54 protein-coding genes, 2 tRNA genes and 1 other RNA gene (1 of these 57 running past the window's edge) are annotated in these 56807 nt (G+C 64.2%); 32 read left to right on the plus strand and 25 right to left on the minus strand.

The genetic code is table 11. From position 1 onward, the window contains the following. On the minus strand, positions 1-145 hold a 145-nt coding region (locus HOP51_RS19500), incomplete at its 3' end, for a pyruvate kinase (RefSeq protein WP_234275593.1). 362 nt (positions 146-507) lie between these two features. On the opposite strand from HOP51_RS19500, the gene gap reads away from it, so the two are divergent. Together gap and HOP51_RS19510 are read left to right on the plus strand one after the other, a co-directional pair. Then, positions 508-1530, plus strand: a complete 1023-nt coding sequence (gene gap, locus HOP51_RS19505; RefSeq protein ID WP_234275546.1) for a type I glyceraldehyde-3-phosphate dehydrogenase — start codon at positions 508-510, stop codon at positions 1528-1530. A gap of 159 nt (positions 1531-1689) precedes the next feature. Next, entirely contained in the window at positions 1690-1941 is a 252-nt protein-coding gene (locus tag HOP51_RS19510; RefSeq protein ID WP_234275547.1) for a hypothetical protein, read from the plus strand. 65 nt (positions 1942-2006) lie between these two features. Here the strand turns inward: HOP51_RS19510 and HOP51_RS19515 are convergent, their stop codons facing one another. From HOP51_RS19515 to HOP51_RS19525, 3 genes are all read right to left on the minus strand, one after another. Continuing rightward, complete coding sequence (locus HOP51_RS19515; protein ID WP_234275548.1) at positions 2007-3311, minus strand: aspartate kinase; 1305 nt, start codon at positions 3309-3311, stop codon at positions 2007-2009. Positions 3312-3456: 145 nt separating this feature from the next. After that, positions 3457-4629, minus strand: a complete 1173-nt coding sequence (gene nspC / locus HOP51_RS19520) for a carboxynorspermidine decarboxylase (RefSeq protein WP_234275549.1) — start codon at positions 4627-4629, stop codon at positions 3457-3459. 6 nt (positions 4630-4635) lie between these two features. After that, on the minus strand, positions 4636-5835 hold the full coding sequence (locus tag HOP51_RS19525) for a saccharopine dehydrogenase family protein (RefSeq protein WP_234275550.1): 1200 nt from the start codon (positions 5833-5835) through the stop codon (positions 4636-4638). A gap of 356 nt (positions 5836-6191) precedes the next feature. Here HOP51_RS19525 and HOP51_RS19530 point away from each other — a divergent pair, with 356 nt between their 5' ends. Beyond that, entirely contained in the window at positions 6192-6935 is a 744-nt protein-coding gene (locus HOP51_RS19530; RefSeq protein WP_234275551.1) for a Crp/Fnr family transcriptional regulator, read from the plus strand. Positions 6936-7021: 86 nt separating this feature from the next. On the opposite strand, the gene ssrA is transcribed toward HOP51_RS19530, so the two are convergent. Together ssrA and smpB are read right to left on the minus strand one after the other, a co-directional pair. Continuing rightward, positions 7022-7400, minus strand: a transfer-messenger RNA (tmRNA) gene (gene ssrA / locus HOP51_RS19535). A 123-nt stretch (positions 7401-7523) separates the two neighbouring features. Next, positions 7524-8015: an SsrA-binding protein SmpB gene (gene smpB, locus HOP51_RS19540; protein ID WP_234275552.1), complete on the minus strand. Its 492-nt coding sequence runs from the start codon at positions 8013-8015 to the stop codon at positions 7524-7526. Between the two features lie 129 nt (positions 8016-8144). Between smpB and HOP51_RS19545 the strand changes: the two genes are divergently transcribed. After that, positions 8145-8579, plus strand: coding sequence for a type II toxin-antitoxin system RatA family toxin (locus HOP51_RS19545; RefSeq protein ID WP_159555295.1), 435 nt, complete (start codon positions 8145-8147; stop codon positions 8577-8579). Next, positions 8569-8877 carry an RnfH family protein gene (locus tag HOP51_RS19550; protein ID WP_234275594.1) on the plus strand — a complete coding sequence of 103 codons (309 nt, stop codon included), beginning with the start codon at positions 8569-8571 and terminating at the stop codon, positions 8875-8877. The genes HOP51_RS19545 and HOP51_RS19550 overlap by 11 nt, the downstream gene beginning before the upstream one ends. A 13-nt stretch (positions 8878-8890) precedes the next feature. Here the strand turns inward: HOP51_RS19550 and HOP51_RS19555 are convergent, their stop codons facing one another. Then, entirely contained in the window at positions 8891-9376 is a 486-nt protein-coding gene (locus HOP51_RS19555) for an outer membrane protein assembly factor BamE (protein WP_234275553.1), read from the minus strand. Positions 9377-9448: 72 nt separating this feature from the next. On the opposite strand from HOP51_RS19555, the gene fur reads away from it, so the two are divergent. Further along, positions 9449-9895 (plus strand): ferric iron uptake transcriptional regulator, encoded by a 447-nt coding sequence (fur, locus tag HOP51_RS19560; protein ID WP_234275554.1) that lies wholly within the window; start codon positions 9449-9451, stop codon positions 9893-9895. Between the two features lie 75 nt (positions 9896-9970). Here fur and recN read toward each other — a convergent pair whose 3' ends face one another. Next, positions 9971-11647: a DNA repair protein RecN gene (recN, locus tag HOP51_RS19565; RefSeq protein WP_234275555.1), complete on the minus strand. Its 1677-nt coding sequence runs from the start codon at positions 11645-11647 to the stop codon at positions 9971-9973. 213 nt (positions 11648-11860) lie between these two features. On the opposite strand from recN, the gene grpE reads away from it, so the two are divergent. The 9 genes from grpE to greA all read left to right on the plus strand — a co-directional run bounded on the left by grpE (position 11861) and on the right by greA (position 23240). Next, on the plus strand, positions 11861-12490 hold the full coding sequence (grpE, locus tag HOP51_RS19570; RefSeq protein ID WP_234275556.1) for a nucleotide exchange factor GrpE: 630 nt from the start codon (positions 11861-11863) through the stop codon (positions 12488-12490). Positions 12491-12611: 121 nt separating this feature from the next. After that, positions 12612-14543, plus strand: a complete 1932-nt coding sequence (dnaK, locus tag HOP51_RS19575) for a molecular chaperone DnaK (RefSeq protein ID WP_234275557.1) — start codon at positions 12612-12614, stop codon at positions 14541-14543. Positions 14544-14648: 105 nt separating this feature from the next. Then, positions 14649-15785, plus strand: a complete 1137-nt coding sequence (dnaJ, locus tag HOP51_RS19580; RefSeq protein WP_234275558.1) for a molecular chaperone DnaJ — start codon at positions 14649-14651, stop codon at positions 15783-15785. A gap of 181 nt (positions 15786-15966) precedes the next feature. Further along, complete coding sequence (locus HOP51_RS19585; RefSeq protein ID WP_234275559.1) at positions 15967-16248, plus strand: DUF2218 domain-containing protein; 282 nt, start codon at positions 15967-15969, stop codon at positions 16246-16248. Between the two features lie 35 nt (positions 16249-16283). After that, positions 16284-17159, plus strand: a complete 876-nt coding sequence (locus HOP51_RS19590; RefSeq protein ID WP_234275560.1) for a DMT family transporter — start codon at positions 16284-16286, stop codon at positions 17157-17159. Between the two features lie 110 nt (positions 17160-17269). Further along, the gene (dapB, locus tag HOP51_RS19595; RefSeq protein WP_234275561.1) at positions 17270-18073 is read left to right on the plus strand and encodes a 4-hydroxy-tetrahydrodipicolinate reductase; all 804 of its coding nucleotides are present in this window, start codon (positions 17270-17272) and stop codon (positions 18071-18073) included. Between the two features lie 260 nt (positions 18074-18333). Further along, on the plus strand, positions 18334-19479 hold the full coding sequence (carA, locus tag HOP51_RS19600; protein WP_234275595.1) for a glutamine-hydrolyzing carbamoyl-phosphate synthase small subunit: 1146 nt from the start codon (positions 18334-18336) through the stop codon (positions 19477-19479). A 57-nt stretch (positions 19480-19536) separates the two neighbouring features. Next, positions 19537-22767: a carbamoyl-phosphate synthase large subunit gene (carB, locus tag HOP51_RS19605; RefSeq protein WP_234275562.1), complete on the plus strand. Its 3231-nt coding sequence runs from the start codon at positions 19537-19539 to the stop codon at positions 22765-22767. Next, the gene (greA, locus tag HOP51_RS19610) at positions 22764-23240 is read left to right on the plus strand and encodes a transcription elongation factor GreA (protein ID WP_234275563.1); all 477 of its coding nucleotides are present in this window, start codon (positions 22764-22766) and stop codon (positions 23238-23240) included. Before carB ends, greA begins: the two co-directional genes overlap by 4 nt. A gap of 96 nt (positions 23241-23336) precedes the next feature. On the opposite strand, the gene yhbY is transcribed toward greA, so the two are convergent. Further along, positions 23337-23663 (minus strand): ribosome assembly RNA-binding protein YhbY, encoded by a 327-nt coding sequence (gene yhbY / locus HOP51_RS19615; protein WP_234275564.1) that lies wholly within the window; start codon positions 23661-23663, stop codon positions 23337-23339. 165 nt (positions 23664-23828) lie between these two features. On the opposite strand from yhbY, the gene rlmE reads away from it, so the two are divergent. The 15 genes from rlmE (at position 23829) to pnp (ending at position 39348) form a co-directional block, all read left to right on the plus strand. After that, positions 23829-24518, plus strand: a complete 690-nt coding sequence (gene rlmE, locus HOP51_RS19620) for a 23S rRNA (uridine(2552)-2'-O)-methyltransferase RlmE (protein ID WP_234275565.1) — start codon at positions 23829-23831, stop codon at positions 24516-24518. Positions 24519-24745: 227 nt separating this feature from the next. Next, positions 24746-26758, plus strand: a complete 2013-nt coding sequence (ftsH, locus tag HOP51_RS19625) for an ATP-dependent zinc metalloprotease FtsH (RefSeq protein WP_234275566.1) — start codon at positions 24746-24748, stop codon at positions 26756-26758. An 87-nt stretch (positions 26759-26845) separates the two neighbouring features. Beyond that, positions 26846-27712, plus strand: coding sequence for a dihydropteroate synthase (folP, locus tag HOP51_RS19630; RefSeq protein ID WP_455423589.1), 867 nt, complete (start codon positions 26846-26848; stop codon positions 27710-27712). Beyond that, positions 27705-29054, plus strand: a complete 1350-nt coding sequence (gene glmM / locus HOP51_RS19635; protein WP_234275567.1) for a phosphoglucosamine mutase — start codon at positions 27705-27707, stop codon at positions 29052-29054. Before folP ends, glmM begins: the two co-directional genes overlap by 8 nt. 72 nt (positions 29055-29126) lie before the next feature. Beyond that, positions 29127-29876 carry a triose-phosphate isomerase gene (gene tpiA, locus HOP51_RS19640; RefSeq protein ID WP_234275568.1) on the plus strand — a complete coding sequence of 250 codons (750 nt, stop codon included), beginning with the start codon at positions 29127-29129 and terminating at the stop codon, positions 29874-29876. Between the two features lie 4 nt (positions 29877-29880). After that, positions 29881-30240 (plus strand): preprotein translocase subunit SecG, encoded by a 360-nt coding sequence (gene secG, locus HOP51_RS19645; protein WP_234275569.1) that lies wholly within the window; start codon positions 29881-29883, stop codon positions 30238-30240. Between the two features lie 24 nt (positions 30241-30264). Next, positions 30265-30351: transfer RNA gene (locus HOP51_RS19650), tRNA-Leu, on the plus strand. Positions 30352-30487: 136 nt separating this feature from the next. Then, positions 30488-30564, plus strand: a tRNA-Met gene (locus HOP51_RS19655). A 212-nt stretch (positions 30565-30776) separates the two neighbouring features. Further along, positions 30777-31238: a ribosome maturation factor RimP gene (gene rimP / locus HOP51_RS19660; RefSeq protein ID WP_234275570.1), complete on the plus strand. Its 462-nt coding sequence runs from the start codon at positions 30777-30779 to the stop codon at positions 31236-31238. Between the two features lie 53 nt (positions 31239-31291). Beyond that, positions 31292-32785, plus strand: coding sequence for a transcription termination factor NusA (gene nusA, locus HOP51_RS19665; protein ID WP_234275571.1), 1494 nt, complete (start codon positions 31292-31294; stop codon positions 32783-32785). A gap of 27 nt (positions 32786-32812) precedes the next feature. Beyond that, a complete protein-coding gene (gene infB / locus HOP51_RS19670; protein WP_234275572.1) occupies positions 32813-35332 on the plus strand; it encodes a translation initiation factor IF-2 in 2520 nt (839 codons plus the stop codon). 18 nt (positions 35333-35350) lie between these two features. Then, positions 35351-35761, plus strand: a complete 411-nt coding sequence (gene rbfA / locus HOP51_RS19675; protein WP_234275573.1) for a 30S ribosome-binding factor RbfA — start codon at positions 35351-35353, stop codon at positions 35759-35761. Then, positions 35761-36678, plus strand: coding sequence for a tRNA pseudouridine(55) synthase TruB (truB, locus tag HOP51_RS19680; protein WP_234275574.1), 918 nt, complete (start codon positions 35761-35763; stop codon positions 36676-36678). The genes rbfA and truB overlap by 1 nt, the downstream gene beginning before the upstream one ends. Positions 36679-36780: 102 nt before the next feature. Further along, positions 36781-37050, plus strand: coding sequence for a 30S ribosomal protein S15 (rpsO, locus tag HOP51_RS19685; RefSeq protein ID WP_234275575.1), 270 nt, complete (start codon positions 36781-36783; stop codon positions 37048-37050). A gap of 165 nt (positions 37051-37215) precedes the next feature. Then, positions 37216-39348 carry a polyribonucleotide nucleotidyltransferase gene (gene pnp / locus HOP51_RS19690; RefSeq protein ID WP_159555244.1) on the plus strand — a complete coding sequence of 711 codons (2133 nt, stop codon included), beginning with the start codon at positions 37216-37218 and terminating at the stop codon, positions 39346-39348. Between the two features lie 193 nt (positions 39349-39541). Here pnp and HOP51_RS19695 read toward each other — a convergent pair whose 3' ends face one another. From HOP51_RS19695 to dksA, 11 genes are all read right to left on the minus strand, one after another. Further along, positions 39542-40717 (minus strand): acetyl-CoA C-acetyltransferase, encoded by a 1176-nt coding sequence (locus HOP51_RS19695; protein ID WP_234275576.1) that lies wholly within the window; start codon positions 40715-40717, stop codon positions 39542-39544. A gap of 116 nt (positions 40718-40833) precedes the next feature. Continuing rightward, positions 40834-41214: an aspartate 1-decarboxylase gene (panD, locus tag HOP51_RS19700; protein ID WP_159555240.1), complete on the minus strand. Its 381-nt coding sequence runs from the start codon at positions 41212-41214 to the stop codon at positions 40834-40836. Between the two features lie 32 nt (positions 41215-41246). Then, positions 41247-42095, minus strand: coding sequence for a pantoate--beta-alanine ligase (gene panC, locus HOP51_RS19705; RefSeq protein WP_234275577.1), 849 nt, complete (start codon positions 42093-42095; stop codon positions 41247-41249). Between the two features lie 31 nt (positions 42096-42126). Next, complete coding sequence (gene panB / locus HOP51_RS19710; protein ID WP_234275578.1) at positions 42127-42918, minus strand: 3-methyl-2-oxobutanoate hydroxymethyltransferase; 792 nt, start codon at positions 42916-42918, stop codon at positions 42127-42129. Between the two features lie 110 nt (positions 42919-43028). Then, positions 43029-43532, minus strand: a complete 504-nt coding sequence (gene folK / locus HOP51_RS19715) for a 2-amino-4-hydroxy-6-hydroxymethyldihydropteridine diphosphokinase (protein ID WP_234275579.1) — start codon at positions 43530-43532, stop codon at positions 43029-43031. Beyond that, complete coding sequence (gene pcnB / locus HOP51_RS19720) at positions 43529-44926, minus strand: polynucleotide adenylyltransferase PcnB (RefSeq protein ID WP_234275580.1); 1398 nt, start codon at positions 44924-44926, stop codon at positions 43529-43531. The genes folK and pcnB overlap by 4 nt, the downstream gene beginning before the upstream one ends. Before the next feature lie 876 nt (positions 44927-45802). Next, positions 45803-47197, minus strand: a complete 1395-nt coding sequence (locus tag HOP51_RS19725; protein ID WP_234275581.1) for a sigma-54-dependent transcriptional regulator — start codon at positions 47195-47197, stop codon at positions 45803-45805. Further along, positions 47175-50132, minus strand: coding sequence for an ATP-binding protein (locus HOP51_RS19730; RefSeq protein WP_234275582.1), 2958 nt, complete (start codon positions 50130-50132; stop codon positions 47175-47177). The genes HOP51_RS19725 and HOP51_RS19730 overlap by 23 nt, the downstream gene beginning before the upstream one ends. Then, on the minus strand, positions 50122-50298 hold the full coding sequence (locus HOP51_RS19735; protein WP_197448823.1) for a hypothetical protein: 177 nt from the start codon (positions 50296-50298) through the stop codon (positions 50122-50124). The genes HOP51_RS19730 and HOP51_RS19735 overlap by 11 nt, the downstream gene beginning before the upstream one ends. A 9-nt stretch (positions 50299-50307) precedes the next feature. Further along, positions 50308-51186, minus strand: a complete 879-nt coding sequence (gluQRS, locus tag HOP51_RS19740) for a tRNA glutamyl-Q(34) synthetase GluQRS (RefSeq protein WP_234275583.1) — start codon at positions 51184-51186, stop codon at positions 50308-50310. An 87-nt stretch (positions 51187-51273) separates the two neighbouring features. Then, complete coding sequence (gene dksA, locus HOP51_RS19745) at positions 51274-51711, minus strand: RNA polymerase-binding protein DksA (RefSeq protein WP_111415238.1); 438 nt, start codon at positions 51709-51711, stop codon at positions 51274-51276. A 227-nt stretch (positions 51712-51938) separates the two neighbouring features. Here dksA and HOP51_RS19750 point away from each other — a divergent pair, with 227 nt between their 5' ends. Beyond that, positions 51939-53099, plus strand: a complete 1161-nt coding sequence (locus tag HOP51_RS19750; protein WP_234275584.1) for a pyridoxal phosphate-dependent aminotransferase — start codon at positions 51939-51941, stop codon at positions 53097-53099. Positions 53100-53107: 8 nt separating this feature from the next. Next, positions 53108-53866 (plus strand): DNA/RNA nuclease SfsA, encoded by a 759-nt coding sequence (sfsA, locus tag HOP51_RS19755; protein WP_234275585.1) that lies wholly within the window; start codon positions 53108-53110, stop codon positions 53864-53866. Here sfsA and HOP51_RS19760 read toward each other — a convergent pair. The 5 genes in view from HOP51_RS19760 to HOP51_RS19780 are tightly spaced (at most 49 nt apart) and all read right to left on the minus strand, a layout consistent with a single transcriptional unit that may run on beyond the window. Next, the gene (locus HOP51_RS19760) at positions 53825-54154 is read right to left on the minus strand and encodes a Rieske (2Fe-2S) protein (RefSeq protein WP_234275586.1); all 330 of its coding nucleotides are present in this window, start codon (positions 54152-54154) and stop codon (positions 53825-53827) included. The genes sfsA and HOP51_RS19760 overlap by 42 nt on opposite strands. Before the next feature lie 2 nt (positions 54155-54156). Further along, positions 54157-54615 carry a DUF4426 domain-containing protein gene (locus tag HOP51_RS19765; RefSeq protein ID WP_234275587.1) on the minus strand — a complete coding sequence of 153 codons (459 nt, stop codon included), beginning with the start codon at positions 54613-54615 and terminating at the stop codon, positions 54157-54159. Between the two features lie 40 nt (positions 54616-54655). Next, positions 54656-55258: a methionine biosynthesis protein MetW gene (metW, locus tag HOP51_RS19770; RefSeq protein WP_234275597.1), complete on the minus strand. Its 603-nt coding sequence runs from the start codon at positions 55256-55258 to the stop codon at positions 54656-54658. Next, a complete protein-coding gene (gene metX, locus HOP51_RS19775) occupies positions 55258-56415 on the minus strand; it encodes a homoserine O-succinyltransferase MetX (protein WP_234275588.1) in 1158 nt (385 codons plus the stop codon). Before metX ends, metW begins: the two co-directional genes overlap by 1 nt. A gap of 49 nt (positions 56416-56464) precedes the next feature. Continuing rightward, positions 56465-56807: the 3' portion of a YggT family protein gene (locus tag HOP51_RS19780; protein WP_234275589.1), read on the minus strand. Its footprint extends 248 nt past the window's final position; the window shows 343 of its 591 coding nt (coding positions 249-591); its start codon lies off the right edge, out of view — the gene reads right to left on this strand; its stop codon occupies positions 56465-56467.

Here is a 56807-nt window from a genome sequence, read left to right on the forward strand (position 1 = left end):
CGCTGCCGTGGGAGAAGTTGAGGCGTACTACGTCGACGCCGGTGCGGATCATCGCCTCCAGCACGCCCTCGCGATCGCTGGCCGGCCCCAAGGTGGCAACGATCTTGGTGCGGCGGATGGGGGCGTGTAGCGGTGGCTTCGGCATGTCTGAGCGCCTCCTGAAGGAAGGGGATGTCGTTAGACTACAACAATATTGGTTTTGCGGTAAGTTTACTACAAGTTTACTACATCTCTTTGAGGTGGGAGATGCTTGCCTACCTCTTGCCAGGCTTGATTATTTTGCCAAGGAGTAAAGTGCCTGCGGGACAAAGGTGAATCTGGTGGGATCGATCCATCAAAATGTTTATGTTGTAAAGTTACTAAAAAAGGCTTGAGTCTGTCGCTTTCCTGCGCCACATTGTGGGTATTGCCACGAGCCGTGGGCTTGCGCGTATTCCATTCGGTGAGCACGACCTCCGCCAATCGGCTCGACTCCATACCGACAGAACACTTACGGAGGAACGAACCATGACGCTTAAGATCGCCATCAACGGATTCGGCCGCATCGGCCGCAACGTGCTGCGTGCCCTGTACGAGAACGACTACCGCAAGCAGATCCAGGTCGTCGCCATCAACGACCTGGGTGACCCGGCGCTCAACGCCCATCTGTTGCGCCACGACACCGTGCATGGCCACTTTCCTTTCAAAGTGGAGCACGATGAGGAGAGCCTGAGCGTGGATGGCGACCGCATCGCCATTTTCTCCCAGCGCGACCCGGCCGCACTGCCGTGGAAGACGCTGAGTGTCGATCTGGTCATGGAGTGTACTGGGCTGTTCACCAAACGCGATGCCGCTGCCAAGCACCTCGAGGCCGGTGCCAAGCGTGTATTGATCTCCGCGCCGAGCCCGGATGCCGATGCCACCGTGGTCTATGGGGTCAACGAGCATGTGCTGGGGCCCGAGCACAAGGTGGTTTCCAACGCCTCTTGCACCACCAACTGCCTGGCGCCGGTGGCCAAGGCGCTCAACGACACGGTGGGCATCGAGAATGGTTTGATGACCACGGTGCACGCCTACACCAACGACCAGAATCTGTCCGACGTCTACCACAGCGACCCCTACCGGGCACGTAGCGCCACGCACTCCATGATTCCGACCAAGACCGGCGCCGCCGCCGCGGTGGGGCTGGTGCTGCCGGAACTGAAGGGCAAGTTCGACGGCCTGGCGGTACGCGTGCCGGTGATCAACGTCTCGCTGGTGGACCTGGTGTTCACCGCCGGGCGCGACACCACCAAGGAGGAGATCAACGCCATCGTCGCCAAGGCGGCGGAAGTCTCGCCGGTGCTCTCCGTCAATGCCCAGCCGCTGGTGTCCATCGACTTCAATCACGATCCCAATTCCTCGACCTTCGACGCCAACCACACCCGGGTGAACGGCCGCCTGGTGAAGGTAATGGCTTGGTATGACAACGAGTGGGGCTTCTCCAACCGCATGCTCGACACCGCGCTCGCCATGCAGGCCACGAGTGACGCCAAGCGCGAAGTGGTGTGATGCGCTGATACGCTCACGCAGAGCCGCCTGAACGGACGCCGAAGCGAAACCGCTTCGGCGTTGTTGTATCGACAGGGCCTCCTGACTGCCCAGCCTTTGCCCCCCATCGCTTACCTTGACTACGCTGGAAAGATACATCCATGGAATGGGAGGTATGTCATGAAACACTATGGATTGGGATATCGAAGTGTTCTTGTGGCCTGTGCGATGGCGCTGATGCTGGCTTTGGCCGGTTGTGGCACCAGTACTGGTGAGCGCGCTGCCAGCGGTGCCGGCGTTGGGGCCGCCGTGGGCGGTGCTGCGGGTGCTGCCACGGGAGGCAGCGTGGTACGTGGTGCGGCGATCGGCGCCGGGGCGGGTGCCGTGACCGGGGCGGCCACCGACGAGGACGATATCGATCTCGACGATTGATTTGCCACCAGCCTGACAGAGCTGAGCGAACCGCGCCTGCCCATGGCAGGCGCGGTTCTTTCCGTCTAACGGGATTCGGGGATATGCCAGGTCTCGGGACAGTCGCTGCTGCGGAACAGGCGCTGGGCAGTGGTGGCGTTGCGCCGCTCGGCCAGGGCTTCGCGACCCTCGCTGAGGGTATCCATCATTCCTGGCTGGGGATGACGCACGGTCAGCAGCGTCAGCCTATCCTCACGGTTGACTTCGTAGTCGGCCTCGAGCGAGTCGATCAACTGCTCGAGCCGCTCGGGCTTGTCGTCGAGACAGAGGGCGAAGCGCATGGCGCTGCTGTCGACCAGGTTGGCATGCAGGCCGGTTTCCACCAGTCGGCCGAGAATGTCGTGCTGGCGCGGTTCGTCCATGAAGGCGAAATCGCGCGGCAGTACCTCCACCCAGACCTGCGCTTCACGCAGGATGCAGGAGGGTGCCTCGGCATCGAAACGGCACTCGGCGTCGATCACGCTGGGTGTGGCATCGGGCGTCTCGAAGGAGCGCACCGTTAGCGGAATCGACTTCTCCTGCAGCGGCCCCAGGGTCTTGGGATGGATCACCTTGGCGCCGTGCCAGGCCAGTTCGGTGGCCTCGGCGTAGGAGAGGCGCTTGAGCTGTATGGCGTTGTCGAAGCGTCTGGGGTCGGCGTTGAACAGACCGGGGACGTCCTTCCAGATCACCACCTCGCGGGCATCGAGGCAGTGGGCGAAGATCGCCGCGCTGAAGTCCGAGCCTTCACGACCCAAGGTGGTGGCATCACCCAGCTCGGTGCCGCCGATGAAGCCTTGAGTCAGCGCCACGCACTCGCTGCCCCTCAGGCGCCCGCGAATGGCGTCGGCGGTGGCGGCCCAGTCGAGGTTGGCGGCCTGATGACAGGCGTCGGTGCGCACCAGTTCGCGGGCATCGTGCCAGTCGGTGGCGATACCGCTGTGGTTGAGCCAGGCCGCGACGATGGTGGTGGAGATCAGCTCACCGTAGCAGACGGTCTGATCGTAGTGCCTGGCATAGGGGCTGGCGCGGTGCTTGCGGTGCAGTGCGTCGAGCTCGTCGAACAGGGCGTCGACGCGCTCGGCCGGTGAGTCACGAGAATCGCCGAACAGCGCCTCCATCGCCTCGTGGTGGTCGGCCTGCAAGGCCTCGAAGCATTCACGGTAGGCGTCTTCCTTGCCTTCGCTGCGGGCGGCGGCAAGCAGCGCTTCCAGCTTGTTGGTGGTCTTGCCCATGGCCGAGACTACCACGACCAGCGGTCGATCCGTGTGCTCCTCGAGCAGCGGGGTCAGGTGGCGTATGGCATCGGCATCCTTGATCGAGGCGCCGCCGAACTTGAACACGGTCGTCATGTCGGGCTCTCCCTGTCTGGTGACGTCGTGCCCTACACCATGGGCCATGACGCTGGCCGGGGAAAGGGGAGGCCGGCACGCCGTGCAAATGGCGGTGCAGATACGAAAAAAGCCCCCGTAGGGGCTTTTGCTTGCTGATGCGCTTTTAGCTGAGGCGGTCTCTGTAAGCCTCATAGCCGAACGTCTTCACCGTGCGCACCTCGCGGCTCACTTCATCCACCCGGCAGATTGACGGCAGGCGAATGCCGTTGAAGGTGGTGGTCTTGACCATGGTGTAGTGGGCCATGTCGGTGAACATCAAGCGATCGCCGATGGCCAGCGGTGCGTCGAATGAGTAGCTGCCGATCACGTCGCCGGCCAGGCAGGTAGTGCCGCCCAGGCGGTAGGTATGGGCCTTCTCGCCCGGCTCGCCGGCGCCGATGATCTGCGGCCGGTAGGGCATTTCCAGCACGTCGGGCATGTGCGCGGTGGCAGAGGTGTCGAGGATGGCGTTAGGGCCGTCGTTCTGGACGATATCCAGCACCGTGCAGACCAGGTAGCCGGTGTTCAGCGCAATCGCTTCGCCGGGCTCCAGATACACGGTGAGGTGGGGATGGCGCTCGCGGAAGCCGCGAATCACCCGTACCAGCCGTTCGATGTCGTAGTCGGGGCGGGTGATGTGGTGGCCGCCGCCAAAGTTGACCCACTGCTTGTCGGCGAGATAGCCCCCGAACTTGGCCTCGAAAGCTTCCAGCGTGCGCTCCAGGGCGTCGCTGTTCTTCTCGCACAGGGTATGGAAGTGCAGGCCCTCCAGCCCTTCGAGGTCGGCGCCCGCGAGGTCCGCCGCCCGCGTGCCCAGCCGTGAGCCGGGCGCGCAGGGGTCGTAGATGGCCACCTTGCCTTCGGAGTACTCCGGGTTCACCCGCAGCCCGCAGGAGACCTTGCGTGGAGCCGCCGCGATGCTATCGCGGAAGCGCTGCCACTGCCCCGGGGAATTGAAGCTGATGTGGTCGGCATACTTGAGGACCACCTCCATCTCCTCGGCGGTGAAGGCCGGCGAATAGACGTGCACCTCGCCGCCGAAGGTCTCCGCACCCAGGCGCGCTTCGTCCTGCCCGCTGGCAGTGGTACCCACCAGGTACTGGCCCACCAGCGGGAAGGTGTCCCACATGGCGAAGCCCTTCAGCGCCAGCAGGATACGCGCACCGCTCTCCTCCTGGACCTGCTTGAGCAGCTCCAGGTTACGGCGCAGCAGGGCATCGTCGACCACATAGGCCGGCGAAGGGCAAGCGTCGATATCGAACGGGTAGGCCGGCTTGGCCATGTCGCTTGGTGCCATGGTGGATCAGGCCAGCGGGTCGTGATCGGGGTCGAGCTCGACCACCTGCCACGGCAGGCCCATGTCACCGATGCGTTCCATGAAGGGATCGGGGTCGAGCTGCTCGACGTTGAACACGCCCGCGCCCTTCCAGATCCCTTCCAGCATCAGCATGGCGCCGGTCACCGCCGGCACGCCGGTGGTGTAGGAAATCGCCTGGGACTGCACCTCGCGGTAGCAGGCCTCGTGATCGCAGATGTTATAGATGTACACCTTGCGCCGTTTGCCGTCCTTGATGCCGTCGGCAATGATGCCGATGTTGGTCTTGCCCTTGGTGCGCGGGCCCAGCGAGGCCGGGTCGGGCAGCACTGCCTTGAGGAACTCCAGCGGTGCGATCCTGGCGCCGCCCACTTCGATTGGCTCGATGCTGGTCATGCCGACGTTCTCGAGCACCTTGAGGTGGGTGATGTACTTCTCGGAGAAGGTCATCCAGAAGCGGATGCGCTCCAGCCCCTTGATGTTCTGGCTGAGCGACTCGAGTTCCTCGTGGTAGAGCAGGTAGATGTCCTTCTCGCCGATGCCGTCGAAGTCGAACTTGCGCTTCACCGCCAGCGGGTCGGTTTCCTTCCACTCGCCCTTCTCCCAGTAGCGACCCTTCGCGGTGATCTCGCGAATGTTGATCTCCGGGTTGAAGTTGGTGGCGAAGGGGTAGCCGTGGTCGCCGCCGTTGGCATCGAGAATGTCGATACGGTGGATCTCGTCGAACAGGTTCTTCTGGGCGTAGGCGCAGTAGATGTTGGTCATGCCCGGGTCGAAGCCGCAGCCCAAGGTGGCCATGTTGCCGGCCTCGGCGTAGCGATCGTGGAACGCCCACTGCTCCTTGTACTCGAACTTGGCCTCGTCCGGGTGCTCGTAATTGGCGGTGTCGAGGTAGGGCACGCCGGTCTTGAGGCATGCCTCCATGATGGTCAGGTCCTGATAGGGCAAGGCCACGTGGATCAGCACGTCCGGTTTGAACGACTCGATCAGCGCAACCAGGGCCTCGACGTTATCGGCGTCCACCTGGGCCGTCTGGATCGGACGCGCCAGTTGGGCCGCGATGGCCTTGCATTTGTCTTCGTTGCGACTGGCCAGACAGATCTCGCTGAACACTTCGGGATGCTGTGCACACTTGTGGGTGACGACGCCTCCGACGCCACCGGCGCCGATAATCAGGACTTTGCTCATGGGCCTCTCGAATCCAGATCGGGATGTGTATGAAAGCGTAGGGTCTTATCGGAGTTTCGGCCATCTCGTATGCCCGTGCCCGATGCCACCCCGGTCTCGCTCGCCGCTTGCGCGCAGATAATGGCCCTCTGTGAAGCTGGGGGCAAGTGATTTTCTCGTGACTCATTAGACCAAAGCAGGGGGGTGGGGCGGGGCAGGCCGAAAAGCGAGCGCACATGCGGGGTTGCTAGGTGTCGTCATAACCCTTTCGGCACTATATTTGTTATTACTGAATGTCGATAACCTGCGTTATGAATATCTATAAATTCTTGTGCTTTAGTGTAGTGTCATTTAACCATAAGCCGGAGAGGTAGAGTGTGACCCTACTCGACAGCGTAGTGATGCAGGGGCTTGCCCGTCACGCCGCGTTGACGGCTGAAGACAAGGCCCTATTGCTGGGCCTCGAACTCAATCCAAGGCGCATGTCGGCCGGGGAAGTGCTGTGGCAGGAGAGTGCGGACGTGGACTTGTTCTGCGTGGTAAAGGAGGGCTGGGCCTACTCCTACCGCAATCTTGGCAACGGATCGATGCAGATATTGAAGGTCTACCTACCCGGCGACATCATTGGCATGCGCGATTTCGGCTTCTCACGCCGGCTGGCCGGTGTGGCGATGATCAATGCCGGTGTGGTCAGCCCGTTCACGCACCAGCAGCTCTTCGAGATCTTCAGCCGCTCGCCGGCGCTAGCCGCCGGTATCATGGCGATGGCGGTACGGCAGCAGGCTCTGCTTACCGAGCGGCTGGTCTACCTGGGGCGGTATGCCGCCCACGAGCGGCTGGCACATTTCCTCTACGAACTCTATTTGCGCCTCAAGCGGATCGGGGCGGTAGAAGAGAACGGCTTTCACGTGCCGCTCTCCCAGGAGCAGATCGGCGATGCCCTGGGGCTGAGTGCGGTGCATGTGAGCCGCACCTTCTCCATGCTGCGCGACGAGGGCCTGGTGATCCGTGATCGCCAGCGCACGGTTCTGCCCGACCCGGATGCCCTGGCTCAACTGGTCGAGTTCAGCGGTACCTATATTGACGAAGCCTTGCCTTCCGTCTTCCAGAGCTTCGCTTGACGGCGCCGTTTCACGCTAGGCGCTGTGCTCATGCGACAACAGGAACGAAAAAAGCACCCAGGAGGTGCTTTTTTCGTTTGCTTGATTGGTGGAGGCGGCGGGGATCGAACCCGCGTCCGCCGGCACTCGCTCTTCGGCTCTACATGCTTAGGTCCGTCTTTTCGTTTAACGCCACCAGCTCCGACGGGCAGGATCCAGCGACGCGATTCCTCAAAGGTTTAGCGATTGACGAGAGGACGTCGCCAACCGCGATCCCATCATTTTTAGCTCGTATCCCCTCCGCGATGAATGGGCACATCGCTTTGGGGCCGGACTAACCGCTAGCAGGTTTAAGCTGCCAGGGCGCCCTGAGCGTAGGTGTCGTCGTTTGCGACTATTTAGTCGTGATGTTGGATTTACGAGATACATCACGCTCTCGGCATGCACCTAGGAGGTTGTCACCGGCGTCGAAGCCATGTCGCCCCCGTAGCAGGCCCATCATATCAGCATGGGCACCTCTATGACACCTGTCGGGTGGGTTGGTTCCACGCACTCCCCGATTCTGGCCGATTTCGGGGAATGGGCCACGGTGTCGTCCACTATGACCGTTCAGGCCTTGACGTGTTCCCGCATGATGCGGCCTTTCTGGCGCTGCCAGTCGCGATCCTTCTCGGTGGCGCGCTTGTCGTGCAGCTTCTTGCCCGTCACCAGCGCCAGCTCGCACTTCACCCGGTTGCCTTTCCAGTAAAGCTTGAGCGGTACGCAGGTGTGTCCCTTCTCCTGGGAGCGCGAGAAGATTTTGGCGATCTCCTTCTTGTGCAGCAACAGCTTGCGCGTACGCGAAGGATCGGCGATCTCGTGGGTGCTGGTGGTGTTGAGCGGCGTGATGTGGCTGCCAAGCAGCCACGCCTCGCCGTCCTTCACCAGGATGTAGGTGTCGGTGAGCTGGGCCTTGCCGGCGCGCAGGCTCTTCACCTCCCAGCCGGCCAGCACCAAGCCGGCCTCGAAGGTCTCGTCGATGTGATACTCGAAGCGAGCCTTCTTGTTCTGGGCGATGACGTTACTGCCGGGACCCTTGCCCTTGCCTTTCTTGTTGGCCATGGAACCTCATGTCATGTTCTTGCCTGGGGCAACGCTTCCTTCGATATGGGGGGAAGCGTGATACCATTCAAGGCGTGAAATAACCGCTCATGATACGCCCTGGGCACTGTGAAGTCAGCGGAGAGCTCAATGCCAATGGTCAATCGGTCCGCCCTGGTGCGGCACACCCCACAGGACATGTTCGAACTGGTCAACGATTTCGAGCGCTACCCGGAGTTCCTGCCGGGCTGTCGGCGGGCGCGGCTGCTCGAGCGCGACGAGTCGCATCTGATCGGTGAGATGACCCTGGGGCGGGCGGGAATCGAGCAGAGCTTCACCACTCGTAACGATCTCATCGAGCCCGAGCGCATCGAAATGTCGCTGGTCAGCGGTCCTTTCAAGCGCCTGCGCGGCCGCTGGTTGTTCCTGCCGATGGGGGAGGGCGCCTGCAAGGTATGTCTGGAAATGGAGTTCGAGTTCGCCAACCGGCTGCTGGGCATGGCCTTCGGCAAGTTGTTCCAGCAGGTGGCGGGGCAACTTGTCGACGCTTTCACTCGGCGGGCCGATGAAATCTATGGCCGCTGAGGCGAGGCACGAGGTAGAGGTCGCGTTTGCGCTGCCGGACAGGCAGCGTATCGTGACGCTCGAGGTGCCGATGGGCACTACCGCCCGCCAGGCGGTGGCTCTGGTGGAACTGGACAGGCTCTTTCCCGAGGTTCCACCCGAGACCTTCGCCGCCGCCGACCTGGGAATCTTCGGCAAGCCGCTGCGCGATCCCGAGACACATCGCCTGCGTGCCGGCGATCGGGTCGAAGTCTACCGACCGCTCGAACTCGATCCCAAGGAAGCGCGTGCCCGGCGAGCCGAACGCACCGGGCACTAGCGAAGCAACGGCGTTACATACCCAGCGGTTCGCTGGAGGCCGGCTCACCGCCTTGCGGCAGGGTGCCTCCCGCGCCTGGTGCGCGCTCCGGCACGGCTTGCGGCTGGCTCTCGGGTAGCATGCCGGCGGGGTCGGCACTTTCGGCTGCCGGACCGATATCGTCCTGAGCACGCAGTTCGATATCCTCGGAGAAGTCTCCTTCCTGCTGCACGTTGACCAGGCGGTCGCCTGCGAAAGTGAGTGTCACCCGACGCTGCTGCACGCCGCCGTAGGCTTCGTCGAGGCGGAACACGTAGTCCCACTGGTTGGCATCGAAGGGCGCTTCCAGCAATGGCCTGCCCAGCAGGTCGACGACCTGGGCGCGGCTAAGGCCGGGCTGGAGCTGCTGGACCATGCCCTCGGTGATGTAGTTGCCCTGGGGGAGGTCGCGCTTGTAGACGCAGCCGCTGACGACGGTCAGGGCGATGACGAGAGGGAGGGTTTTGATCAGCTTTTGCATTTGTGTCCATTCTTCACTATCGTGGATTCGGTCGATCATACCCGACCCTACCTGATACTGCGAAGAGCGAACATGGCCGACCAGAACCATGAACTGCGCAAGGCAGGCCTCAAGGTCACCTTGCCCCGAGTGAAGATCCTGCAGATTCTCGAGAATGCCACGGGTCAGCACCACCTGAGCGCCGAGGATGTCTACAAGACCCTGCTGGAAGCTGGGGAGGACGTCGGTCTGGCTACCGTCTATCGCGTGCTGACCCAATTCGAGTCGGCGGGCTTGGTGATTCGTCATAACTTCGATGGCGGCCATGCCGTGTTCGAGATCTCCCAGGAGGAGCATCACGACCATATGGTGTGCCTCGACAGTGGCGAGATCATCGAATTCTTCGACGAGACCATCGAGCGCCGCCAGCAGGAGATTGCCGAGGAGCATGGCTTCGAGCTCGTCGACCATGCCTTGGTACTCTATGTGCGTCCACGTGGCTCCAATGCCACGCGCCAGGAAGGCTCAACGCGCAAGTGACACGCGAGTAATGCCGAATCAGTACCAATGGCGGCCCCGATCCTCGATCGGGGCCGCATGCATTATGGAGCAAGTCTAGTGGGCGGCACCCTGTTGGCTGGCATCGAGCATCTCCCGAGCATGGGCCAGGGTGCGGTCGGAGAGGTTGACCCCGCCGAGCATGCGCGCCAGCTCACCGACCCGGCCGGCCTCGTCGAGCAGGGCCATGCGCGTCAGGGTGGTGTCGCGCTTGGCCTGCTTCTCGATATGCAGGTGATGGTGGGCCTGGGCTGCCACCTGGGGCAGGTGGGTCACGGTCATCACTTGGCCGTTCTCGCCCAGCCGGCGCAGCAGCTGACCGACGATTTCGGCGGTGGCGCCGGAAATGCCCACGTCCACCTCGTCGAATACCAGGCTGGGGATGGTCGAGTGCTGGGCCGCGACTACCTGGATCGCCAGGCTGATGCGCGATAGCTCGCCGCCGGAGGCGACCTTTGCCAACGGCCGCGGTGGCTGGCCGGGGTTGGCGCTGATCAGGAAGCGTACCTCCTCCATGCCTTCGGCCTGGGGACTCTGGCGGGTTTCCACGGCGACCTCGAAGCGCGCCTTGCCCATGGCCAGGAAGGCGAGCTGCTCCTGCACCGCCTTGCCGAAGCGTCCTGCCGCCTGTTGGCGGGTCTCGCCCACCTGGCGTGCCAGCTCGCGCCAGCTGTCGCGCAGCGTTTCTACTTCGCTGCGCAGTGCTTCCAGGTCGTGCTCGCCCCCTTCGAGGCCCTCCAGCTCGGCCTGAAGCTTGCAATGCAGCGCAGGCAGCTCCTCGGGCATCACGTGGTGCTTGCGCGCGATGCGGTGCACCTCGCCCAGGCGTGATTCCACCCAGGCCAGCCGCTCCGGATCGAGTTCAGTGGCGTCGGCGAAGCGATGCAGCTCGCGTACGGCCTCCTCGACCTGAATGCGCGCTTCGCCCAGCATGGAGATGATCTCGGACAGCGTACCGCGATCGCTGCCCGGCAGCGGATCGAGCCGATGAGTCGCCTGGTTGAGCAGTGTCAGCACGCCGTTTTCATCGTTGTCGCAGCATTCGGCGGCGATCTGCGCCTCGCGCAGCGTCTCCTCGGCATGGGCAAGCTGCTCCTGCTCGTGCTCCAGGGTGGCAAGCTCGTCTTCGCCCAAGGCCAGGACGTCCAGCTCCTCGACCTGGTAGCGCAGCAGTTGGCGACGCGCCTGCACCTCATCGCCGCTCTCGGTCAACTGCTTCAGGCGACGCCGGGCCGCCTGCCAGCGGCGGAAGGTCTCGCCGAGCTGGGTGACGGCGTTGCGGTTGCCAGCGAAGTCGTCGAGCAGGCGCAGGTGAGTCTCCTCGCGCAGCAGCAGCTGGTGGGCATGCTGGCCGTGGATCTCGACCAGATGCTCGCCCAGCGCCTTGAGATCGGCCACGGTGGCCGGCTGACCGTTGATCCATGCCTTGGAGCGCCCATTGGCGGTGACCACGCGGCGCAGCAGGCAATCGTCGACGGGCAGTTCGCGCTCCTCGAGCCAGCGCCGGGCGGTCGGCAGGGCGGCGATGTCGAAGCGCGCGCTGAGGTCGGCGCGCTCGCAGCCGTGGCGTACGCTGCCGGCATCGGAGCGCTCGCCCAGGCACAGCCCCAGGGCGCCGAGCAGGATCGACTTGCCGGCACCGGTCTCTCCGGTGATGGCGGTCATGCCGCCGGCAAGCTCCAGGTCGAGAGTGTCGACGATGGCGAAATCGCGAATGGCAAGCTGCGTCAGCATGGGGGCCTCCGATAGCCGCGACAAGGCTGGATATCCATACACGTCATTGCGTTTTTATACAGTAGTCGAGTCCGGCGCTCAATACATGCCATGCAGTATCGCGGATCACTTGAGATTGTCGTGAGCACCCCCATATAGGCCGCAGACCGTAAGGCTTTCACCGAATCGAAACCGTTCCGACCCCGCAGGGTCGCGTTGCTTCAGGAGATGCGCATGGCTAAAGAACCCCAGACCCCGCTTGACGATGAGCTGGTTCGGCGTGAAGAGGAGGCCCAGCCGGAGCCGATGGAAGGCGAGCTGGATGACGCGGTCGGTGCCGGGGAGGACGAGGCCGTGGCGTCCGAGGAGCCGACGACGGTGAGCGATAATCCCGAGGCCGACGTGCTGGCCGCTCAGGTGGAAGAGCTGGAGCAGAGTCTGGCCGAGGCCAAGGACCAGGCGCTGCGCGCTGCCGCCGAGGCCCAGAACGTGCGCCGCCGTGCCGAACAGGAAGCCGAGAAGGCGCGTAAGTTCGCCCTGGAGCGTTTCGTCAAGGAGCTGCTGCCGGTAGTCGATAGCCTGGAGAAGGCGCTCGAGGCCATGGGCGAAAACGCCAGTGAAGCCCATCGCGAGGGTGTGGCCATGACGCTGAAAATGCAGCAGGACGTGCTGGCCAAGTTCGGCGTCGAGACGGTCGATCCTGCCGGCGAGCCGTTCGACCCGCAGTATCACGAGGCGATGGCCATGGTGCCCAATCCCGAGCTCGAGCCCAACAGCGTGATGGAAGTGATCCAGCGGGGCTATCTGCTCAACGGACGCTTGGTTCGCCCGGCGATGGTGGTGGTCAGCCAGGCCGCCAGCTGAGGCTGTCCGGATAAAACGGGGGCGGGGCTTGAAAAGTATCTTGGCGCCCCCCAGATAGACGTCAACCGCGGCAGCTGCCGCAGAGATGATTCAAGGCAAACGAATTTTTCGAGGATTTCCTATGGGACGCATCATCGGTATTGACCTGGGGACCACCAACTCCTGCGTGGCCGTGCTCGACGGCGACAGCGCCAAGGTGATCGAGAACGCTGAGGGTGGCCGCACCACGCCGTCCATCATCGCTTACACCGATGATGGCGAGACCCTGGTGGGGCAGGCGGCCAAGCGCCAGGCGGTGACCAACCCGCAGAATACCCTTTACGCCATCAAGCGCCTGATCGGTCGTCGCTTCAAGGACGACGTGGTGCAGAAGGACATCAAGATGGTGCCCTACGGCATCACTGAGGCCGACAACGGCGACGCCTGGGTCGAGGTGAAGGGCAAGAAGCTGGCACCGCCGCAGGTCAGTGCCGAAGTGCTGAAGAAGATGAAGAAGACCGCCGAGGACTACCTGGGCGAGACCGTCACCGAGGCGGTGATCACCGTGCCGGCCTACTTCAACGACAGCCAGCGCCAGGCCACCAAGGATGCCGGCCGTATCGCCGGCCTCGAGGTCAAGCGCATCATCAACGAGCCCACCGCGGCGGCGTTGGCCTACGGCATGGACAAGTCGCGCGGTGACAAGACCATCGCCGTGTACGACCTGGGCGGCGGTACCTTCGACATCTCCATCATCGAGGTGGCCGACGTCGACGGCGAGACCCAGTTCGAAGTGCTGGCCACCAACGGCGACACCTTCCTCGGCGGTGAAGACTTCGACATGGCGCTGATCAACTACCTGGTCGATCAGTTCAAGGCCGACAGCGGTATCGACCTCTCCGGTGACAACCTGGCCATGCAGCGCCTCAAGGAAGCCGCAGAAAAGGCCAAGATCGAGCTGTCCAGCGCCCAGCAGACCGACGTCAACCTGCCCTACATCACCGCCGACAACACCGGTCCGAAGCACCTCAACGTCAAGGTGACCCGGGCCAAGCTGGAGTCGCTGGTGGAAGACCTGGTGCAGCGCTCCATGGGGCCGTGCAAGACCGCGCTGGCCGACGCTGGCCTGTCCGCTTCCGAGATCGACGACGTGATCCTGGTCGGCGGCCAGACCCGCATGCCGCTGGTACAGAAGAAAGTGGCCGATTTCTTCGGCAAGGAAGCGCGCAAGGACGTCAACCCGGACGAGGCCGTGGCCGTGGGTGCGGCGATCCAGGGCGGCGTGCTGGGCGGCGACGTCAAGGACGTGCTGCTGCTCGACGTCACCCCGCTGACCCTGGGCATCGAGACCCTGGGCGGCGTGATGACTCCGCTGATCGAGAAGAACACCACCATCCCGACCAAGAAGACCCAGACCTTCTCGACCGCGGATGACAACCAGACCGCCGTGACCATCCACGTGCTCCAGGGCGAGCGCAAGCAGGCCGGCCAGAACAAGTCGCTGGGCCGCTTCGACCTGGCCGACATTCCGCCGGCGCCGCGTGGCGTGCCGCAGATCGAGGTAGCGTTCGATCTCGACGCCAACGGCATCCTCAACGTCTCGGCGAAGGACAAGGCCACCGGCAAGGAGCAGTCGATCGTCATCAAGGCCTCCAGCGGCCTCAGCGATGAAGAGATCGAACAGATGGTGCGCGACGCCGAGGCTCATGCCGACGAGGACAAGAAGTTCGAGGAGCTGGTGGCCCTGCGCAACCAGGCCGACGGTATGGTCCACGCCGCTCGCAAGACCGTGCAGGAAGCCGGCGAGCACGCCACCGACGAGGAGAAGCAGGCCATCGAAAGTGCCGCCTCCGAACTCGAGGAGGCGCTCAAGGGCGACGACAAGGATGACATCCAGGCCAAGTTGGACAAGCTGACCGAAGCCTCCGGCAACCTGGCGCAGAAGATGTATGCCGCCCAGGCCGAGGCTGCCCAGCAGGCCGGTGGTGAAGGTCAGGAGGCTGGTGCCAAGCCGGAAGAGGACGTGGTTGACGCGGAATACGAAGAAGTCAACGACGACCAGAAGAAGCAGTAATCGCCAAGGCGATACCACGGGCGACGGTAGCGCGGGGGGACGACTCCCGCGTTGCCGTTTCCGCGGATCGGGCAGATCTGCCTAGACCAGGAGGCGCATGGACCTATGTCCAAACGCGATTATTACGAGGTGCTCGGCGTCGAGCGCGGGGCCGACACCAAAGACATCAAGAAGGCCTACCGACGGCTGGCGCAGAAATACCATCCGGATCGCAATCCGGATGACGATACTGCCGCAGAGAAATTCCGCGAGGTGTCCGAGGCCTACGAAATTCTCTCCGACAGCGAGAAGCGCACCGCCTACGACCAGTTCGGCCATGCCGGGGTCGACGGCCAGGCAGGCGGCTTCGGCGGCGCGGGCGCCGGTGGGTTCAGCGACATCTTCGGCGACGTGTTCGGCGACATCTTCGGTGGTGGCGGCGGTCGGCGCAGCCCCCACGCGCCGCAGCGCGGCAGCGACCTGCGCTACAACCTCGAGCTGGACCTCGAGAGCGCGGTCGCCGGCACCACGGTTGATATCCGCGTGCCGCGTCACGTGGAGTGTGACCGTTGCGACGGCTCCGGCGCCGAGCCGGGTTCCACCAAGGAGACCTGCCCCACCTGTAATGGCCTCGGCCAGGTACGCATGCAGCAGGGCTTCTTCGCCGTGCAGCAGACCTGCCCGACCTGTCACGGCAGCGGTGTGCACATCAAGGTGCCGTGCCACAAGTGCCATGGCGAAGGCCGTATGCGAGAGACACGCACCCTGTCGGTGAAGATTCCCGCCGGGGTGGATACCGGCGATCGCATTCGCTTGAACGGCGAGGGCGAGTCGGGCATCAACGGCGGCCCTCCCGGCGATCTCTACGTACAGGTGGCGATCAAGCCGCACCACATCTTCCAGCGCGATGGCAAGCACCTGCAATGCGAAGTGCCAATCAACTTCGTCGACGCCGCGCTCGGTGGCGAACTCGAGGTGCCGACCCTCGACGGCCGGGTCAAGCTGAAGATCCCGCCGGAGACCCAGACCGGCAAGCTGTTCCGCCTGCGCGGCAAGGGCGTGAAGCCGGTGCGCGGCGGTCCGCCGGGCGACCTGCTGTGCAAGGTGGTGGTGGAGACCCCGGTCAATCTCAACGAGGAGCAGAAAGCGCTGCTGCGCGAACTGCAGGAGAGCCTCGACGGCAGCAACAGCCGCAGCCACTCGCCGAGGAAGACTAGCTTCTTCGACGGTGTGAAGAAGTTCTTCGAGGACATGAAGCCGTAATTCAGGCGGTGGCCCGTTAGCCCCCGGTGCCTTTGGCATAGGGGGCTTTTTGTTTGTGGCGGCGAACCATTGGCTCGCCGGTTCGAACCTCTCGTTCCGCTGAGTGCTGCCTGCCGGGGGTGGCGTTGACCCGTTCCGGCGTCTTAGTCTGTTAACTCCAATACGAATGGAGATCGTTTCTATGCCAATGTCGCGTGCCGTGATCGCCACCGAGTCCGGGGCGAGGGTGATGAACCGGCTGTGCAAGCACTGGGCGCATAAGCTGGAGGTAGAGCAGGGCGAGGAAGAGAGCCGTGTAGCTTTCGAGGATGGCACCTGTGTGATGCGCGTCGAGCCGGGCAAGCTGCTGGTGGCCATCGAGGCGCTGGACGAAGAGGTGCTCGACCGCCTGGAGGGCGTGGTGGATTCCCACCTGCAGCGCATGGCGGGCGACGAGGAGCTGGCCATCGTCTGGGAAAATTGAGCGCGTCGATAACACTCCGGCGCGCCCACCTCGGCATGTTGCTTTGGGCGCTGCTGGTGGGGCTGTCGTTTCCCGCCGTGGGGCTGATGAGCGAGCTGCCGCCGCTGTCGCTCACCGCGCTACGCTTCGCCATCGCCTGCGCCGGGCTGTGGTGGCTGGCGCGGCGTTCGCCCGGCTTCCTGCCCGCCTGGCGATTGCTGCCTCTCTACACGCTGATGGGGCTGTGCCTGGCCGGTTTCTTCGGTGCCATGTTCTGGGCCGCTCATCACGCCACGGCACTCTCCATGGCCACCCTCTACGTCACCGTGCCGCTACTGGCTTACCTGCTGGGGCTCGGTTTTCGCGTCGAGCGGCCGGGCTGGAAGTTGCCGGCCATCCTGGCCTTGGGTGCGGCGGGGGCTCTGGGGCTCGCCTTTTCCGAAGCGCGCAGTCATGGCGAAGCCATGCAACTGGGTATCGGCGAGGTGGTGTTCTTCCTCGGCTGCGTGTCGTCGGCGCTCTATCCTGTGCTGAGCAAGTGGGGGCTGGCGCGGGAGTGGCTACCCGAATCGGCGGCGGTGCGCACCTTCTGGAGCCTGGGGCTGGGCGGGCTCGCCATCGGCCTGCTGGGCCTTATCATCGAGCCCGCTAACCAGCTCCTTTCCATGCGCTGGCAGGATCTGGCCCTGGTGGTCTATCTCGGGCTCTTCTCCAGTGCGCTCACCTTCTGGCTGATGCAGCATGCCACGGCGGTACTCACGCCTGGCGCCGTGACCGCCTACGGCTACATGGTGCCCTTCGTCTCCATGCTGCTGCTGTTTGCCGCTGCGCCCGAGCAGATCGGCTGGCACTGGCTGCCGGGCAGTGTGCTGGTGCTTGCCGCCATCGACCTATTGCTGCGTCAGAGCGGCGAGAACGCCCACGCTCGCTAATCCAGCTCGTCGGCATATGGCTCGCTACCCTGCCCAAGCGCTCGGTCAGGCAAGCTGTGGGTCTGGTATACTGCCTCGATCCCCTCTCGTCAGATTTCGCAGGAGTCCGCATGACCCGTATCGCCATCGTGGGTGTCGCCGGCCGCATGGGCCGCACCCTGGTCAACGCCGTGCAGCAGGATGCCGGGGCCACCCTGGCCGGCGGTATCGTCGAACCGGGTAGCACGCTGGTCGGCGCCGATATCGGCGAGCTGGCGGGGCTCGGCAAGCAGGGTGTCGTTGCAGTGGACTCTCTCGACGCCATCGTCGACGACTTCGACGTGCTGATCGACTTCACCGCGCCCCAGGTGACGCTGGCCAACCTGGCCTTCTGTGCGGCGCACGGCAAGTGCATGGTGATCGGCACCACCGGCCTGGCCGACGACGAACTGGCCGAGCTCGACGGCTATCGTGACAGGCTGCCCTTCGTCTTCGCCCCCAACATGAGCGTGGGGGTGAACCTGACCCTGAAGCTGCTCGAGACCGCGGCCCGGGCGCTGGGCGACGAGGGCTACGACATCGAGGTGATCGAGGCCCACCACCGCCACAAGGTCGACTCGCCTTCCGGCACCGCGCTGAAGATGGGCGAGGTGGTGGCCGAGGCGCTGGGGCGCACGCTCAAGGAGCACGGCGTGTTCGAGCGTGTCGGGCAGTGTGGGCCACGCACCGACAGGGAGATCGGTTTTGCCACGGTGCGTGCCGGCGATATCGTCGGCGAACACACGGTGATGTTCGCCACCGAGGGCGAGCGCATCGAGATCACCCACAAGGCCTCTAGCCGCATGACCTTCGCCAAGGGCGCGGTGCGGGCGGCGCGCTGGGTCGCTGACCAGAGCAATGGGCGCTATGGCATGCAGGATGTATTGGGTTTGTGAGCCATCTCGGTAGCCAAATGAGATCGAATCCTGTAACATCTCCAAAATTTTGGCCGGGCGTCTGAAAACAGCAGTCCAACTGCGCGCTTGTTGCGTGGCCAGCCCCGAGTAAACAGAGACAACAAGCGGGATGAAACCGGTTCCATCGGCTTCGTCCCGCTTTTTTACGAGCCAAATCTGTCGCTGTGACGATAGCCGCCGAGCCTGCGCCCCTCAGGCTCGCACCAGCATGGGAGGACCTTGTCTTGAACAGCCCCGCATTGAACAGACCCGCGATATTGGCCCTGGAAGACGGCAGTGTGTTTCACGGCACCGCCATTGGCGCCGATGGGCAAACCAGCGGCGAGGTGGTGTTCAATACGGCCATGACCGGCTATCAGGAGATCCTCACCGATCTTTCCTATACCCGACAGATCGTGACCCTGACCTACCCGCATATCGGCAATACCGGCGTCAATGCCGAGGACGTCGAGTCGGGCTCGATCGCCGCCGCCGGGCTGGTGATCCGCGACTTGCCACTGATTGCCAGCAACTTCCGCTCCGAGCAATCGCTCTCCGACTACCTCAAGAGCCAGAACGTGCTTGGCATCGCCGATATCGACACCCGCCGCCTGACTCGCATCCTGCGTGACAAGGGTGCCCAGAACGGGGCGATCCTGGCGGGGCGGGAGGCCGAGGGCGACGATGCCGTCGAGCGGGCACTGGCCGTGGCGCGGGAGTTCCCCGGGCTCAAGGGCATGGACCTGGCCAAGGAGGTCTCGTGCCGCGAGGCCTACGAGTGGAGCGAGGCGGAGTGGGTGCTGGGCCAGGGCAACGTCGATGCCAGTGTCAGCGAGCGCCCCTTCCACGTGGTGGTCTACGACTACGGCGTGAAGTACAACATCCTGCGCATGCTCGCTTCGCGCGGCTGCCGGCTTACCGTGGTGCCGGCGCAGACCCCGGCCGCCGACGTGCTGGCGCGTAACCCGGACGGCATCCTGCTGGCCAACGGTCCCGGCGACCCCGAGCCCTGCGACTACGCCATTGCGGCGATCCGCGAGATCCTCGAGACCGACGTGCCGGTGTTCGGCATCTGCCTGGGCCACCAGCTGCTGGCCCTGGCCGCCGGTGCCAAGACGGTGAAGATGAATCACGGTCACCATGGCGCCAATCATCCGGTGCAGGACCTCGACTCCGGCCACGTGATGATCACCAGCCAGAACCACGGCTTCGCCGTCGACGAAGCGAGCCTGCCGGGCAACGTGCGCGCCATTCACCGTTCGCTGTTCGACGGCACGCTGCAGGGTATCGAGCTGACCGATCGTCCGGCCTTCAGCTTCCAGGGGCACCCGGAAGCGAGCCCCGGGCCGCGCGACGTGTCGCCGCTGTTCGACCGCTTCGTGACGATGATGCGCGAGCGCCGCTGATCGGCGCCGCCATCGTCTTATCGCCTGATTTCAACGAATCCAGCCGCGGGAACCGACATGCCCAAGCGTACCGACCTCAACAGCATCCTGATCATTGGCGCCGGCCCCATCGTCATCGGCCAGGCGTGCGAATTCGACTACTCCGGCGCCCAGGCCTGCAAGGCGCTGCGCGAGGAGGGCTTCCGGGTCATCCTGGTCAACTCCAACCCGGCCACCATCATGACTGACCCGGCCATGGCCGATGCCACCTACATCGAGCCGATCACCTGGCAGGCGGTGGAAAAAATCATCGAGGCCGAGCGCCCCGACGCCATTCTGCCCACCATGGGCGGCCAGACCGCGCTCAACTGTGCGCTCGACCTGGACAAGCACGGCGTGCTCGAGAAGTACGGCGTGGAGATGATCGGTGCCAACGCCGACGCTATCAACAAGGCCGAGGACCGCGACCTGTTCGACCAGGCCATGAAGCGCATCGGCCTGGAGTGCCCCAAGGCCGAGGTTGCCCACACCATGGAGGAGGCCTGGCGCATCCAGGAGTCGCTGGGCTTCCCGGTGATCATCCGCCCCTCCTACACCATGGGCGGTTCCGGCGGCGGCGTGGCCTACAACAAGGAGGAGTTCGAGGAGATCTGCACCCGCGGTTTCGAACTCTCCAACAACCATGAGCTGCTGATCGACGAGTCGCTGCTGGGGTGGAAGGAGTACGAGATGGAAGTCGTTCGTGACAAGAACGACAACTGCATCATCGTCTGCTCGATCGAGAACTTCGACCCCATGGGCGTGCACACCGGCGACTCCATCACCGTGGCGCCGGCGCAGACGCTGACCGACAAGGAGTACCAGATCATGCGCGACGCATCGCTTGCGGTGCTGCGCGAGATCGGCGTCGAGACCGGCGGCTCCAACGTGCAGTTCGGCGTCGACCCCAATACCGGGCGCATGGTGGTCATCGAGATGAACCCGCGGGTGTCGCGCTCCTCGGCGTTGGCTTCCAAGGCCACCGGCTTCCCGATCGCCAAGATCGCCGCCAAGCTGGCGGTGGGTTACACCCTGGACGAACTCTCCAACGACATCACCGGCGGGCGTACCCCGGCGTCGTTCGAGCCGTCGATCGACTATGTGGTCACCAAGATCCCGCGCTTCACCTTCGAGAAGTTCCCTCAGGCCAACGACCGCCTCACCACCCAGATGAAGTCGGTGGGCGAGGTGATGGCCATCGGGCGTACTTTCCAGGAGTCGCTGCAGAAGGCGCTGCGCGGCCTGGAAACCGGCAACGACGGCCTCGACCCCAAGGTGGGCGAGTTCACCGAGGAGGCCATGCAGCACATCAAGGGTGAGCTGCAGGCCGCCGGTGCCGACCGCATCTTCTACGTCGCCGATGCCATGCGTGCCAGCATGAGCGTGGAGGAGGTCTTTGCCCTGACCAAGATCGATCCTTGGTTCCTGATCCAGTTGGAGGACCTGGTACGCATCGAGCACGACGTGGCCAAGCGCTCTCTCTCTGAGCTCAGCGCCCAGGAGCTGTTTGGTCTCAAGCGCAAGGGCTTCTCCGACGCACGCCTGGCCAAGCTGCTCGGCGTATCCGAGAAGGAATTCCGCAAGACCCGCCAGAAGGCCGGGATTCGTCCGGTCTATAAGCGCGTCGACACCTGTGCCGCCGAATTCGCCTCGGACACCGCCTACATGTACTCCACCTACGAGGAGGAGTGTGAGGCCGAGGTCAGCAGCCGTCAGAAGATCATGGTGCTGGGCGGCGGGCCCAACCGTATCGGCCAGGGCATCGAGTTCGACTACTGCTGCGTCCATGCCGCCTTCGCCATGCGCGACGACGGCTATGAGACCATCATGGTCAACTGCAACCCGGAAACCGTCTCTACCGACTACGACACCTCCGACCGTCTCTATTTCGAACCGGTGACCCTGGAGGACGTGCTGGAGATTGCCGACAAGGAGCAGCCGGTCGGCGTGATCGTGCAGTTCGGCGGCCAGACCCCGCTGAAACTGGCCCGTGAGCTGGAGGCCGCCGGCGTGCCGATCATCGGCACCACTCCCGACGCCATCGACCGTGCCGAGGACCGTGAGCGCTTCCAGCAGATGATCGACAAGCTGGGTCTCAAGCAACCGCCCAACGCCACTGCGCGCAGCTTCGACGAGGCCTTCGTCAAGGCCGAGGCGATCGGCTACCCGCTGGTGGTGCGCCCGAGCTACGTGCTCGGCGGCCGTGCCATGGAGATCGTCTACTCCGCCGACGAGCTGGAGAACTACATGACCCATGCGGTCAAGGTCTCCAACGATTCGCCGGTACTGCTCGACCACTTCCTCAACGCCGCCATCGAGATCGACATCGACGCCGTCTCCGATGGCCGCGAGGTGGTGATCGGCGGCATCATGCAGCACATCGAGCAGGCCGGCGTGCATTCCGGCGACTCCGCCTGTGCGCTGCCGCCCTACTCGCTGCCCGCCGAGGTGCAGGACGAGATGCGCGATCAAGTCAAGCGCATGGCCGTCGAGCTTGGCGTGGTGGGCCTGATGAACGTGCAACTGGCGTGGCAGGACGGCGAAATCTACGTCATCGAGGTCAACCCGCGTGCCTCGCGCACCGCGCCCTTCGTCTCCAAGTGCATTGGCACTTCGCTGGCCCAGATCGCCGCGCGCTGCATGGCCGGCAAAAGCCTCGCCGAGCAGGGCTTCACCCGGGAGATCGTGCCGCATTTCTACAGCGTCAAGGAGGCGGTATTCCCGTTCAACAAGTTCCCCGGCGTCGACCCGATCCTGTCACCGGAGATGAAGTCCACCGGTGAGGTGATGGGCTCGGGCGATACCTTCGCTGAGGCCTTCTACAAGGCGCAGTTGGGCGCTGGCGAGGCGATTCCCAAGCTCGAAGGCGAGCGCAAGGCGTTCCTCTCGGTGCGCGAACCGGACAAGGCGGGAGTTATCGAAATCGCTCGTTCTCTGCTAGGATTGGGATTCACCCTTTGCGCGACCCGCGGCACCGCCGCCGCCCTCGAAGCCGCCGGCCTCGAGGTGGAGGTCGTCAACAAGGTTTACGAAGGTCGTCCGCATATCGTCGATCTGCTCAAGAACGACGACATCGCCTATATCGTCAATACCACCGAGGGTCGCCAGGCGATCAACGACTCCTCGGTGATCCGTCGTACCGCGCTGGCCCGCAAGGTACCCTATGCCACCACCCTGGCAGGGGCGAGTGCCGTTTGCATGGCGTTGGAGTATGGCAATGCGATCACGGTGCGGCGGCTACAGGAACTGCATGCAGGAGCAACGCAATGAACAAGGTCCCGATGACCGTTGCCGGCGAGGCACGCCTGCGCAAGGAACTCGAGGAGCTCAAGGGCGAGGCGCGTCCCAAGGTGATCGCGGCAATCGCGGAAGCCCGTGAGCACGGTGACCTCAAGGAGAATGCCGAATACCACGCGGCTCGCGAGCAGCAAGGTTTCATCGAAGGGCGTATCCAGGAGATCGAGAGCAAGCTCTCCAATGCCCAGGTGATCGACGTGACCAAGCTGCCACAGACCGGCAAGGTGATCTTCGGCGTCACCGTCGAGCTGATCAACCTCGGTAACGACGAGGAAGTCAGCTACCAGATCGTGGGCGAGGACGAAGCCGACATCAAGGCTGGCAAGATCTCCGTCACCTCGCCCATCGCCCGCGCCCTCATCGGCAAGGAGGAGGGCGACGTGGTGGTGGTCAGCACGCCGGGTGGCGAGGTCGAGTACGAGGTATCCAGCGTCGAGCATCGCTGAGCTACGAGCCAGCAAAAGCCCGCGACAGTTGGTCGCGGGCTTCTTGCAAAGTTGCTCGCGGCCCGGAGCCTGAAGCTCGCGCGGGCGCGTCAGCGCCTAGTGGCGCCCGTGGTGATTTTCGAAACGCTTGACGTTGGAAAGCTTCGGGTTGGCCTGGGGGTTGCGGCGGTAGAGCAGCGCCATCTTACCGATGGTCTGCACACGTTCGGCGCCACTCGCTGCGAGCAGCTCCTCGAGCATGGCGGCGCGGTCGTCGCGCTCCGGCAGGGCCAGCTTCACCTTGATCAGTTCATGGTCGGCAAGCGCCCGGTCGAGTTCGGCCAACACGCCTTCGGAGACACCGTTCTCCGAAACCGTCACCACCGGGCTCAGGTGGTGACCGATGCTGCGAAATGCTTTCTTTTGTGCCTGTGACAAGCTCATGGTATCTTGCGTCTTCCCGGTTGCGCGTAACTTGTCATGGTACGGTGAAATGCGCGCTGGCGAAAGCATGGCAGGCCTGGGTCAAGGCCTTGGCCAGCTCCGCGTCATACCGAACCCGGCCTATGCTTCCAGTCGGCGTTTCGGAATCTTCAGTCAAGGTGATCTGTGGCTCGATCCACTTCCTCGTCCCACGGCGGTGCGTCCGATACGTCACGTCGGCAGCGCGGCGGCAAACATGGCGCCAGCAAGAGTTCGGCCTCGTGGCTCAAGGAGCACTTCGACGATCGCTTCGTCCAGCAGAGCTGGCAGGATGGCTATCGCAGTCGCGCCAGCTACAAGCTGCTCGCGCTCGATGAAAAGGATCGGTTGTTCAAGCCCGGTATGAGTGTGATCGATCTGGGCGCGGCTCCCGGCGGCTGGAGTCAGGTGGCAGCCGACCGTGTAGGATCGGAAGGGCTGGTCATCGCCTCCGATATCCTCGAGATGGATGCCTTGGCCGGCGTTGAGTTCATCCAGGGCGATTTCACCGAAGAGAGCGTGCTGGAGGCGATCCTCACCATCCTCGATGGACGCCCGGTGGACCTTGTGATGTCCGACATGGCCCCCAATATGAGTGGTATGAGCGCCATCGACCAGCCCCAGGCCATGTATCTGGTGGAGCTTGCCCTCGACCTGGCGCGCCAGACGCTGCGACCCGGTGGAAGTTTCCTGGCCAAGGTGTTCCAGGGCGAAGGTTTCGATGCCTACCTGAAGGAGCTGCGCAGCAGCTTCACCAGGGTAGTGACGCGCAAGCCGGAGGCCTCCCGCGCCCGTTCGCGAGAAGTCTACCTGCTGGCGGAAGGTTTTCGCGGCTGAGCCGACAAGATGGCTCGACGCTTCCCGACCAGCCACGGCTGGTCCGATAGAGACAGACTAACGGCGCAATGGCCGGACAGCACGGCCCAACTGTGTCACAGTGTGGGTCAGGAAGGCTGGGCGGCCGGCGGAACATGCCAGGCCCGCCTGTGGTCAATACTGTGGTTCCTTGTGGTCTACAGTGCCAGGCGTTACGGCCGAGAGATGCTTGCAATGAGGGTGGTCCCTTGAACGATATGGCGAAGAACCTGATCCTGTGGTTGGTCATCGCGGCAGTCTTGCTGACGGTGTTCAACAACTTCTCTGTCGATGGCACGCCGCAGACGATGAACTATTCCCAGTTCGTCCAGCAGGTGCAGAACCAGCAGATCCGCAGTGTGACCATCGATGGTTACACGATCACCGGCGAGCGTGCCGATGGGTCTCAGTTCCAGACCATCCGGCCAGCGGCGGAAGACCCCAAGTTGATGGACGACCTGCTGTCCAACAACGTCACCGTGATCGGTCGTGAGCCGCAGCAGCAGAGCTTGTGGACGCGGCTGCTGATCGCCAGCTTCCCGATCCTGCTGATTCTCGCCATCTTCATGTTCTTCATGCGTCAGATGCAGGGGGGCGCTGGCGGCAAGGGTGGCCCGATGAGCTTCGGCAAGTCCAAGGCCAAGCTGCTCTCCCAGGACCAGATCAAGACCACCTTCGCCGACGTTGCCGGCTGCGACGAGGCCAAGGAAGAGGTCGAGGAGCTGGTCGACTTCCTGCGCGACCCCTCCAAGTTCCAGCGCCTGGGCGGCACCATCCCGCGCGGCGTGCTGATGGTGGGCCCTCCGGGCACCGGCAAGACGCTGCTGGCGAAGTCCATCGCCGGCGAGGCCAAGGTGCCGTTCTTCTCGATCTCCGGCTCCGACTTCGTCGAGATGTTCGTCGGCGTAGGCGCCTCCCGCGTGCGTGACATGTTCGAGCAGGCCAAGAAACAGGCGCCCTGCATCATCTTCATCGACGAGATCGACGCCGTGGGCCGCTCGCGCGGCGCCGGCATGGGTGGCGGCAACGACGAGCGCGAGCAGACGCTGAACCAACTGCTGGTGGAGATGGACGGCTTCGAGGCCAACGAGGGCATCATCGTCATCGCCGCCACCAACCGCCCCGACGTGCTTGACCCGGCGCTGCTGCGCCCGGGTCGCTTCGACCGCCAGGTGGTGGTGCCGCTGCCCGACATCCGTGGCCGCGAGCATATCCTCAATGTGCATCTGCGCAAGGTGCCGCTGGCCGACGACGTCAAGCCGTCGTTGATTGCCCGCGGTACCCCAGGCTTCTCCGGTGCCGACTTGGCCAACCTGGTCAACGAGGCTGCGCTGTTCGCCGCGCGGCGCAACAAGCGCCTGGTGGGCATGGAGGAGCTGGAGCTGGCCAAGGACAAGATCATGATGGGCGCCGAGCGCCGCTCCATGGTCATGACCGACAAGGAGAAGCTCAACACCGCTTACCACGAGTCGGGCCACGCCATCATTGGCCTGGTGATGCCGGAGCACGATCCGGTCTATAAGGTCACCATCATTCCGCGCGGTCGCGCACTGGGCGTGACCATGTTCCTGCCGGAGCAGGACCGCTACAGTCTGTCGCGCCAGCAGATCATCAGTCAGATCTGCTCGTTGTTCGGTGGCCGCATCGCCGAGGAGATGACGCTGGGGCCGAACGGGGTTACCACTGGCGCTTCCAACGACATCAAGCGTGCCACCGAGCTGGCTCACAACATGGTCGCCAAGTGGGGGCTCTCCGAGGAAATGGGGCCGATCATGTACGACGAGGACGAGTCGCACCAGTTCCTCGGCGGCCCGGGGCAGGGAGGCGGCAAGCTGAAGTCTGGCGAGACCACCACCCGGCTCGACAAGGAAGTGCGCAAGATCATCGATGAATGCTATGCCAAGGCGAAGCAGATCCTCGAGGAGAATCGCGACAAGCTCGATGCCATGGCCGAGGCGCTGATGCAATACGAGACCATCGACGCCGACCAGCTCAAGGACATCATGGAGGGCCGTAAGCCGCGCCCGCCGAAGGATTGGGAGGATGGTGACTCCGGCAGCGGAGCACCGGTCACCGGCGAGACGGAGCCGAAGGCCGAGGAAGAATCTGCGCCGCAGCCTACCGACGGCGGCGATAGTGGCGACGGACACGGCGATGAAGACGAGGACGAGGAGCCTCGCCGTCGTCCCTCCGACCCGCTAGGCGGCCCCGCCGGGTCGTGATGACCGCAGCAAGCCATCAGGCGCCCCATCGGGGCGCCTTTGCCGTGAGACAAGCACGACCCAGGCCTGCGCCACAGGATCCATGACATGACAGATACACCCTCACCGACCTGGCTGCCGTGTGGGCGGCACCGCCTTGATCTCTCCTACCCCCGAGTCATGGGAATTCTCAATGTCACACCCGATTCCTTCTCTGACGGTGGCCATCATATAGCCGTCGACGACGCCCTGCGCCACGCCGAGCGCATGCTGGCGGAAGGGGCGGCGATCATCGACGTGGGCGGAGAATCGACCCGCCCTGGATCGCAGCCGGTCACCACCCAGCAGGAGTTGGACCGGGTGGCGCCGGTAGTCGAACGCCTGGTATGCCAGCTCGACGCGCTGGTCTCGGTGGACACCAGCAACCCTGACGTGATGCGTCAGGCCGCGGCGCTAGGCGCCGGCATGATCAACGACGTACGCGCCCTGCAGCGGGAAGGTGCGCTGGAGGCGGCGCTCGGTACGGGGCTGCCGGTGTGTCTGATGCACATGCAGGGCGAGCCGCAGGACATGCAGCAAGCGCCCCGCTATGATGAGCCCATTGAGGAGGCGGTGCATGGCTTTCTGGCCGCTCGGGTGGCGGCCTGCGAGGCGGCCGGCCTGCGGCGTGAACGCCTGCTGGTCGATCCCGGTTTCGGCTTCGGCAAGACCGTCGAGCACAACCTGCGGCTGCTCAAGCGCATGGAGCGCCTGGCCGTTCTCGAGCTGCCGCTGCTGGTGGGACTGTCGCGCAAGAGCCTGATCGGCAAGGTGCTGGGCCGGCCGGTGGAGGAGCGGTTGTCCGGCGGGCTGGCGCTGGCGTCTCTGGCGGTCGAGCGTGGTGCCCGAATCCTTCGCGTTCATGACGTCGGCCCGGTCATGGATGCGGTGAACATGACCTGGGCCGTGCTAAGGGAAGGCTGCGAGCATGACTAGAAAATACTTCGGTACGGATGGTATTCGTGGAACGGTCGGGGAGTACCCCATCACGCCGGACTTCATGCTCAAGCTGGGCTGGGCCATGGGCCGGGTTCTGGCACGCGAGTCGGGACGCGCCCGGGTGCTGATCGGCAAAGACACACGCATATCGGGCTACATGTTCGAGTCGGCCCTCGAGGCGGGGCTCTCCGCCGCCGGTGTCGACGTCGCGCTGCTTGGCCCCATGCCCACTCCGGCCATTGCCTATCTCACGCGGACTTTCCGTGCCGACGCCGGCATCGTCATCTCGGCCTCCCACAACCCCTTTGCCGATAACGGCATCAAGTTCTTCTCCACCGAGGGAACCAAACTCGCGGATGCGCTCGAGGAGCGGATCGAGGCGATGCTCGACGAGCCGTTGACCACCGTGGCGGCGGATCGGCTGGGCAAGGCGACGCGTATCGACGATGCGGCGGGGCGCTATATCGAGTTCTGCAAGTCGACCATCCCCAACCGGGTCAGCCTGCATGGGTTGCGCGTGGTACTCGATTGCGCCCATGGCGCCACCTATCATATTGCGCCCAGCGTGTTCCGCGAGCTGGGCGCCGAGGTCAGTCTGGTCGGAGCCAGCCCGGATGGTCTCAACATCAATCGTGAGGTGGGCTCCACCTCGCCGGCGACGCTGCGCGCCGCAGTGATCCAGCAGGGCGCTGACCTGGGCATCGCCTTCGACGGCGACGGCGACCGGGTGCTGATGGTGGATGCCGATGGCCGCGAGATCGACGGCGACGACATTCTCTACCTGATCGCCCGCGACCGGCATGAGCGCGGCCAACTGGTCGGCGGCGTGGTCGGCACCCTGATGACCAACTTCGGCCTGGCCATGGCACTCGAGCAGATGGACATTCCCTTCGAGCGTGTCAAGGTGGGCGATCGCTATGTGGTCGAGCGCCTGTTGGAGAACGGCTGGCAACTGGGTGGCGAGTCCTCCGGTCACATTGTCTGTGCCGACGTGCAGAGTACTGGCGACGGTATCGTCTCGGCGCTGCAGGTGCTGGCGATCATGGTCAACGAAGGCAAGCCGTTGCAGGCCCTGCTTGCAGGGCTGGAAAAGGTGCCCCAGGCACTGGTCAACGTGCGCCTGACGCCGGGTAGCGACGCTAAGGCGCTGATGGAGAGTCCGGCGGTCAAGGACGCCGTGGCTGCCGTGGAAGTAAAGCTGGGCGACGAAGGGCGGGTGCTGTTGCGCCCCTCGGGAACCGAGCCGCTGATCCGGGTGATGGTCGAGGGGCGGGAGCACCTCGACGTCGAGGCCCTGGCCAGCCGTCTTGCCGCCCAAGTCGAGGGTGAGCTGGGTTGACATCCGCGACAGCGGTTGTCTTGACTTGGTGCCTCCTATACCATTTCGCTCCACTTTGATGGAGGACGCAGCATGCGAACGCCGCTGATCGCCGGGAACTGGAAGATGAACGGTTCGGCCGCGCTGGTCGAAGAGTTCGGGCATGCCTTTGCCGAGGCGAGGCTCCCGGCATCGCTGGACGTGGCCGTCCTGCCACCTTTCCCTTATCTGGACGCGGCGCGGAGGGGCTTCGAGGGGACACCGCTGCGCCTGGGCGCCCAGACCCTGAATCCGCTGCACTCCGGCGCCCATACCGGCGAAGTGAGCGGGCGCATGCTCAGGGAGTTCGGCGTCGAGTATGCCCTGACGGGCCACTCGGAGCGACGCCAGCTCTACCGGGAAGGCGACGAGGCCGTGCTCGACCGGCTGCTGGCCGCGTTGAGTGTTGGCATCACGCCGATCCTTTGTGTGGGCGAGACGCTGGAAGAGCGCGATACCGGCCGGACCATGGACGTGGTGCTGCGTCAGGTGGGTTACGTGATGGCGCGCCTGGAGCCCGATCAGCGCTCGCGCGTCGTCATCGCCTACGAGCCGGTATGGGCCATCGGTACGGGGCGCACGGCCACGCCGCAGCAGGCCCAGGAGGTCATGGCCGGCATCCGGCAGTATCAGGCCGGTTTCGACCGTGAGCTTGCGGCAGGCCTACGCCTGTTATACGGCGGCAGCATGAATGCCGGCAACGCGGCTGAGCTGTTGGCCCAGCCAGACATCGACGGCGGCCTGGTGGGCGGCGCTTCGCTCAAGGTCGACGATTTCCTAGCCATTTGTCAGTCAGCAGGTTGAACCCATGCAAGTTGCCATTCTCATGATCCATGTGGCGATCGCCATCGCCCTGGTCGTCCTCATCCTGCTGCAGCAGGGCAAGGGCGCCGAAGCCGGTGCTGCCTTCGGCGGCGGCGCCTCTCAGACCGTGTTCGGCTCACGCGGCACTGGCGGCTTTCTTTCGCGTACCACGGCGGTGCTGGCGGCAGCCTTCTTTGCCACCTCGCTGACCCTGGCCTACTTTGCCAGTCAGGCGGGCCAGGCACCGGAGGCGGGTATTCCCGATGCGCGACTGATCGAGCAGCAGCGCGCTCTGCCGACCCTTGACGACGATGCCCGTGATGTGGATAATACCGCGCCAGTGCTGGAAGAAAGCGACGACTGAGTCGCGGTTCTGGCAATCAAGCAAGCCGAAGTGGTGGAATTGGTAGACACGCTATCTTGAGGGGGTAGTGACCTTACGGTCGTGCGGGTTCAAGTCCCGCCTTCGGCACCATCTGAAAGGCTGTGGTCGCATGCGATCGCGAGCCGTCAGAAGAAGCAGGATTGGCACCAGGAAGATAGTAGGCAGGGGCTTCGCGGTCGCCTTGACTCGAGCCGGTATCGCGCCTACAATCGCCGACCTGGAATGTTGCGGGGTGGAGCAGTCTGGTAGCTCGTCGGGCTCATAACCCGAAGGTCATCGGTTCAAATCCGGTCCCCGCTACCATTTTCCAGTCATGTTATCCGCAGGGTGCATGGCGTCGGAGATGGTACTACAGGTTTCTTGTGAAAGGCCCCTTCCTGCGAAGGGGCTTTTTGTTAGCAGCTTACTGTCGGCCCTTGGCCGGCAGCGCTGTCCGGGCAACGCCAATCAGCCACCTAGCTTTCCTGTTCACTCCCGGCCAGGTGCCTGATGCAACGGCTGTAGGAGCTTTCTCTGTGGCACTCAAGGACGCTGCGCTGCATGCGCTGATCGAACCGGTGGTCACTGCCATGGGATTCGAACTCTGGGGCATCGACTATCGCCCCCAGGGCAAGCACTCCCGGTTGGTGATCTACATTGATCATGCCGACGGTGTGAGCGTGGATCACTGCGCCGACGTCAGTCGCCAGGTCAGTGCCGTGCTCGACGTGGAAGACCCCATTCCGGGTGAGTACCGCCTGGAGGTGTCGTCGCCGGGTATGGATCGTCCGCTCTTCACCCTCGATCAGTTCGTACGCTTTGCTGGACACCAGGTGGCCTTGAAGCTGCGAGTCCCGTTCGATGGGCGGCGCAAGTTTCAAGGGCTGTTGGCTGGCGTCGAAGAAGACGAGGTGCTGCTACGGCTCGACGGCGAAGAGTACTGTTTTCCTATCGAAAGCATTGACCAGGCGCGGGTGGTACCCCAATTCGAAGACTGAAGTCGCCGGCCAAGGTTGGTGCACAAGAACAGGTTTTCTGGCGAGGCATAGGCATGAGTAAAGAAATTCTGACGGTCGTCGACGCGATCTCCAACGAGAAGGGCGTGCCCCGTAATGTCATCTTCGAAGCTGTCGAAGCTGCGCTAGCCAGCGCATCGCGCAAGCGCTTCGAGGGTCGCGAGGTCAGCGTGCGGGTGCATATCGACCGCACCACCGGCGACTACGAGACCTTCCGCCGCTGGGAAGTGGTGGAAGACGACGAGTTCGAGAATCCCGACGCCGAGATCAAGGAGTCCTTCGCCGCGCGCCGCGAACCGCCGCTCAAGCTGGGCGACGTGGTTGAGGAGCAGATCGAGAACGCCGCCTTTGGCCGCATCGCTGCACAAACCGCCAAGCAGGTCATTGTGCAGAAGGTTCGCGAGGCCGAGCGCGCCGAGGTAGTTCGCCAGTATGCCGAGCGTGAGGGCGAGCTGGTCGCCGGCATCGTCAAGAAGACCACTCGCGATGGCCTGATCATCGACCTGGGCGACAACGCCGAGGCGTTCCTGCCGCGTAGCGAGATGATTCCCGGCGAGCGCTATCGCATGAATGACCGCGTTCGCGCCCTGCTGGTCAAGGTCGACGCCGAGGCGCGCGGCGCCCAACTGATTCTGTCGCGTACCTGCCCGGAACTGATCATCGAGCTGTTTAAGATCGAGGTGCCGGAGATCGCCGAGCAGCTCATCGAGATCAAGGGCGCGGCACGCGACCCTGGCTCGAGAGCCAAGATCGCGGTCAAGACCAACGACCGGCGCATCGATCCGGTTGGCGCCTGCGTCGGCATGCGTGGTTCCCGCGTACAGGCGGTATCGAGCGAGCTGCAGAACGAGCGGGTCGACATCATCCTGTGGGACGACAATCCGGCCCAGCTCGTCATCAATGCCATGGCGCCGGCTGACGTCGCCTCGATCCTGGTCGACGAGGATGCGCATGCCATGGATGTGGCCGTGGCCGAGGACAACCTGGCCCAGGCCATCGGCCGCAGCGGTCAGAACGTGCGCCTGGCTTCGGAACTCACCGGCTGGCGCATCAATGTCATGACCGAGGGCGAGGCGGAGGACAAGCGCGAGCAGGAGATCGATAGTCTGGTCGAGCACTTCATCCAGCACCTCGATATCGAAGATGACCTTGCTCGCCTGCTGGTGGAGGAGGGTTTCACCACGCTGGAGGAAATCGCCTACGTGCCCCTTGAGGAGATCCTCGAGATCGAGGAGCTCGATGAAGAACTGGTAGAAGAACTGCGTGCTCGTGCCAAGGATGAACTGCTGACGCTGGCCATCGCCTCCGAGGAGGAGCTGGATGGTGCGCAGCCGGCCGACGACCTGCTGCAAATGGACGGCATGGAGAGTCACCTGGCCTTCATCCTGGCGAGCCGGGGCATCGTCACCATGGAGGATCTCGCCGAGCAGTCCGTCGACGATCTGATGGACATCGAGGACATGGACGAGGAGCGCGCTGCAGCACTGATCATGACTGCCCGTGCGCCCTGGTTCGAGAACGAACAGTAAACGGGTCACGGGCTGAGGAGGGTCGAGATGTCGGAAATGACCGTTAAAGATTTTGCAGCGAAGGTGGGGCGCGATGTGCCCCGCCTGCTGGAACAGATGAAAGAAGCCGGGCTTGAGCACAAGTCCGAAAGCGATGCCGTGTCCGAGGAGGACAAGCGCAAGCTGCTCGACTACCTGACCAAGAGCCACGGCGGTGGCGGTGCCGGAGCGCGCAACCGCATCACGCTGACGCGCAAGACCAAGAGCCGGATCAAGACCGGTGAGCGTGGCAAGACCATCGAAGTGCAGGTGCGCAAGAAGCGTACCTACGTCAAGCGTGCCGAAGAGGAAGAGGCGCCCAAGCCGGAGCCGGTGGAAGAGACCGGGCCGCGTCAGCTCGTCGGCGACATGGCCGAGGCCGAAGCCGCCCGCGAGGCGCGTGAAGCGGAAGAGGCCAAGGCGCGTGCCGAGCAGGCCGAGCGCGAGGAGGCCGCCAAGGCCGAGGCGGCCAAGACTGCTGCCGAGCCCGAGATCCCCGGGCCCGAACTCGAGGAGGCGCCCGAGGAAGTCGCGGCCGAGCCGGAGCCGCCGGCGCCGCCCAAGGAGGGTCGTACCGATCGCCGTACTGCGCCGCCCAAGAAGGCCTCGGCCAAGAAGGGGCGTCACGACCGCGACGACGATGACCGTGATGATCGCGAGGAGCGTCGTCGTGGCGGCGGTGGCAAGAAGGCCAAGCGCGCCGAGCGTCGCGGTGGCCGCCGTGGCACCACCCAGGGTGGTGGCAAGCATGGCTTCCAGAAGCCGACCCAGCCGATCGTGCGCGAGGTTTCGATCCCCGAGTCGATCAGCATCGCCGACCTGGCCGACAAGATGTCGATCAAGGCCAACGAAGTCATCAAGACCATGTTTACCATGGGTGCGGCGGTGACCATCAACCAGACCATCGATCAGGACACTGCTGCCATCGTGGTCGAGGAGATGGGTCACAAGCCCAAGCTGATCAAGGATGACGCGCTGGAAACCGAGATGCTCGAAGGCATCTCCTACGAGGGCGAGGAGATCACCCGTTCACCGGTTGTCACGGTGATGGGTCACGTCGACCACGGCAAGACCTCGCTGCTCGATTACATCCGTAAGGCCAAGGTGGCTACCGGCGAGGCTGGCGGCATCACCCAGCACATCGGCGCCTACCACGTCGAGGACGAGCACGGCGGCGTGACCTTCCTCGATACCCCGGGCCACGCGGCGTTTACCGCCATGCGTGCGCGCGGTGCCAAGGCGACCGACGTTGTCATCCTGGTGGTGGCGGCCGACGACGGCGTCATGCCCCAGACCATCGAGGCGATTGAGCACTCCAAGGCGGCCGACGTGCCCATGGTGGTGGCGGTCAACAAGATCGACAAGCCGGCGGCCGATCCGGATCGGGTCAAGAACGAACTGTCTCAGCACGGTGTCATCTCCGAGGAGTGGGGCGGCGACACCCAGTTCGTGCATGTTTCGGCCAAGACCGGTGAAGGCATCGAGGATCTGCTGGAAGCGATCCAACTGGTCTCCGAGGTGCTCGAGCTCAAGGCCGTGCCGGAAGCGCCCGGCAAGGGCGTGGTAGTCGAATCGCGTCTCGACAGAGGCCGCGGCCCGGTGGCCACCGTGCTGGTCCAGAACGGTACCCTGAAGAAGGGCGATATCGTGCTGGCCGGCCTGCACTATGGCCGTGTGCGCGCGCTGACCAACGAACTCGGCCAGCAGGTCGACGAGGTGGGCCCCGCCATGCCGGTGGAGATTCAAGGTCTCGACGGCACGCCGGACGCCGGTGATGACTTCATGGTCGTGGCCGACGAGAAGAAGGCCCGTGAGGTCGCCAACTTCCGTCAGGGCAAGTACCGTGAGGTGCGCCTGGCACGTCAGCAGAAGGCCAAGCTGGAAAACATGTTCAGCCAGATGGGCCAGGACGAGGTGGCCAAGGTCAACATCGTGCTCAAGGCCGACGTGCAGGGCTCGCTGGAAGCAATCAAGGGCGCCCTCGAGGAGCTGTCCACCGAAGAAGTGCAGGTGGCCGTGGTCTCCTCCGGCGTGGGTGGCATCACCGGAACCGATGCCAACCTGGCGCTGGCCTCGGAGGCCATTGTGGTCGGCTTCAACGTGCGTGCCGACGCGGCGGCCCGTGAGATCATCGAACGCGAAGGCCTGGACCTGCGCTACTACAGCGTGATCTACCAACTGATCGACGAGGTCAAGCAGGCCATGAGCGGCATGCTGGCACCGGAGTGGAAGGAAGAGATCGTCGGCGTGGCCGAGGTTCGTGACGTCTTCCGCGCACCGAAGATCGGTGCCGTGGCCGGCTGTATGGTGGTTGAGGGCACTGTCTTCCGTAACAAGAAGATCCGCGTGCTGCGCGACAACGTCGTCATCTACGAGGGCGAGCTCGAATCGCTGCGCCGCTTCAAGGATGACGTGCAGGAAGTGCGCAGCGGCATGGAGTGCGGTATCGGCGTCAAGAACTACAACGACGTTCAGGTCGGCGACAAGATCGAGGTCTTCGATCAGGTCAAGGTCGAGCGGACGCTGTAACCGCAGCGGGAGTGAAGCATGCGCGAATTCAAGCGTACCGACCGGGTCGGCGACCAGCTGCAGAAAGAGCTGGCCGTGCTGATCCAGCGCGAGGTCAAGGATCCACGCCTGGGAATGGTCACCGTCAGCGGGGTCACGGTGAGCCGTGATCTCGGCTACGCCGACGTCTATGTGACCCTGCTCGGCGAGGACAGCCCTGAGCGTATCAAGGAGAACCTCCAGGTGCTGCGTCAGGCATCGGGCTTCCTGCGTAGCCAGATCGCCCGGCGCATCAAGCTGCGTCATGTGCCGGAGCTGCGCTTCCATTATGACGAGAGCGTGGTGCGTGGCCAGCGGCTCTCCTCGCTGATCGACGAAGCGGTCGAGAGCGACCGTGCTCGCCACGCCGACGACGAGCATGAATCGGGCGACGAGGGAGAGCGCGACTGATGGCGCGTCGCCGCCGTGGCCTGCCGATCAATGGCGTGCTGCTGCTCGACAAGCCCAAGGGCGCGTCGAGCAACCATGCCCTGCAGCGGGTACGACGCCTGCTGCAGGCACAGAAGGCGGGCCATACTGGTACGCTGGACCCGATGGCCACCGGGCTGCTGCCGGTGTGCCTGGGCGAGGCGACCAAGTTCTCGGCGCACCTGCTCGAGGCCGACAAGGTCTATCGTACCCGGGTGCAGCTCGGAGCGGTGACCGACACCGGCGACGCCGAGGGCGAGGTGGTCGAGCGCTGCGCGGTGCCGTCGTTGACGGTGGCGAACGTCGAACGCGTGCTCGAGCGCTTTCGCGGTGAGATCGAGCAGGTGCCGCCGATGTACTCCGCGCTCAAGCACCAGGGACGCAAGCTTTACGAACTGGCCCGTGAGGGCAAGAGCGTCGAGCGTGCAGTGCGGCGTGTGACGGTGTATGATGCCCGGCTGCTCGCCTTCGAAGGTGACACCTTCGAACTCGAGGTGCGAGTGAGCAAGGGCACCTACATCCGCACTCTGGCCGAGGATATCGGCCGTGCGCTCGGCTGCGGGGCTCATATCACCGCCCTGCGACGGCTTGCCACCGGCCCCTTCGACAGTGAAGGCATGCTGCCGCTGGAGGCACTGGAGGCGCTGCCGAGCCAGAGTGAACGCGAGGCGGCGTTGCTGCCGGTCGACGTGCTGGTGGCGCATCTGTCCAAGCTCGAGGTCGACGAGTGCGCCAGGCAGCGGCTCATGCACGGCCAGGCGGCCAGCGTCGATGCTGCCGGCGAGAAGACCGGCAAGCTGACGAGACTCTACTGCGACGAGACCTTTCTCGGGCTCGGCGTGGTGACGGGGCCACAGGAAGTGGCGCCAAGACGGCTGCTCAATACGGCAGCCGAGTGAGGGGCGGCGCGAGCCTGCTCCCGAAGGAGAAACGCCCGAGACTGCAAATATGCGTGGTCTCACACATTCACGTTTCAGGCATATTGCTTACTGGAGATACAGATGGCACTTACCGCTGAACAGAAGGCCGAGATCGTCAAGGAATTCGGCCGTGGCGACAACGACACCGGTTCCCCCGAGGTTCAGGTGGCCCTGCTGAGCGCCAACATCGACGGCCTGCAGGACCACTTCAAGACCAACAAGCAGGATCACCACTCCCGTCGTGGTCTGATCCGCATGGTCAACCAGCGCCGCAAGCTGCTGGACTACCTGAAGCGCAAGGACCTGGGGCGCTATCAGGCACTTATCCAGCGCCTTGGTCTCCGTCGTTAAACGACGCGAAGCTGAAAACGAAGCGGGCAGCCCCATGGGGCTGCCCGTTTTGCGTTTTCAGGGACGAAAGCGGCGGTATAGGTGGCTCTCACGCGCGTCAACCCCTAAAATGGTCGCCGAGTCAAAACGACCCATACATATAGAGAAAAGTTGAAGGAAGTCGCCGTGAATCCGGTCAAGAAAACGTTTCAATACGGTCGCAGCACCGTCACCCTGGAAACCGGGCGCATCGCCCGCCAAGCCACCGGTGCCGTCATGGTCACCATGGACGAAACCGTGGTGCTGTGCACCGTGGTGGCTCGCAAGGACACCAAGCCAGGGCAGGACTTCTTCCCGCTCTCTGTGCACTATCAGGAGAAGACCTACGCGGTCGGCAAGATTCCCGGCGGTTTCTTCAAGCGCGAGGGGCGTCCCACCGAGAAGGAGACCCTTACCTCGCGGCTGATCGACCGCCCGATCCGTCCGCTGTTCCCCAAGGGCTTCATGAACGAAGTGCAGGTCATCTGTACGGTGCTCTCCACCGATCGCAACCATGACCCGGATATTGCCGCCATGCTCGGCACCTCCGCGGCGCTGGCGATCTCCGGCGTGCCGTTCAACGGCCCCATCGGTGCCGCGCGCGTCGGTTTCAACGAGGAGAAGGGCTACTTCCTCAACCCCACCGTGGAAGAGCTCACCACCTCCGAGCTGGACATGGTCGTGGCCGGTACCGAGAAGGCCGTGCTGATGGTCGAGTCCGAGGCCCAGGAGCTGCTCGAGGACGAGATGCTGGGCGCCGTGCTCTACGGCCACCAGGAAATGCAGACGGCCATTCGTGCGATCAACGAACTGGCCGCCGAGGCTGGCAAGCCCAAGTGGGACTGGCAGCCCGCGCCCGAGAACACCGCGCTCAAGCAGGCGCTGGCGACGGCCTTCGAAGCCAAGGTCGGCGAAGCCTATCGCGTCACCGACAAGATGGCGCGTCAGGATGCGCTTGCTGCGCTCAAGGAGCAGGCGGTGGAGCAACTGGCCGGTGAGGAAGAGGGTCAGTTCGACGCCGAAGAGGTCAAGGGGGCCTTCGCCAGCCTCGAGAAGCGTGTGGTGCGCTCTCGCGTGATCAAGGGCGAGCCGCGCATCGACGGCCGCGACCAGAAGACCGTGCGGCCGCTGGCCATCGAGGTGGGCAGCCTGCCCAAGACCCACGGTTCGGCGATCTTCACCCGTGGCGAGACCCAGGCGATCGTAATTGCCACCCTGGGCACCCTGCGCGATGCCCAACTGATCGAATCGCTGGAAGGCGAACGCAAGGATCGTTTCCTGTTGCACTACAACTTCCCGCCCTACAGCGTGGGCGAGGCCGGCTTCATGGGCGGTCCCAAGCGTCGTGAAATCGGCCATGGCCGCCTGGCACGCCGCGGTGTGCAGGCGATGCTGCCGGAAGAGGCGGATTTCCCCTATACCATCCGCGTGGTCTCCGAGATCACCGAATCCAACGGTTCCAGCTCCATGGCTTCCGTCTGCGGTGCCTCGCTGGCACTGATGGATGCCGGCGTGCCGATGAAGGCACCGGTAGCCGGCATCGCCATGGGGCTGGTGAAGGACGACAACGGCTTTGCCGTGCTCACCGATATCCTCGGCGACGAAGACCATCTGGGCGACATGGACTTCAAGGTGGCGGGTAGCGCCGCCGGTGTCACTGCCCTACAGATGGACATCAAGATCGAGGGCATCAACGAGGAGATCATGGAGATCGCGCTGCAGCAGGCTCACGAAGCCCGCCTGCACATCCTCGAGCAGATGAACACGGTGATCAGCCAGAGCCGCGCCGAGATTTCCGAGAACGCGCCCTCGATGGCCACCATCAAGATCGATCCGGAGAAGATTCGCGACGTCATCGGCAAGGGCGGTGCCACCATCCGCAAGATCTGCGAAGACACTGGCGCTTCCATTGACCTGGACGACGACGGTACCGTGCGTATCTACGCCGAGGACAAGGTGGCGGCGAAGAAGGCCATCGACACCGTACTCGCCATCACCGCCGAAGCCGAGATCGGCAAGCTCTACCGCGGCAAGGTGGTGCGTATCGCCGACTTCGGCGCTTTCGTCAACATCATGCCGGGGACCGACGGCCTGGTGCACATCTCGCAGATCGTGCCCGAGCGGGTCAACGACGTGCGCGATTTCCTCAACGAAGGTGACGAGGTGGTGGTCAAGGTGCTCGACATCGACAACCGCAACCGCGTGAAGCTCACCATCAAGGAGATCACGCCGGAAGAGAAGGCCGCCTTCGAAGCCGAGCAGGCCGAGACCGCGCTGTAAGCGTACTCGATGCCGTAACGCGAACCGCCCCCATGGCCTGGCCATGAGGGCGGTTTTTTAGCATTGCGGCTGATCCGGCGACAGGCCTTTGCGGAGGCGCTGTAAACCCTTCCCTGGGCGCTACTTTTGCCTTCCCTGGCAAAAGACCTCCGCTACGTCCTGCCCCCGGCGCCGCTCGTGCCGCGGTACGTGCTTAGCGCTCGATGGCGAGGGCGACACCCTGCCCACCACCGATACACAGCGTGGCCAGGCCCTTCTTGGCGTCGCGGGCGATCATCTCGTGCAGCAGAGTGACCAGCACGCGGCAGCCGGAGGCGCCGATGGGGTGGCCCAGAGCAATGGCGCCGCCGTTGACGTTGACCTTGGAAGTATCCCAGCCGAGTTCCTTGTTGACCGAGAGTGCCTGGGCGGCAAAAGCCTCGTTAGCTTCGATCAGGTCGAGGTCGTCCAGGCTCCAGCCGGCCTTCTCCAGGCAGCGGCGAGTGGCCGGGGCCGGGCCGATGCCCATGATCGCCGGATCAACGCCGGCATTGGAGTAGGCGGCGATGCGCGCCAGCGGCTCGAGGCCGAGTTCGCGGGCCTTGTCGGCGGAGCACAGCATCACCACGGCGGCGCCGTCATTGATCGAGGAAGCGTTGCCGGCGGTAATGGTGCCGTCCTTCTTGAACGCGGGGCGCATGGCGCCGAGCTTGTCGGTAGTCACTTCGCGCGGGTTCTCGTCGGTGTCGAAGACTACCGGATCGCCCTTACGCTGGGGGATCTCGACGGGAACGATCTGGCCCTTGAAGCGCCCTTCCTTGATGGCGGCGGCGGCTTTCTGCTGGGAGGCGGCAGCGAATTCGTCCATGGCCTCACGGGAGATGCCGTACTTCTCGGCCAGGTTCTCGGCTGTGATGCCCATGTGGTAGTCGTTGAACGCATCCCACAGGCCGTCATGCACCATGGTGTCGATGGCCTTCCAGTCGCCCATGCGCTGGCCGTTGCGCGAATTGGGCAGCACGTGGGGCGAAGCGGACATGTTTTCCTGGCCGCCGGCGAGAATCAGTTCGGCATCGCCGCAGCGGATCGCCTGGGTCGCCAGGTGCAGGGCCTTGAGGCCGGAGCCACAGACCTTGTTGATGGTCATGGCGGGCACCGCGGCGGGCAGGCCGGCCTTGATGGAGGCCTGGCGCGCCGGATTCTGGCCCACGCCAGCGGTGAGCACTTGGCCGAGCAGCACTTCGTCGATCTGGTCGGCAGCCACGCCGGTCGAGGCCAGAATGTCCTTGATCACCAGGGCGCCGAGATCACTGGCGGGAATGCCGGCAAGCGATCCCCCAAAGGCGCCTATGGCGGTGCGGCGGGCGGCAACGATCACCACGTCTTTCATTGGAATTCTCCTGAGTCGTTCGCTGACGTTAGCGGGACCAGCATAGGCGACAATTGTGCACTGCGGCAATGCCCCCGGCGATTGCAGAGAACGGTGCCACAAGCTGCCTTGATCGGTCAGGCGAACTGGACGGGAATGGCGTTGCTGGTATGGCTGACGGCGTTGCCTTCCTGCAGGTAGACCAGGCTTGGCTGGTGGGTTTCCAGTTCGGCCTCGCTGTAGTGAGCATAGCTGCAAATGATGACGCGGTCGCCGGGGCCGGCGAGGTGGGCAGCGGCTCCGTTGATCGAGATGACGCGCGAACCCTCCTCGGCGCGAATGGCATAGGTGGTGAAGCGTTGGCCATTCTCGACGTTGTAGATCTGGATCTGCTCGTTCTCGCGAATGCCGGACATGTCCAACAGCTCGCCGTCGATGGCGCAGGAACCTTCGTAGTTGAGCACAGCGTGGGTGACGCGGGCCATATGCAGCTTGGCCTTGAGCATGATGGTGTACATGCGGACGCTTTCCTCGGGCGTGGGAAGCCGCCTTAGCGCGGCAGGATCAGGGTCAGGTTATCGATCAGGCGGGTCGTGCCCAGGCGGGCCGCGACCAGCAGCACGGCTTCACGGGTATCTGCGGTCACCGGTTCGAGACTGACGGCGCGAAGCTCCAGGTAATCGGGAACGAAGCCACATGCCTGCAATCGGTTCAGGCCCGTGGCCAAGGTGGCCTCGACGGCCTCACCGGCCTCGAGTTTCTCGCGCAGCAAGGCAAGGGTGCGCTGAAGCTCGGGTGCCGTGGCGCGTTCGGTCTCGTCGAGATAACCGTTGCGCGAAGAGAGAGCCAGGCCATCGTCGGCGCGCACGATCGGCACGCCGACGATCTCGATGGGGAAGTGCAGGTCGGCGACCAGCTTCCTGATCACCGCCAACTGCTGGTAGTCCTTCTCGCCGAAGCAGGCCACGTCGGGCTGCACCAGATTGAACAGGATGCTGACCACGGTGGCGACGCCGTCGAAATGGCCAGGCCGCGAGCCACCACACAGCCCCTCGCTGACCACCGGCACGCGAACCTGGGTGAGGTCCTGCAGGCCGTGAGGGTAGAGCGTGGCGTCGCTGGGCGCGAACAGCAGGTCACAGCCGGCGCTTCCCAGCTTCGCCTGGTCGTCGAGCAGGGTGCGCGGATAGGCGTCGAGATCCTCCCCTGCGCCAAACTGCAGCGGGTTGACGAAAACGGTGGCTACGACCACGTCGGCATGGTGCCGGGCAGCTGCCACCAGCGCCAGATGACCCTCGTGCAGGTTGCCCATGGTTGGCACCAGTCCGATGCGCTGGCCGCGTTGGCGGAATTCGCCAAGCGCTTCGCGCAGCTCAGGAATGTCTTGCAGGGTACGCATCAGGGGGCTCCCAGAAGGTAGCGAGCGAGAGCTAGAAGCAGTGCTCCTCGGCAGGAAAGCGGCGCGCCTTGACCTCTTCATGATAACGGCGGAATGCGTCGGCAATGTCGTCGGCCTCGGCCATGAAGTTCTTGACGAAGCGCGGCGTGCGGCCATGGGTGACGCCGAGCACGTCATGCATGACGAGAATCTGGCCGTCGGTGTCCGGGCCAGCGCCAATGCCGATCACCGGGACCTCGAGGGCTTCGGTGATGGCACGGCCGAGGCTTGCCGGCACGCACTCGAGCAGGATGGCCGAGGCGCCCGCTTCGACCAGGGTGCGGGCGTCTTCCAGGATTTGGGCGGCACACTCGGCGTCGCGGCCCTGCACCTTGTAGCCGCCAAGCTGGTAGACCGTCTGCGGCGTCAGCCCCAGGTGGGCGCACACCGGCACGCCGCGGCGGGTCAACTCACGAATGCCATCGGCCATCCATGCCTCACCCTCGACCTTGACGATCTCGGCGCCGGCACGCATCAGCACGGCGGCGTCTTGCAGCAGGCGTTCGGTGGTGGCATTGCTCATGAACGGCAGGTCGGCCATCAGCAGGCTGGGGCCCTTGGCACGTGCCACACAGCGGGTGTGATAGGCGATCTCGTCGATGGTGACTGGCAGGGTGCTGGCATGCCCCTGCAGCACCATACCGAGGGAATCGCCGACCAACAGTGCCTCGATGCCGGCATCAGCGGCGGTACGCGCGAAAGAAGCGTCGTAAGCGGTCAGGCAGCTGAAGGTTTCACCTGCGCGCTTGTGGGCCTGCAGCGTGCTTAGCGTGACGGTTTTCATAGCGTGCTCTCGTTGTGTTCCAGGGCGCTGAGCCGGGGGCTCGGCGTCCAGTGCTGCGCGTGATTGTTACCAGAATGCGGCACTCGTGTCGACCGGTAACAACTTGCGCCTCAGTTGCTCCTGCAGGGTAACACTTTGACCTCGCCTGCTGCAGAGTGAATTCCCGCCAGCTCGGCGATACGCCGTCCACCCGGCAACCGCAGCTGCGGTGCCAGCTCGACGAGCGGCAGCAGGACGAAGTCACGTGTCGTCATTTCCGGGTGCGGCACGCGCAGCCTCGGCAGTGACAGCGTGTCATCACCGTACAGTAGCAGGTCGAGATCGAGGGTGCGGGGGCCCCAGTGGCGCTGGCGAATCCGGCGATGGCGTTGTTCCAGTGCTTGCAGCTGATCGAGCAGGGCGAGAGCAGAGAGACGCGTTCGCAGGTGGGCGACGGCGTTGATGAAATCCGCTTGATCCTGGGGGCCGACCGGGCGACTGACGTAGAGCCTTGATGCGGCAAGGCATTGGGTCAGTGGCAGTGTGCCGAGTTCGTCGAGTGCGCGGCGGATCTGGTCGACCGGGTCGTCGAGGTTACTGCCAAGCCCGACGTAGACATCGATGAACGGCGTCATGAGTTGCCGGGTGAGCTGCGCCGACGCCGTTTGCGTGGACGCCGACGGCGCGTCTTTCCGCCTGGATCGCCTTCGCCGCCGGCTTTCTCGAGCAGGCGCCGCTGTTCATGCTCGTCGCCTTCTTGATAGGCGGTCCACCATTCGCCGAGGCCAGGCTCGATCTCGCCCGCGGCCTCACGCAGGAGCAGGAAGTCGTAGGCAGCTCGAAAGCGCGGATGCTCACGGGTTTGCAATGCACGCTTGCCGCGACGCTGGGGCAGGCGCTGCTGAAGGTCCCAGATGTCGCGCATCGGCATGCTGAAGCGTTTGGGAATCGAGATATGCTGCAGCTGGCGCGACAAAACCTGCTGCGAGGCAAGCTGCAGTGCCGGGACGGGGGGCATTCCTTCGGCTTCCAGAGCGGTCTGGCGGCGCTGTACGGGCCCCCACAGCAGCGCGGCGAAGAGAAAGGCCGGGGTCACTGGGCGCTCTTCGTGGATACGCTTGTCAGTACTGGCCAGGGCCTGTTCGATGAGCGGGACGGCCCAAGGCAGCTCGGCCATGATTTCCTCGGTTTCGGGAAACAGCATGGCGAACAGGCCGTAATGGCGCAGCAGACGGAAGGTTTCGACACCATGCCCGGCCATGAACAGCTTGAGCACCTCGTCGAACAGCCGCGCTGGTGGAATCTGCAGCAGCAGTGGTGCCAGCTCCTTGATCGGTGCTTCCGAGCCGGGAGCGATATGGAAGTCCAGCTTGGCAGCGAAACGAACCGCACGCAGCATGCGCACCGGGTCTTCGCGATAGCGCACGGCCGGGTCGCCGATCAGGCGCAGGGTGCGCGTTTCGATGTCGCGCATGCCCTCGGCAAAGTCGTGGATCGAGAAGTCGGCGATGCTGTAGTAGATCGCATTGACGGTGAAGTCGCGGCGGATGGCGTCTTCCTGGATATTGCCCCAGACATTGTCGCGCAGCAGCAGGCCATGTTCCGATTGCTGCGCGATATGGTCGCCATGGTCGTCGCCGTGGGTGCCGCGAAAGGTGGTGACCTCGATTACCTCGCGACCGAAGCGTACGTGAACGATGCGAAAGCGTCGGCCGATGATGCGTGAGTTGCGGAACAGCTCGCGCACCTGCTCCGGTGTGGCATCGGTGGCGACATCGAAATCCTTGGGCATCTTGCCGAGCAGCGAGTCGCGAATGCAGCCGCCGACCAGATAGGCCTCGAATCCGGCATTGTGCAGGCGATAGAGTACCTTCAGCGCCGGCTCGCTGAAGTGCTGGCGCGACACGGGATGCTGATCGCGGGGGATGATTCGAGGACCAAGCTGCCCTCCGGAAGCATCCTGAGGGCCGAAGAGTGTCCTGAAATGTGCACCAGGGCTCTGCAGAAAGCGGGTAAATCCTTTGAACATGCGGCGATTTCGACTCGCAGTGCGAAAGTTGTAGAGTGTAGCCGACCACCGACACCTTGCAAAGCGCCGGGCGGACTCACCGCAAGCACATCGTTGGAGTGGACATGGCAAATAGAGGAGGCCGTTAGGCCTCCTCTGACAAGCTAAACGGTGCTGCGTCCTTGCGGCTGCTTCTTCTTCGTGATGGCGCATCGCCTTGAATACGCACCACAGTCACCAAGAGTCACAGGTAAACAGTGTTGTTGTGATTGTTGACGTTCCTGGTTGCGACCGCCTCGTATTCAAAACAATAATCCAACCACGACGGCATGGATGGTATGCCTGCCTTCGGCTTGTTGATGTTGTTGCCGAAGGTGCGCGCTTGCGGCCATTGTTCTTGTTGTGGGCCGGGGGTGGCGCGTCGCGTCCTGATGGATCCGGTGCTTCGCTCGGGTCTTATTGTTGTTGGGCAAAGCGAAGGGCGGCTTCTCCGAGGCATGTTGTTGTTATTGCCCCTAGCCGCGTCTCTTTCAGCCTGCCGTTGTTTTTGTTGGCGCAGGCTCTGCCTCCCATGATGCCTGTTGTTCTTATTGGCTCGGGTGGCAGCCGGACGTTGTTTTTCTTGTTCTGTATGTTGCACGGCACGTGCCAACGTTGTTTTTTATTCATTAGGAACAGCGGGTTATAAATATTCCTGCGATGTAGCCTGTCTTCGCATGGCAGATGTGTTACCCCTGTTGCGCCATGTCGGGGCAAATTCTGGGTGGGAAGGTAACACCTGGTGCATGGCGGTCCGGCCGAGCAAGAAAAAGCGCCTTCGGTGAACCTGTCGAAGGCGCTTGAACGTTAGTCGTAGAGATAGCTGTAGAGAAAGCCGTAAAGAGTGCGCCCGATAGGTCAGGCGTTGCTGCGTCGCGCCTGCTTCTTGCGCGGAATGCCTAGTCGCTGGCGTCGCTCCCAGAGGCACTTACGGCTGATTCCCAACTTCTGGGCGAGCTCGGTCTCGCTCATATGGTCTTGGTGTTCCAGCACGAAATGCTGGAAATAATCCTCCAGCGAGAGGTCCTCCTCGGCGCTCTCCTCTTCGTCCGCTGGCGGGTTGGCAGGTATTGACCGCAGCTCGGTCGTGCCACGGGGTTGTGATGTCGGGCTTCCGGCCAGCCCTAGGTCGTCCGGGTGGATCAGGTGGCCCTCGGCGAGGATAACGCCGCGCTCCAGGGCGTTCTCGAGTTCACGCACATTGCCGGGCCAGGGGTAATCGCGAATTTCGCGCCGTGCCGCGCGCGATAGGCGTAATCCCTCGCGGTGGTGGCGCTTGCAGGCCTTTTCCAGCAGCACTTCGGCGATCCGCAGGACATCGTCCTCGCGCTCGCGCAGCGGCGGCAGGTCGATCTGCATCACGTTGAGTCGGTAGTAGAGATCGAGGCGGAATTCACCGGTCTTGGAGAGTGCTCGCAGGTCACGGTGCGTGGCGGCGATCAGGCGCACGTCGACATGGCGCGTTTCCACCGAGCCGATGCGGCGGATCTCGCCCTCCTGAAGTACCCGTAGCAGACGTGCCTGGGCATCCAGCGGCAGCTCGCCGATCTCATCGAGAAACAGGGTGCCGCCATCGGCGGCTTCGACCAGGCCGGTGCGGGCGGCGCTGGCGCCAGTGAAGGCGCCTTTCTCATGGCCGAACAGCTCCGATTCGATCAGTGTCTCGGGAATGGCCGCGCAGTTGACGCAGATGAGGGGCGCATGAGTGCGTTGGCTCTGCTGATGAATGGCGCGGGCCACCAGTTCCTTGCCGGTACCCGACTCACCCTGGATCAGTACGGTGACGTCGGCAGGCGCCGTCTTGCGAATGCGGGTGTAGACCGCCTGCATGGCCGTGCACTCGCCGATCATCTGCTGGCGCGAGCCCCCGGCATCGGTGATGTCGGGCGGCGGGGCGCGATGCGACGATTGCTGATGCAAGACGCGCGACACGGTTTCCAGCAGCTCGTCATGGTCGAAGGGCTTGGCCACGTAGTCGACGGCGCCCTGCTTCAACGATTCGACCGCCGAGCGCATGCTGGCATAACTGGTCATGATCAGCACCGGCACCGGTACGGCCTGCTCGATCAGGTCGGTGCCGGGCTCGCCGGGCAGGCGCAGATCGCTGATTACCAGGTCGAAGCTGCGCGGTTCCAGCGCGAGCGCCTCATCCACACAGCCGGCCTCGCTGACTGCATAGCCATGGCGCTCCAGCAGCCGGCGTAGCGCAGTGCGGATGATGGCTTCGTCTTCAACGATCAGAATCCGGCTCATCGGTATGTTCACCATCCTCTCGTTCGGTGGGCAGCCATAGACAGATGCGAGTACCGCGTTGCTGTCCTGGGGGCGGTGATTCGATCTCGATTCTGCCATGATGCTCGGCCACGATGCTGTAGACCAGCGGCAGCCCAAGTCCGGTGCCCTCGCCCGGCGGCTTGGTGGTGGTAAAAGGCTCGAAGAGGTGCTCGCGAACCCGGTCGTCGAGGCCGTGCCCTTCGTCGGTCACCGTGACCATCAGCATGCTGCCTTCAGGCACGGCATCGATTACCACCAGCCCGCTCGGTTCGCTGGCATCGCGCGCGTTGGTCAGCAGATTGATCATGACCTGCTGCAAACGTTGAGCGTCGCCGAAAACCGCCAAGTCGACGGAGCAGCGGTTGTGGTAATGGACATCCTCACCCGAGCGTGCCAACTGGATCAAGTGCAGTGCTTCGTCGGCGATGGCGGCGATGGAGACCGGCGCTAGCGTGGTGCCCTTGACGTGGCGGCCGCCGTGAGCGAAGCCGACCAGCGAGCTGACGATGCGCGAAATACGGTCGGTGAGCTGCTGGATCTGGCGTGCCGTCTCCAGTACTTCGGGATCGTCGGTGTCATAACGCAGGTTCTGAGCCAGCGACGAGATGCCGGTCACCGGGTTGCCGATCTCATGGGCCACACCGGCCGCCAACTGACCGATCGATGCCAGTCGTGCGGCATGTACCAGTTCGTCCTCCAGCCACTTCATCTCGCTGTGATCCTCGATCAGGATCACGGTTCCGCCGCGCACGTCGTCGTCGGCCTGTAGCTCGGCGCGATGCAGCGTCAGGTAGCGCGTGCCACCCTTGAGTTCGACCGGCTGCTTGTAGAGCTGGTCGCTGGGCGCGGCCAAGGCGCGGCCCAATAGCTCGCTCCAGGGGCTCGGCAGGCCGTCGCGGCGTGCCCCCACCACGCTCGAGCCATCGATGCCGGAAAGATCGGCCAGGGCATCGTTCCACATCAGCAGCTCGTCATCGACGCCGAAGGCGCATAGCCCTACCGGTAGTCGGGCGAGAATGCGACGGTGGTAGCGGCGTAGACCGTCGAGTTCACGGGCCAGGCCGGTCAGTCGTGAGCGATAGGCCTCGAGCCGGCTCTCGACGAAGTGGATGTCAGCTGTGGGCTCCTGGCCGCTGCGGCGGTAGGGCAGGTAGCGATCGACGATGTCCTGCGCCACCGAGGGACCCATCAGGCCTGAGAGGTTGGCCTGGATGCGATCGCGCAGCCGGCGCAGGGCATAAGGGCGTCCATCGAGCGGCGACATGCCAAGGTCGGTAAGCGCACGTTCCACTTCGCGCTGGGCCACCTCCTCGCCCAGAGCCTGGGCCAGGGGCTGCTTGAACTCCTCGCCGGTGGTGGCAATCAACGGCAGCCGCTTGGGGCGGATCACGGCGTCCACCGAACAGGCCTCGGCGGCGGCGCGTTCGCCTTCGGAAGTGCGCGTGGCGAGCGACACGATGATGAAGACGAGTACGTTGAGCGCCAGCGATACCAGGGTCACCACGTACCAGTCTGGCTCGCCGGCGAGCAGCTCCAGGCCCGGTGGGATCAGGATCAGGGTGGGCAGGCCGGTGAGTAATGGCAGCCACAGGCCGACGAGCCAGATCAATACTCCCACCACCAAACCCGACACCATGCCCTTGCGGTTGGCGCCCGGCCAATAGAGCAGTGCCAGCAGCCCCGGCAGGCACTGGGCCATGCCGACGAAGGCTGCCAGGGCCAGGGTGGTCAGGTCGTGATGGACGCCGACCGTACGATAGAACAGCCAGCCGCCCAGAATGACGATGGCCATCAACGCCCGGCGCAGCCAGCGCAGCCAGTGGTAGAGGTTGGGTTGTGCTTCGGGCGGGTGGGCCACCAGAAGGACGTGATTGAGGATCATGCCCGACAGCGCCATGGTGATGATCACCATGGTGCCGCTGGTGGCCGCCAGGCCCGCGAGAAAGGCCAAGGCCTGGATCCAGAATGACTCGGACAGGCTGAAGGCGAGGTAGGCGGCGCCGATCGTGTCATGCGTACCCAGACGCTGGCCGGCCCACAGGATCAGTGGTACGGGAATCGCCATCAGCAGCAGGAACAGCGGCAGCGACCAGCTCGCCTGCAGCAGGGTGTGGCGCGACAGGGTCTCGGCGAAGGTGATGTGGAAGATGTGCGGCATCAGCAGCGCGGCGGCGAAGAACAGCAGCAACAGGGTGCGCCAGTGAGCGGCGTCGGGTTGCACCACGCTGGCCTGGTAGGCCTGTCCGGGGCCATCCAGCCAGCTTTGTAGATCGGCGGGGCCTGCGAAGACGACGAACAGGGCAAAGGCGCCCAGCGCTAGCATGGCGACGAGCTTTATCACCGACGTGAGCGCGATCACGGCGAGGAGGGTGTCGTGCCGGGCGGTGCCCTTGCCGCGGCGCGTACCGAAAGTCATCGCGAACAGTGCAATCAGCAGACACAGGGCCAGGGCGAACAGGGATGGCGAGGTGGTACCGGTCATCAGGTAGGCGGCGTCACCCAGGGTCTGGACCTGCAGCGCTAGTAGCGGCATCACGGCCAGCAGGCTGATCACGGTGATCAGAGTGCCGACCCAGCGCGAGCGAAAGCGGAAGGCGAACAGGTCGGCCAGCGAGGAGAGCTGGTGGGTGCGGGTCATGCGCTGGATCGGTACCAGCAGCACCGGGGCCAGCAGGAAGGCGCCGGCCACGCCCAGGTAGTAGGCCAGATAGCCATAGCCCGAATCGGCCGCCAGCTCCAGGCTGCCGTAGATCGCCCAGGCGCTGGCATAGACGCCGAGCGCCAGAGTGTAGACGGCTGGATGGCGTGTCACCCTGCGACTGAGCCAACCTCGCTCCACCGCTAGTGCGCAGAGGAACATCAGCAGCAGGTAGCCGGCACCCAGGGCGAAGACGCTGGTCAGGCTAGCGCTCATCGAGTTTTCTCTTCTGTTCGAGCCACAGCGTCAGGGCGATCAATACTCCCCAGATGGCAAAGGGGCGGTACCAGGCCACGCCGGGGCTCGACCAGCCGCTCATCAGCAGCGGCGAGAGCAGGTAGCCGCCGAAGACCAGGAACAGCATGATGCGATAGACGTACATGGGGGCTCCTCACTCCCTGCGATGGGCCTCGGGACGGATTCGGCACGGTTCCCAGTGGCCAATGGCCCAGGCAAGCTGCTCCTGCACTGGCGCCGTTCTCAGCTCGGTGGGCGGGGCCTGGTCGAGAGAGACAAGGGCGCCATGCAGCAGCGGACGCACCAGAGCGTCCTCGAGCGGCAGCGCGGGGGCCAGATTCTGCTTCGACAGCTTCTGACCTTCGCGGTTGACGATCAAGGGCAGATGGAGGTAACGCGGCTCGGGCAGGCCCAGCGCGTGCTGTAATTGGCGCTGCCAGGGTGTGTTGTCGAGCAGGTCATGGCCTCGTACCACATCGCTGATGCCTTGGTCGGCATCGTCCACCACCACGGCGAGCTGGTAAGCCCACAGTCCATCCTTGCGCTGGAGTACCACGTCGCCGAGCTCGGCGGGATCGAAGCGCTGTTCGCCGAACAGCCGATCCTGCCAGACCACAGGACGCAGGCCGAGGTCGCTGCGCAATCGCCAGGCAACCGGTTGGCCCGGCTCGCGCGGACCTTTACGGCACCAGCCAGGATAGATCGGATGTTCACGCCACTGCTTGCGCGAGCAAGTGCAAGGGTAAGCCAAGCCCAGTGCCTCGAGCCGCTCTAGCGCGGCAGCGTAGGCCGGGTCGCGGTCGTGCTGCCAGCGCACCGGGCCGTCCCAGTGCAGACCGAAAACCTCGAGCTGGCGCAGAATGGTATCGGCCGCTCCCGCTGGGCAGCGTGGCGGGTCGATATCCTCGATGCGCAGCAGCCATTCGCCGCCGACGCGGCGGGCATCGAGAAAGCTGGCCAGGGCCGCGATCAGCGAACCGAAGTGCAGTGAGCCCGAAGGTGTGGGGGCAAAGCGGCCGCGGTAGCCGGTCATGATTGGCTCCTGGCAACGGTGTCCGACATGCAAACGGGCACCCAGCGGTGCCCGTTGCGAAACGACATGACGCTCACCGAAGAGGCATCAGCCGCCGAGCTGTTTTTCCTTGAGCTCGGCCAGGGTCTTGCAATCGACGCACAGCGTGGCGGTAGGACGCGCCTCCAGGCGACGAATGCCGATCTCGACGCCACAGGCCTCGCAGAAGCCGTAGTCGTCTTCATCGATCTTCTCGAGTGTCTCGTTGATCTTCTTGAGCAGTTTGCGTTCGCGGTCGCGGGTACGCAGCTCCAGGCTGAAGCCCTCTTCCTGGGTGGCCCGGTCCGCGGGGTCGGCGTAGTTGTTCGCCTCTTCCTGCAGATGGCGCACCGTGCGATCCACTTCTTCCATGAGCTCCTGTTTCCAGCCCAGCAGGATCTGTCGGAAGTGCTCAAGCTGCTGCTCGTTCATGTACTCTTCACCCGGTGCCGCCTCGTACGGGGTGAATTTTTTGGGCGCTTCCGCTTTTTTGTCTGCTACTGGCATGGGACTGCCTCATTACTTGAGTGACTGCTGATCAATACCCGCCGCACGTCGTGCAAGGTATCTCACGCCAAAGGCATGCTTGTTTATCGGAATTCGACGAGTTTTGCAATACCCCACGAATGCAGGCGGGGCCTCCCAGCAGGTCGAATCGATGGTATGGTTTTTTGACCGCTGAAACGGTAGAAGTGCCCACCGGCGGTCGTTCAATCAGTATTCAGGAGACTTAGATGCCGTGGAATCCGCGCGTTGAACGCGTCGCGCCCTTTCGTGTGATGAGTCTGCTGGAGGCTGCCCAGGCACGCGAGGCGGCCGGACACGATGTCATCCATCTCGAGGTGGGCGAGCCCGACTTCGCCACTCCCGAACCGGTGGTGGCGGCCGGACGCGCGGCGCTGGCGGCCGGTCATACGCGCTACAGCCCGGCGGCGGGGCTGCCGGCGCTGCGTGAAGCGATCGCCGGGCACTATGCCGCGCGCTTCGGTGCAGAGGTCGATCCCCGGCGTATCCTGGTCACGCCGGGGGCTTCCGGGGCGTTGCTGCTGGCCAGCCAACTGCTGGTCGGTCGCGGTGATCGGGTGCTGATGGCCGATCCCAACTATCCCTGCAACCGCCACTTCATGGCCCTGGCCGGCGCCGAGGTGGACAACGTGCCCATCGGTCCGCACAGCGGCTGGCAGCTCGATGCCAACCTCATCGCACAGCATTGGCAAGACGCGACCCGGCTGGTGATGCTCGCCACGCCGTCCAACCCTACCGGCCATATGCTCGATGCGGCACAACTGAAGGCGGTGGCCGACACGGTGACCGAGCGCGATGGCCACCTGCTGGTGGATGAAATCTATCAAGGTCTCAGCTATGACCTCGAGCCGCTGACGGTGGCGTCGCTCACGCCGGATGCCTTCGTGGTCAACAGCTTTTCCAAGTACTTCGGCATGACTGGCTGGCGCCTAGGGTGGCTGCTGGCACCACAGGAGGCCGTGGAACCGCTGACCCGGCTGGCGCAGAATGTGTTCCTCGCCGCGCCTACCCCGGCCCAGCATGCGGCGCTGGCCGCCTTCACCCCTGAGTGCCAGGAGCTGCTCGAGGCACGCCGCCACGAGCTTGGCCGGCGTCGCGATGCACTGCTGGCCGGTCTCGCCCGGCTTGGCCTGGCGCCATCGCTGCCACCCCAGGGCGCCTTCTACCTGTGGCTCGACATCTCGCGCTACAGCCGCGACAGCCAGGTCTTCTGTCAGCGTCTGCTGGAGGAGGAGAACGTTGCTATTACGCCCGGAGTCGACTTCGCCGTGAACGGCGGCGAGCATCACGTGCGCATCGCCTTCACGACCGACATCGCCCGCCTGGAGGAGGCGGTGAGTCGCCTCGAGCGCTTCCTGGCGCGATTGTAGGAGTCGAGATGGAATATCCCCGCCTGGTCCCCGGCGTGTTACTGCGTCGCTACAAGCGCTTTCTCGCCGACATACGCCTCGACGATGGCCGCGAGGTGGTGGCCCACTGCCCCAATACCGGCTCGATGCGGGCAGTCAACGTGCCGGGCTGTCGCGTGTGGCTGGCGCCCAGCGACAACCCGGCACGCAAGCTGGCCTGGACTTGGGAGTTGATCGAGCTGACCCAGCCCGACGGCAGCGTGGCGCTGGCCTCGGTGCATACCGGGCGTACCAACCGCATCGTCGAGGAAGCGCTGAGCGCAGGGCGGGTACCGGCGCTGGCCGGCTATGCCATGCTCAGGCGCGAGGCCAGGGTAGAGGGAGCGCGGCTTGACTTTCGCCTCGACGATGACAAGCGTGGCAGCGCTTACGTCGAGGTCAAGCAGGTGACGCTCAAGGAATTCGATGGCCACGGCTACTTCCCCGATGCGGTGAGCGAGCGAGGCCGCAAGCACCTGCTGGCATTGGCGGCCCTGGCCGAACAGGGGCAGCGTGCGGTGCTGCTGTTCTGCGTGGCTCACACCGGTATTCGCGACGTGGCCCCGGCGGCACATCTCGACCCGGCCTATGCCGCCACGCTCCGGGCCGTGGTCGAACGGGGCGTGGAGGTGGTGGCGCACGGCTGCGAGGTCGGCTGGCGGAACGGCAGCCCGGTGGCGATCATGCTGGGAGAACGGCTCCCGGTATCACTCACCCGCCAGGTGAATGTTGCCTTCGGTGTCGATTGAGATCGGCAGCGCTTCCAGGAAGCGCCCTTGGCAGGGGCCGAATACGCATTCGCCGGTTTCCGGCAGAAACAGCGCGCCGTGCATGCCGCACTGGATCAGTTCGCCACCTGCCTCGAGAAAATTCCCCTCCGGCACGTTCAGCGGCACCTGCTGATGCGGACAGCGGTTGACGAAAGCGCTGACCTGGTCGTGCACGCGCACTAGAAAGGCGTGGCGGCCGTCAGGCAACGTCAGGCCGTATGAAGCAGAGGCCTCGAACTGGCCCAGCCGAGCGATGATGTCAGCCATGCTCAGCGATCGATATGGAAGCGCTGGATGAAACCCACTTCGGCCGGATCCCGGTTGCGGTCGTAGCGAACCTCCAGCGCGAAATGCATCGGCTCGTCGTCGCGGATGCGAAACACCGCAATCTGCGACTGTGTGCTGCCTTCACGCAGGGCGCGGAACTGGAGTGGCGTGCGCTCGCCCTGGAGCTCACCCACCGTGCCGCTGACCGAGGCGTTGATTGGACGCAGCTCGCCATCGACATCCTCGAGTACGCTGACGTTGAGCAGCGCCAGGGCGGGACTGCGCTGGATGCCATGGGCCTCGGTCACCGACTCGGGCAGGAAGCTGGTGCTCACGGCACTATAGTGAACCTGGTAGTTGCCGATCCGCTCGAACTGCTGGGCCTGACCCGAAAGCGGCAGCAGCCCCAGCAGCAGGATAACGGCCAGAGCTCGATGGTACGACAAAAGACATTTCGGCATGGCGCTCTCCTTGACTAGGCTGCCGGTCGATGGTTGGCGGTCATCGGCGATCCTGGCGCTCGACGCGGAATATCGCGATCTCACCGAACAGGTTGGGCCACAGCCGCGTGGCCCAGTGGCCTTCGTGGTCGCCGATGCCCACGGCCCGGTCGGTGATGCGCAGCCCCTTCTCGCGGCACAGGTGCTCGAAGTCGTTGAAGGTCGACAGGTGGATGTTGGGCGTATCGTACCAGGCGTGCGGCAGCGACTTGGAGACCGGCATGTAGCCGCGGATGCCGAGGTGGACCCGATGGCGCCAGTAGGCGAAGTTGGGGAAGGTGATGATGCACTCGTCGGCCACCCTCAGCATCTCGTCGAGCATGCGGTCAGGACGACGCAGCGCCTGCAGCGCCTGGGTCATGATCACCAGGTCGTAGGTGTCGTCCTCGAAGTGCACCAGCCCCTCGTCGAGGTTCTGCTCGATCACGCTGACGCCCTTGGCGATGCAGGCCGTGATGCCCTCCGGATCGATCTCCAGGCCGTAGCCGGTGACGCCCTTGTCCCGCGCCAGGGCCTCGAGCAGAGTGCCGTCGCCGCAGGCCAGGTCGAGGATGTGGGCACCCTCGGGCACCCAGCGATGAATCAGCTCCAGGTCGGTGCGCATCATGCTCGCTCCTCCAGGCCCAGTTCGCGGGCGACACGTGACATGAAGGCGGCGAAAACCGCCTGGTAGCGTGGCTCCGGCAACAGGAAGGCGTCGTGGCCGTGAGGCGAGTCGATGTTGACGTAGCTCACCGGCTTGCCGGCCCGTGTCAGCGCGTTGGCCAGCTCCCGCGAGCGCGAGGGCGGGAAGCGCCAGTCGCTGGTGAAACTTACCACCAGGAACGGGCACTGGCTGGGGGCGACGGCATGGGCCAGCACGCCACCGTGCTCCGCGGCCGGATCGAAGTAATCCAGTGCCTTGGTCATCAGCAGGTAGGTGTTGGCATCGAACGCGGTGGAGAAGGTATCGCCCTGGTAGCGCAGGTATGACTCGACCTGGAACTCGACGTCATAGCCGAAATTCAGGTCCTCGCTGCGCAGATCGCGCCCAAACTTGCTGCCCATGGCATCTTCCGAGAGGTAGGTGATGTGTCCCACCATGCGTGCCAGCTTGAGACCGCGCTTCGGAGCGGTGCCGTGCTCGGCGTACCAGCCGTCGTGGAAATCCGGGTCGGAGCGGATCGCCTGGCGTGCCACCTCGTTGAAGGCGATGTTCTGTGCCGAGAGCTTGGGTGTGGCAGCGATGATGACGGCGTTGGCGACCCGCTCGGGGTAGGTCAGGCTCCACTGCAGCGCCTGCATGCCACCGAGGCTGCCGCCGATTACGGCGGCGAAGCGCTCGATGCCCAGGCGATCGGCCAGTCGCGCCTGGCTGTGCACCCAATCGCTCACCGTGACCATGGGAAAGTCAGGCCCCCACAGGCGTCCCGTGGCAGCGTTCGTGCTGTTCGGGCCGGTACTGCCGTGGCAGCCGCCCAGGTTGTTCAGCGAGACCACGAAAAAGCGGTTGGTGTCGATCGACTTGCCCGGGCCGATGTGGGCATCCCACCAGCCGGGCTTGCGCTCGTCGGCATCATGATAGCCGGCGGCATGGTGATGGCCCGACAGAGCATGACAGATCAGCACCGCATTGGAGCGTTCGGCATTGAGCGTGCCGTAGGTCTCGTAGACCAGATCATAAGCCGGCAGCGTCCTGCCGCAGGCCAGGGCCAAAGGGTCGTCGAAGTGCGCCGTTTGCGGCGTCACCAGGCCGACCGAGTCATTGGGAAACTCGGGCATGTGTCGTTCTATGTCCAGTCGTTGAGGTCCACCAGAGGCGGACGGCGCCTCACAGGCCCACCAGGGCGCCGGTGATACCGGCGGCACGGGTCAGTGCGCCGACCACGATACCATCGATGAGGCTGATGGCGATGAAGACCACGATGGGCGACAGGTCGATCATGCCCAGCGGCGGGATGACCCGGCGCACCGGAGCCATGATCGGCTCCACCAGTTGCATGATCAGCAGCGCTCCGGGGTGGCTGGCGTTAGGAGCCACCCAGCTCAGGATGATCATCACGATCAGCGCGAAGAAGTAGATCTTGAGAATGGCATTGGCGATGGCAGCCACGGCGCCGATCGCTACCTGGGTGACGGGAGGCATGCCAAAGCCGGCGATTTGCAGAATTGCC

Origin of the sequence: Billgrantia zhangzhouensis, assembly GCF_021404465.1 — a bacterium.
Taxonomy (GTDB): Bacteria; Pseudomonadota; Gammaproteobacteria; order Pseudomonadales; family Halomonadaceae; genus Halomonas; species Halomonas zhangzhouensis.

Coding starts and splice junctions, on each gene's coding strand:
- greA (WP_234275563.1), top strand. CDS start 22,764: ATGAACAAGGTCCCGATGACCGTTGCCGGCGAGGCACGCCTGCGCAAG.
- nusA (WP_234275571.1), top strand. CDS start 31,292: ATGAGTAAAGAAATTCTGACGGTCGTCGACGCGATCTCCAACGAGAAG.
- panC (WP_234275577.1), bottom strand. CDS start 42,095: ATGCGTACCCTGCAAGACATTCCTGAGCTGCGCGAAGCGCTTGGCGAA.
- secG (WP_234275569.1), top strand. CDS start 29,881: ATGCAAGTTGCCATTCTCATGATCCATGTGGCGATCGCCATCGCCCTG.
- grpE (WP_234275556.1), top strand. CDS start 11,861: ATGGCTAAAGAACCCCAGACCCCGCTTGACGATGAGCTGGTTCGGCGT.
- glmM (WP_234275567.1), top strand. CDS start 27,705: ATGACTAGAAAATACTTCGGTACGGATGGTATTCGTGGAACGGTCGGG.
- pcnB (WP_234275580.1), bottom strand. CDS start 44,926: ATGTTCAAAGGATTTACCCGCTTTCTGCAGAGCCCTGGTGCACATTTC.
- gluQRS (WP_234275583.1), bottom strand. CDS start 51,186: ATGACCGGCTACCGCGGCCGCTTTGCCCCCACACCTTCGGGCTCACTG.
- dksA (WP_111415238.1), bottom strand. CDS start 51,711: ATGCCAGTAGCAGACAAAAAAGCGGAAGCGCCCAAAAAATTCACCCCG.
- HOP51_RS19550 (WP_234275594.1), top strand. CDS start 8,569: ATGGCCGCTGAGGCGAGGCACGAGGTAGAGGTCGCGTTTGCGCTGCCG.
- HOP51_RS19525 (WP_234275550.1), bottom strand. CDS start 5,835: ATGAGCAAAGTCCTGATTATCGGCGCCGGTGGCGTCGGAGGCGTCGTC.
- panB (WP_234275578.1), bottom strand. CDS start 42,918: ATGAAAACCGTCACGCTAAGCACGCTGCAGGCCCACAAGCGCGCAGGT.
- rpsO (WP_234275575.1), top strand. CDS start 36,781: ATGGCACTTACCGCTGAACAGAAGGCCGAGATCGTCAAGGAATTCGGC.
- recN (WP_234275555.1), bottom strand. CDS start 11,647: ATGCTGACGCAGCTTGCCATTCGCGATTTCGCCATCGTCGACACTCTC.
- HOP51_RS19515 (WP_234275548.1), bottom strand. CDS start 3,311: ATGACGACCGTGTTCAAGTTCGGCGGCGCCTCGATCAAGGATGCCGAT.
- yhbY (WP_234275564.1), bottom strand. CDS start 23,663: ATGAGCTTGTCACAGGCACAAAAGAAAGCATTTCGCAGCATCGGTCAC.
- HOP51_RS19735 (WP_197448823.1), bottom strand. CDS start 50,298: ATGTACGTCTATCGCATCATGCTGTTCCTGGTCTTCGGCGGCTACCTG.
- sfsA (WP_234275585.1), top strand. CDS start 53,108: ATGGAATATCCCCGCCTGGTCCCCGGCGTGTTACTGCGTCGCTACAAG.
- folP (WP_455423589.1), top strand. CDS start 26,846: ATGACAGATACACCCTCACCGACCTGGCTGCCGTGTGGGCGGCACCGC.
- infB (WP_234275572.1), top strand. CDS start 32,813: ATGTCGGAAATGACCGTTAAAGATTTTGCAGCGAAGGTGGGGCGCGAT.
- truB (WP_234275574.1), top strand. CDS start 35,761: ATGGCGCGTCGCCGCCGTGGCCTGCCGATCAATGGCGTGCTGCTGCTC.
- HOP51_RS19510 (WP_234275547.1), top strand. CDS start 1,690: ATGAAACACTATGGATTGGGATATCGAAGTGTTCTTGTGGCCTGTGCG.
- rbfA (WP_234275573.1), top strand. CDS start 35,351: ATGCGCGAATTCAAGCGTACCGACCGGGTCGGCGACCAGCTGCAGAAA.
- metW (WP_234275597.1), bottom strand. CDS start 55,258: ATGCGCACCGACCTGGAGCTGATTCATCGCTGGGTGCCCGAGGGTGCC.
- carB (WP_234275562.1), top strand. CDS start 19,537: ATGCCCAAGCGTACCGACCTCAACAGCATCCTGATCATTGGCGCCGGC.
- HOP51_RS19590 (WP_234275560.1), top strand. CDS start 16,284: ATGTTGCTTTGGGCGCTGCTGGTGGGGCTGTCGTTTCCCGCCGTGGGG.
- panD (WP_159555240.1), bottom strand. CDS start 41,214: ATGTACACCATCATGCTCAAGGCCAAGCTGCATATGGCCCGCGTCACC.
- smpB (WP_234275552.1), bottom strand. CDS start 8,015: ATGGCCAACAAGAAAGGCAAGGGCAAGGGTCCCGGCAGTAACGTCATC.
- dnaK (WP_234275557.1), top strand. CDS start 12,612: ATGGGACGCATCATCGGTATTGACCTGGGGACCACCAACTCCTGCGTG.
- dnaJ (WP_234275558.1), top strand. CDS start 14,649: ATGTCCAAACGCGATTATTACGAGGTGCTCGGCGTCGAGCGCGGGGCC.
- HOP51_RS19545 (WP_159555295.1), top strand. CDS start 8,145: ATGCCAATGGTCAATCGGTCCGCCCTGGTGCGGCACACCCCACAGGAC.
- metX (WP_234275588.1), bottom strand. CDS start 56,415: ATGCCCGAGTTTCCCAATGACTCGGTCGGCCTGGTGACGCCGCAAACG.
- HOP51_RS19730 (WP_234275582.1), bottom strand. CDS start 50,132: ATGAGCGCTAGCCTGACCAGCGTCTTCGCCCTGGGTGCCGGCTACCTG.
- HOP51_RS19555 (WP_234275553.1), bottom strand. CDS start 9,376: ATGCAAAAGCTGATCAAAACCCTCCCTCTCGTCATCGCCCTGACCGTC.
- gap (WP_234275546.1), top strand. CDS start 508: ATGACGCTTAAGATCGCCATCAACGGATTCGGCCGCATCGGCCGCAAC.
- dapB (WP_234275561.1), top strand. CDS start 17,270: ATGACCCGTATCGCCATCGTGGGTGTCGCCGGCCGCATGGGCCGCACC.
- fur (WP_234275554.1), top strand. CDS start 9,449: ATGGCCGACCAGAACCATGAACTGCGCAAGGCAGGCCTCAAGGTCACC.
- HOP51_RS19765 (WP_234275587.1), bottom strand. CDS start 54,615: ATGCCGAAATGTCTTTTGTCGTACCATCGAGCTCTGGCCGTTATCCTG.
- HOP51_RS19585 (WP_234275559.1), top strand. CDS start 15,967: ATGCCAATGTCGCGTGCCGTGATCGCCACCGAGTCCGGGGCGAGGGTG.
- HOP51_RS19750 (WP_234275584.1), top strand. CDS start 51,939: ATGCCGTGGAATCCGCGCGTTGAACGCGTCGCGCCCTTTCGTGTGATG.
- tpiA (WP_234275568.1), top strand. CDS start 29,127: ATGCGAACGCCGCTGATCGCCGGGAACTGGAAGATGAACGGTTCGGCC.
- nspC (WP_234275549.1), bottom strand. CDS start 4,629: ATGGCACCAAGCGACATGGCCAAGCCGGCCTACCCGTTCGATATCGAC.
- folK (WP_234275579.1), bottom strand. CDS start 43,532: ATGACGCCGTTCATCGATGTCTACGTCGGGCTTGGCAGTAACCTCGAC.
- HOP51_RS19695 (WP_234275576.1), bottom strand. CDS start 40,717: ATGAAAGACGTGGTGATCGTTGCCGCCCGCCGCACCGCCATAGGCGCC.
- HOP51_RS19760 (WP_234275586.1), bottom strand. CDS start 54,154: ATGGCTGACATCATCGCTCGGCTGGGCCAGTTCGAGGCCTCTGCTTCA.
- HOP51_RS19725 (WP_234275581.1), bottom strand. CDS start 47,197: ATGAGCCGGATTCTGATCGTTGAAGACGAAGCCATCATCCGCACTGCG.